Raw genomic sequence first — 57,671 nt, 5'->3', positions numbered from 1 at the left:
TTTGGTTATGCAGAACTGTTGCCTTCTACTTATTCTACAACTATGTACTACAGATTTTTGAAGGAAATAAAAAAGAAAAATTTTGCAATGGTTGTAGTGAAAGAAAAGAAAGACCTGTGGAATGCATTGAAATTTATGCTATCTAAGGAGCTTAAGGAGGAAGGGTGATGGATTATACAGTTAGAGAATTAGAAAAATGGAATGTATTAATAGAAAATATGGCAAAGGAAGTAGGTCTTGATTTTTACCCTCAAGAGTTTGAAATAATAGGGTATAATGAAATGTTAAGCTACGAGGCTTATGTAGGAATGCCATCAAGATATCCTCATTGGAGTTACGGAAAAGCCTATGAGAAAAACAGAACACTATATTCACTAAATCTCACTGGATTGCCATACGAGATGGTAATAAATTCTAACCCAAGCTTGGCATATCTAATGAAAGACAACACATTACTTCTTCAAATATTAACTATGGCTCATGTATATGGACATAATGACTTTTTCAAGAATAACAGATTGTTTAAGGAAGGTACTGATGCAGACCATACCTTGGAGATGTTCAAGTTAGATGCAGAGACTGTGAGACGATATATCAATAATCCAAGTATAGGATATCAGAGGGTGGAGAGGGTTTTAGATGCAGCTCATGCCATAAGATATCAGATTAGTCGTGTTATCGGAGAGAAAAAGATATCACAGAGTGACCAAAGGAGAAGACTAATAGAAGATTATTCAAGAAAAGTTGAAAGCAAAGGAATCTTAGATAGTAATGATCCTATTGAGGAGCCTAATTTATCAAAAATTCCTTTAAGTCCGGAAGATGATTTGCTACAGTTCATAATAGATTATGGTGATTTGGAAGATTGGGAGAAGAGTCTTTTAACTATAGTAAGAAGAGAAACATTATATTTCTTACCACAGATTGAAACAAAGACAATGAATGAAGGATGGGCGAGTTTTTGGCATTATAATATACTTAAGAAGCTCAATCTTCCTCAGGAATTGCATTTTGAATTCTTAAAAAGACATAATGATGTAGTTGCTCCGATGCTAGGAGGTTTAAATCCTTATTATATTGGATTTAGAGTTCTTGAGGATATCGAAAAGAGATATGGCAGAGATAAGATTTTTGAGGTTAGAGCTATTGAGAGAGATAATTCGTTTTTAAGAAAATATCTTACTGAAGAATTATGTGCTGAACTTAATTTGTTCCAGTATGCTAAAAAAGGCTTCGATTATGTAGTTGATGAAGTAGCAGATGAGTCAGGATGGAAGAAAATAAGAGATACTATAGCCACTAACACTGGGGTCGGAAGTATACCGTATATAAGAGTTATAGATTTAAATAGAAGAGATAATACTCTTACTTTAGAGCATGTATTTGACGGAAGAGAATTAGATATAGGTTATGCCAAAGAAACCTTAAAGTATGTTCAAGAATTATGGGGCTATAAAGTAGTATTGGTTAGTAAGACCAAAGAACTACAAGATATATCTATAGTTTGTGATGAAACTAAAAAGATAACTACAAAATAAAAAATCGCGGGAAACCGCGGTTTTTTATTTTGTAGCTGTTAAAACAATGGTCTTAAACATAGCCTTTATTTTATGTGTGTTAAAGAGTTCCTATATGTAAACTTAATTTATATTTTTTAATTCTTTCACCAGAAACTAGGAGAGGGTTAAAAATAGATTTTGGTTCGAATTGGTACATCTATAAGGTGTAGTTGGTAACAATTGGAATATATTTGAATATATTAATGTGTGTAGTATTTTTAGGAGAACTTTTATGGAAATAAAGGATAGTGAAACCTTAAAGAATTTGCTAAAAACCTTTGCAGGAGAGTCAAGAGCAAGGAACAAATACAATCTATATGCTGAAAAAGCAAGGCAGGAAGGGTTTGTATGGATAGGTCAAGTTTTTGATTTAACTGCATCAAATGAATATGCTCATGCAAGAGAAGCGTGGGCCAAATATTTATGTATGGTGAAATCAACAGAAGAAAACCTGTTAGATGCAATGGAAGGTGAATGGCAAGAAGCTAATAAAATCTATAAGGAATTCGAAGAAGTAGCTAGAAAAGAAGGATTTGAAGCTATTGCAAACTTCTATAAGGAGCTTAGAGAAGTAGAAGAGAGCCATAGAGAAAGATTTAAAGATATATATGAGAAGGTAAAGTGTGGTACTGTATTTAAATCTAGCACAGAATCAGTTTGGAGATGTATGAATTGTGGCTATATTTATGAAGGGAAACAAGTTCCAGAAGTATGTCCTTTATGTAAGTTTCCAAGAGCATATTTTGAACCACTCACAGAATGTAAAGATAAATAGGAGGAAAATAGCATGAAATTTTCTTATGCGGATGAATACTTTTTTCCAGTTGTAATGAAGAATATAGAGTTATTTGATTTTACTGACAACGAAACAGAAGAAGAACTTTTAAGAAAAAAGAAAGATGAAGATCTATTTAATGAGCTTTTTAAAACCGTAGATGATGAGTTTATAGATGAATTATTGCGAAGTAACATATAAAATGTATTGGCTTGTTCTTTATTGAGCAAGCTAATGTATTTTTGTAGAAGGCACTATAAAGTTGACGTTTTTTGTAAGGAATTAAATAATAAATAAATTAATATATTGTTATGATAGCAATAATAAGGTGATTGAATGGAAAGCTTTAAAGAGTTATTTGATTCATATTTTATTGAGGTAAACAATTTAACTGAACTATTAACAAAATACGTTAATTCATATAGATTGCTTATAGGTGGTGCAGGTGAACTCAATGGAATTGCACTTGCTAGAAAAAAAGAAGTAAGAGATGCTATAAAGAGGGCTAATCAGCTTGGTGATATTATAGATGTCTTACTTAATGTTATTCAAAGTGTTGAATGCTGCTATCTTGATTACATACGAATTAAAGCAGATGTAATTGCAGTAAAAACTGCTCAAAAATCTATAATATTAACAGAGATAGATAATGATTTATTATTCCAAAATTCAAGTGGAGGTCCTGGAGTTCCTGGAGGACCTGGAGGAAGGCAACCTATTCATCCGCCAAATACAAGAAAGAGACGCAAAAGCAAAAAGGATGATAAAGACGATGATTGTGAAGATCATGATAAAGATAGAGATGATGAAAATGATAACTGTGAACCTTGTGATGATAGGGATAGGGATCATGAAGACGGAAATTGTGAAGATCACCACGACAATGAAGATGATCATAAGGATTTTGAACATGATTAAAGGACCTAAAAGGTCCTCTAATCTGTCAGTGTATATTAAAGTTTTTTAAGTTTAAAATTCGAAATCATTAAATAAGAGAAGATTAACATTAAGATTACAGGTAAAACCATTGGTACAGTATATCTTGTTGTAATCAGAGAGAATATAGCCATTAAACTACCTGCTATTGTTATTGGAACTCCTCTAAACACACCGTCAAATTCAGCTAAATTATATCTAGCTAATCTGAAGGCTCCACATATAGGGAATATAATCAATGCGCAATATCCTAATAGACCCCTTGGGCCAAAGCTGTTGAAACCGAATTGCGAGTAAATTAATATAGAAGGAGCTACGCCGAAAGATACTAAATCTGCTAAAGAATCTAATTCTTTACCTAGCTCACTAGATACATTAAGAAAACGTGCCACTCTTCCATCATATCTATCAATAAGTGCAGCTATAATTACAAATATTGCTGCTAAAAAATAATCTGCATTTAGCGTTGCAAGTATTGAGAATACTCCAAAAGATAAATTTGCAAATGTAAATAAATTGGGTATACTACTTTTTCTCATATAATCACTCCTAGTAAAATAAATATAATTCCATCATCAATAAATAATTATAACTCATTTTTAATAAAAGTATAAGAGGTAAAATCTCATATATTCATCATTAAATGTAGATATTTAATGATTTTTACTTGTTTTACTAACAAAATACCATTTGCACACTATGTAAATCTATAATAATCTTGAAATTGGCTATAATATATTATGATATAACAAAAGTTCAAATAATATTTACTTTGGAAATATTAATTATATAATAAAGCAGTACATATGAAAATTAATTATTTACATATACAATTTAGTTAGAAATTAAGTTAAATTAATTTAAGAATGCTTTATGACATAAAAATTGTTAATTAAGTAGTTTGATATTTGACATTTGGAATATATAACTAATAAATTATAATTAAAATCGAAATTTCAAGATAATGGGACAACCTCGACATAAGTTTATAATTCTGCTATAATGTTTAATGATTGATTTTGAAAAGAATATGATGTAAAAAATGCAATAATTTTACATAGTGTTATTATGGAGGTATTCTATGAGAAAGGTGAAATTTATATACAATCCATTTTCAGGTGAAAATGTTATTCTAGATGAATTAGATAAAGTTATAAGTATACATCAAGAATATGGATATATAATTGTTCCCTACAGAATAAATAAAGAGTCGGACATATCAGAAGCTCTAAATGATATTGATGAAGAATATTACTACATTTTAGTAGCTGGTGGAGATGGAACTGTGGACTCACTAGTGAACGCAATGAAGTCTAAAAATATAGATTTGCCAATTGGAATATTACCAGTTGGAACTGCAAATGATTTTGCAAAATTTTTAGATATACCATCAGATGTAGGAGCTGCATGTAAGAAGATATTAGATAGTTCTCCTAAGCCTGTAGATATAGGAAAAATAAATGACAAGTATTTTATAAATGTGGCAAGTACAGGTCTATTTACTGATGTCTCCCAAAAAACTGATGAAAACTTAAAAAATATGATAGGTAAGCTTGCCTATTACTTAAAAGGTTTTGAGCAACTACCTAATTTTAGAAGGCTTAAGGTTAAGATTTCCTCTAAAGAATTAGAGTATGATGGCCATATGTATCTGATGTTAGTATTTAATGGTCAAACAGCAGGAAATTTTAAATTAGCTACTCGTGCTGATGCCATGGATGGTTATTTAGATGTAATAGTATTTAAAGCTGTTTCTATAAAGGACTTAATACCTTTATTTATAAGAGTTATCAGAGGGGAACACTTAGATGACCCTAAGGTTATATACTATAAAACTAAGGAAGTTACAATAGAAACAGATGAAGATATAGTTACTGATATAGATGGTGAAAAAGGTCCAGGATTTCCGCTACGCTTAGAATGTGTTGAAGGCGGTATAAAGGTTTTAGGAATAAATTAAATAATACATTAATAAATTATAAGTAAGAGTTTCTTTAAGTTTTATAAGCAATATCATAAATAAAAAGCTATATTAGATTTTCTTTTATTACTTAATAGCAATAAGAGATGTATAGTAAGATTTTTGAATGCTTGAGGCTAAGAACCAAAATATTAAGAGGTGTGATATGGTAGGGGTATATCTATACTTTGTAATATTATTACTTATAATTTTTTTATGCATATTTATATTAGACAAGCTATTAAGATGGGCGCCTATAAAAATTAAAATAGTATCAATTTTTATGATACTATTTGTTATGCTAAAGTATATTACTTTAATTTTACTTGCATTACTGGAAGACCCAAAATATATATACTATATTAAATATTTAGTTTTTCTACAGTACGTTTATATTCCAGTGATCTTGTATATTATATATTATATTTGTAGAAGGAATGATAAGATTAAATTTTCTACTACTTATAGTATTATGGCTGCCTTTGCAATATTTTACTCTATACTTTTAGCTGTTTACGAACCTAACATAAGAATATCGTTAAAATTTGGATATATAATTATGTTAAAATCAGAATATATATTTACGTTAGCATTTATTATAGTTCCAACAATAATTTTAGTTCTATCTATTTTGGCATTAGATAGAAATTTTGTAAACAAGCCTGGAATTAGACTGATTATAATTGCAACCATATTTATAATATTAGATAATTTAGTAAAGCTTTTTGGAATAAGCTTGTATCCATATAGCATTATAAGCGAGCTAGTGACTTTGCTAGTATTTAATTATTGTATTGGACTATTTAAGAAGTTATATTAATTCTTTGCGCAAGCTCATTAAAGAATCGGATGTATAACAACTTAATTTTAGCAAGATGCTTTAACAGAACCAAAATAAAAAAAGAACCCATTATTGATAAAAGACATATTGAATTATGTTCTTTATCAATAATTAAGGTTCTTTTTTTGAGTTCTAATGTACTCTTTTGCTTCTTACATTTGTAGAATTACCTCTAGTGTTATTGCTCTTGCCGGACTTGTTACTGAAGCTTTTGCCATCTTTACTATGACTTTTTTCTGAAGGTCTACTGTTATGATTTATGTCAGAGGTTTTGCTATTACTATTTTTTGGGTTAGTAGAATCCGGTTTACTTGTTTTTTTACTACTACTTTTATGGTTTCTTTCCTTAGCTGGAGTCCAATCTATTAGACAGTTTTTATCTTTACCTATGAGATCTTCTCTTCCAGCTTTAAGTAATGCCTTTTTAACTAGTGAATGGTTTTTTGGAACTGCAAACTGCAACAATGCTCTTTGCATACTTTTTTCTTCTTGAGTCTTTGGTGTATATACTTTTTCGCCAGTAAAAGGATTCACTCCAGTATAATATATTGTTGTTGATATGCTTCCTGGTGTTGGATAAAAGTCTTGTACCTGTTCAGGAGTATATCCCATTTCCTTGATATAAAGAGCTAATTCAATAGCTGCTTTTAGATCACTTCCTGGATGAGAACTCATCAAATACGGAACTAAAAATTGTTTCATCCCTATCTTATCATTTACTTGGTAGTATTTCTTTACAAATCTATCATAGACTTCTCTTGTAGGTTTTCCCATTTGTGCTAATACCTTATCGCTAACATGCTCAGGGGCAACTTTTAGCTGTCCGCTTATATGATGTTTGCAAAGTTCAGAGAAAAATTCGTTATTTTTATCGTGAATTAAATAGTCATATCTTATTCCGGAACGAATAAATACCTTTTTAATGCCTGGCAAAGTTCTAACTCGTCTAAGCACTCCTAAGTATTCGCTATGATCGGTGATAAGATTGCTACAAGGTTTAGGGAACATGCATTGCTTATCTTTACAAGTCCCAAACTTTTCTTGTTTTTTACAAGACTTATGTCTAAAGTTAGCAGTTGGCCCCCCTATGTCATGTATGTATCCTTTAAAGTCATCTAGGGTAGTAAGCAGTTTTGCTTCATCAACTATTGAGTTACCACTTCTATTTTGTATTATTCTTCCTTGATGGAAGGTTAAAGCACAGAAGGAGCAAGAACCATAGCATCCACGATGGCTTGTGATTGAAAACTTAACTTCATTTATAGCTGGTATGCCGCCTTTTGCTTCATATATAGGATGATAAGTTCTAGTGTAGGGTAAGTTATAGGTTATATCCATCTCTTCTTCAGTTAAAGGAAGTTGAGGAGGATTTTGAACTAGATATCTATCACCGTGGGGTTGTATAACAGTTTTACCTATTATAGGGTCTTGTTCGTAAGACTCTAATTTATAACTTTCACCATATGCATCTTTACTGCTTACAGCTTCTTCAAAGGAAGGAACTAATACATAACCTGATAAATTACTGATATCTTTTGTTAAATAGCAAGTACCCCTTACATCTGTAATTTTCTTAACTTCCATGCCGTAAGATAAAAGGTTTGCTATCTGAACTATGGTCTTTTCTCCCATACCATAGCTTAATAAATCAGCTTTCGAGTCTAAAAGTATGCTTCTTCTAACTTTATTATCCCAGTAATCATAATGCGCAAATCTTCTCAGTGAAGCTTCAATTCCTCCAATAACTATAGGAATATCTTTAAAAGCCTCCCTTATTCTGTTGCAATAAACTATAACTGCTCTATCTGGTCTATGCTCTGCTTCTCCACCTGGTGAGTAGAAGTCATCTCTTCTTTTTTTCTTTGCAGCAGTATAGTGGTTTACCATGGAATCTATATTTCCTGAGTTTACTAAGAAACCGTACTTTGGTCTTCCTAGCCTTTTAAAGTCTTCAGAATCATGCCAGTTTGGTTGAGCGATAATCCCAACGGTAAAGCCGTTTGCTTCTAAGGTTCTTCCTATGATAGCAGTTCCAAAGGAAGGGTGGTCTACATAAGCATCGCCAGTAACTATTATAAAATCTAATTGCTCTATATTACGTCTTTTTAAATCTTCTTTGCTAATAGGTAAAAATTCTTTTGATAAATTCATTATAAGACTCCTTAGATTAACATTATAAATGATATATTTTGAATCTATACTCAAATCATATATATTAACGATAGACTGAATGTTTTCAATAGATTTAATTTTGTTGAATAATTATATCTTTGTCACTAAGTTATATTATCATAACAAAGGATAAAAAGAAAGAAACGAATTATGGGATATATTTATATCAAATGTTAAAGGGAAAAAGGAATTGATGTAGAAATAAAGATGAAACACTTCAATCCTAAATCTATTTTCAAAACTACTCTGGGTTCTAAGAGGAGAATTTGAAAATATAAATTTAATTATGAAGTGGTTCATCTATATATTGATAAAAGTTTGTGTATTATAAAATGTAAACCTTTAAATGGAGGGGAATTATGTTTATTAAAACAAAGTTATTCAGAAGATTGTTTTTTGTATATTCATTTATAATATTTGCATCTCTTTCTAGTCTTTCTATATTTTTTATTAATAAGACCACTAAAAATATTAAAGAACAGCAACAGTATTTGAATGGGAAAATAGTAGAAGATACAAATCAGTATATAAATAGTCAAATAGAGAATACAAGAACTCAAATAAATGAGCTTTATAGTGATAATCAAGAGATGGGTGATATAATATTTTACTTAAATAATCCTTTTGATGTTTATATAAAAAACAAACTGGATATATATGCTAAAAGCGATAAATTGACTTATAGTGGAGTAGATTCATTTGTCAAAGGTTGTTACGCTAATAATTCTAATATTGATAAAATATGTTTGGTAAGCTTTAAACAAAATTTAGCCAGCATTTATGATTCACAAGGTTATGTAAATAACTATAATATTATGGATAATAACTATGGAGTAATTCATTGGGAAGAGAGTGAAAAGAGTGTAGTTGAAATATTAAAAAGTAAAAGTAAAGCAGTGAACTCCTATTACTATTCGGTCAATTATGTAATAAATCCAGACAACTTACAGAAAGTTGGAATGTTAGTATTTACATATAAAATGGATCAGTTAGATCAAATATATAGAGAATATGATATTGATAAGAATGAACTTATTGTAATGAACAATGAAGGAGAGGTTATATATGACTCTTCTCAGAAGTATGTGAATAAATTTTATCCTTATTTCTCTAAGATAGGAAGCGGCAGTGAAAGCATCTATTTAGATACTCCTTCATATGTTGATTTTAAACCAAATACAGCAGGTTTGATCATCTTAAGCATTATACCTGAAAATTCAATTTTAGATAAAACAAAGATATTCATAGAAACAATCATTATTGTTGTTATAGTTTTAATAATATTAAGTGAAATAATAGTATACTTGAAAATTAAAAAACTAGAAAGAAGAACTATGAATATTGTTAAAGCAATAGATAATGTAAAACAAGGAGATTTTAAAACAAGTATTCCAATTGAAAAAGAAGATGATGAGATTAATTTGATAGCTCAAAGTTTTAACACAATGTGTGGTACATTAGATGATTATATTAAAAAAGTATATCTTTCTGAAATAAAGCAAAAAAATACAGAAATTATTGCACTGCAAAATCAGATAAATCCACATTTTTTATATAACACTTTAGAGTCAATCAGAATGAAAGCTGTTATTAATGGTGATAAAGAAGTTGGCAGAATGCTTTATAATCTTGCAACACTATTTAGAAGTGTAGTAAAAGCTAAAAATATTGTTACAATTGGACAAGAAATTGAGTATTGCAAAATGTATCTAGATTTATACAAATTTAGATATGAGGACAAGTTTCAGTATGAAATTGATTTTGAGTTTGAATTATTAAATAAGCAAATTATTAAATTTGTTTTTCAACCAATAATTGAAAATTTTCTTATTCATGGGATGGATTTAGGAATAACAGATAATTTTTTAATGATTAAAGGTGAAAAATCTAAAGAAGATATTTTTATAACTATTGAAGATAACGGTAAAGGACTAGATGAAGAACAAATAAGAAGATTAAATGAAAATATAAAGTCACCTAGTGAAACGAAAAACTCCATAGGTTTAGCTAATGTACATGAAAGGATTGTATTAGTCTATGGTGAAAGCTATGGTTTGAAAGTTATGGAAGGAATGGAAAAAGGAATAAAAGTTATGATTAAGATACCTGATAAGGAGGTAGAAGAATTTGTACAAAGTAATGTTGGTAGATGATGAAAAGCTTATAGTAGATGGCGTAGAATGTATAATTAATTGGGAAGAATTGGGACTTGAGGTCGCCGGCAAGGCTTCAAGTGGTACTGAAGCTCTAGAAATGTTTAATAAGAAGAATGTGGAAGTTATAATTACTGATATTACTATGCCTAATATGGATGGATTAAAATTAATTGAAGAAATAAAAAAAGTAAATTCAAAAACAAAGTTTATTATGCTAAGTGGATATGATGATTTTCAATATGCAAAAAAAGCAATTTCAATAGGGGTAGAAAATTATATATTAAAACCAATAAATGAAGAAGAATTAGAAGCTTCACTAAAAATGACAGTAGAGAAGATAAAACGAGAGAAGGAAAGCCCAAGGCTCAAAAATCAAGAGATAGAGACTATAAAAGAAAATATATATAATAGATGGGTTACAAATAAGATAAGTGGGTATGAGCTTGAAGAGAGAGGTTTTATTCTAGAGTTGAATCTTAAATATGAGAATTATTGTGCTGCATTAATCAAATTAAGAAATAATAAAAAAAGAAATTGTACAATGTTGCTAAATATAATTAAAAAAAGAATGAAGTTTGATAATATTGATTTCTTTAAAGATTTTGAGGATAACATTGCTATTATATCAGGATGGAATGATAGTGAATCATCACAAGAAGATTTTGAAAAGATTTTAGTGAGAATTAGAGAGTATATAAAGAATGAATTAAATGAAGATGTGTTCATAACCGTTGGAGAAGTGGAGAGATTTAGTTGGAATGCGTATAAGTCCTATGAAAGAGCTAAAAAGCTTCAAAGCTACTTATTAATTTATGGTTTTAACAAGATAATAAATGGAGCGAGTTTACTACAAAGGTACAACAATCCTGAGCATATATCTAAAGTTAATTTAGAAGACTTCTCTAAGGTTCTTATGAAAAAGGATAGGAATAACCTTGAAACCTATATAACTGAAATATTTAAGAGTATTGAAGGTAATGAAACTGCTGCACCAGCTTTAGTTCAGGATGTGGCAGTGACAATGATGATTATTATAAGTAGAACTATGAAAGAACTCAATATTGGACATGAATATGACTATAATAGCATAAGCAGGATGGTTCTTTCAGTATGTAATATGGAAACATTGGATGAGGTCGATGAGTGCATAAAAGAGGAAAGTTTAAAAGCCTTGGATATTATTGAGGCAAATAGTTTTAAATTTAGTCCAGTAATTCAACAGATAATAGATTATATTAAACATAATTTTGCAAAGGAACTTTCTTTAAAGATGTTAGCGGACCAGTTTAATATAAATACTTCTTATCTTGGCCAATTGTTTTCAAAAGAAGTTGGTATAAGCTTTTCTGATTACTTAAATAAGATAAGAAATGAAAAAGCCAAGGAACTACTGTTAAATACAAATATGAAAATAAATGAGATTGCTGAAACTATTGGGTATTTGGATACAAGCTATTTTTATAAGAAATTTAAGAAGTACTATGGTGTATGTCCAAATACCTTAAGAAGCAGCAAAAATTATTTTATTAGCTAATAAGTAAACTGAAATAAGTACAATAAATCTATAGATTATCAACTATAAACCATATTTATGTCATGGTATATTTAACTCAAAGCCAAGTTCTTTAGAGATTTTAAGGAGGTTATGAGTATGCGGAGGTTTTTTACACGGTTAAATACTAACAAAGAACTTTTGCTATTAGCTATGCCAGGAGCAATATGGTTTATTGTTTTTTCTTATATTCCAATGGCAGGTGCAATTATAGCATTTAAGAGATTTAAGATAAGTGGAGGCTTTATAGAAAGTCTTATCAAAAGTAAGTGGGTAGGGTTTGATAATTTTAAATTCTTATTTAATAGTAGCGATGCCTGGGTTATAACAAGAAATACAGTATTGTACAACTTGGTTTTTATTTTTTTGGGAATAATTTTACCGATTTGTATAGCTATAGCTCTAAATGAACTTACGAGAAAAAGATTAGCTAAGTTTTATCAAAGCTCTATGTTTTTACCCTATTTTTTATCATGGGTTGTTGTAAGCTATTGCCTATTTACATTTCTCAGTCCAGAACAGGGATATATAAATGGTTTAATGAAGCAGTTTGGAGCTGATGGGGTTTCGTGGTATAGCCAAGCGAAGTATTGGCCATTGATTCTAATCCTTGTAAGTCAATGGAAAGGCATAGGTTATAATACTGTTGTTTATATGGCTTCTATTTGTAGCATAGATAAAACTTACTATGAGGCAGCCATGATTGATGGCGCATCAAAAGCGCAACAAATAAGATATATCACAATTCCGTTGCTTAAACCTGTAATAACAATTTTATTTATACTTGCAATTGGAAAGGTATTCAATGCTGATTTTGGACTGTTTTATCAAGTACCAATGAATTCAGGTGCATTATATCCAGTAACAAATGTAATAGATACCTATGTATATAGAGCTCTGATGAACATGGGAGATATAGGAATGAGTTCAGCAGCTGCATTATATCAATCTTTCGTTGGATTAATCCTTATAGTTGTTACTAATAAAATAGTTAAAAAAATAGATAGTGAAAATGCACTATTTTAGGGGGTGGGATTGATGTTAAAAAGTATACTAAAAGTGGAGAGTAGTCCAGAGGAATTAAAGTTTAATCGCATTAAAAATAGTACAAGCGTAATTATTAATATAATTATGATTATTCTGGCGGTTATTTGTATTCTTCCATTTGTATTTGTAGTTATTATTTCACTTACCAGCGAGAAATCCTTGCAACATAATGGCTATAGATTTATTCCAAAGGAGTGGAGCCTAAATGCATATCAATATTTGATAGGTGCAGGGAGTCAGCTTATGAAATCTTATGGAATAACAATTTTAGTTACTGTACTTGGGACTGTAATCGGTTTGATATTGATTTCCTCTTATGCTTATGTCCTTTCAAGGAGAACCTTTGCGTTTAAGGGGTTCTTTACAAAATTGGCCTTTATTCCAATGCTTTTTAGTGGGGGGATGGTATCTTCTTATCTTGTAATGGTAAGGTTTCTTCATTTAAAAAACACTATATGGGCACTTATTCTACCACTTGCTATGAATACTTGGTATGTAATCATATTAAGAACCTTTTTTAAGACTTCTGTTCCAGAGGCAATTATTGAATCAGCTAAAATTGATGGAGCGAGCGAGTTTAGAACCTTCTTCCAAATAGTATTACCAATGTCTTTGCCAGGAATAGCGACCATAAGTCTTTTCTTAACCTTAGGTTATTGGAATGATTGGTTTAACGCCATGTTGTATATTGACAAGGAAAGCTTGATACCACTTCAATATTTACTTATTCGTATAGAAAATAGTATGGAATTCTTAACAAGCACTAAGATGTTAGGGGTAAATGCTATTGGAATATCTCAAAACTTGCCGAAAGAAACGGCAAAGATGGCGATGGTGGTATTGTCAACTTTACCGATAGTATGTGCTTATCCATTCTTCCAAAGGTATTTTGTAAAAGGTTTAACTATTGGAGCTGTAAAAGAATAATAAAAATATAAATAAAGGAGAATTAATATGTATTACGTTTTTGAGAGAATTCAGAAGATATGCAATGAACTAAAAAGTCAGGTTTATAAAGATAAAGTATCAATAAATGACTATAAGATGTTAGAAGGATATTATTTAAATATAGAAGCTGTTGATTCAGCTCAAGAACAATGGAAGGACTTTGAAACTGGAGATTTATGGGGTGGGAGAGACCGTCATTGTTGGTTTAGGACAAAGGTGCAGGTACCAACAGAATTTCGAGGACAAACAATTGCCTTGAGTTTAAAAACCTTTGATGAAGGTTGGGATGCTGTGAATCCTCAATTTATTCTATATATTGATGGGGAGCATATTCAGGGGTTAGATATAAATCATAGAGAGGTTATACTGACTGATAGTGCTGAAGCCGGAAAAATATACAATGTAGATCTGCATGCATATGGTGGCATGGTAGCAGATAGGAAAGCTAGTTTATATGGAGAGCTGGTATTGGTAGATAAGTCTATAAGAGAGTTATATTTTAATATTCAGGTTCCTATTTGGGTTTGTGAGAAGCTGAGTAAAGAGGATAAACGAAGAATAGATATGCTAAGTGTACTTAATGAGGCAGTGAATATTCTGGATCTTAGAAAACCTTATTATGATGAATATTATAAGTCTATCAGAGAAGCTAATGAGTTTTTGAAAAGTGAGTTTTATGAGAAGCTTTGTGGAAAAGATGAGGTGATTGCAACTTGTGTAGGTCACACACATATTGATGTAGCTTGGCAGTGGACTGTAGCTCAAACAAGAGAAAAGGTAGCGAGAAGTTTTTCTACGGTGCTTAAGCTTATGGAACAATACCCAGAGTATAAATTTATGTCAAGTCAACCAGTGCTATATAAGTTTTTAAAGGAAGACTATCCTAAAGTTTATGAAAAGGTAAAAGAAAAAGTGAAAGAAGGAGTTTGGGAACCAGAGGGAGCAATGTGGCTTGAAGCTGATTGTAATGTAACTTCAGGTGAATCATTGGTAAGACAAATTCTATTGGGAAAGAGGTTTTTTGAAAAAGAGTTTGGTGTGAAAAATGAAATTTTGTGGCTTCCAGATGTATTTGGCTATAGTGCCGCGCTTCCACAGATTTTAAAAAAATCTGATATTAACTATTTTATGACCACAAAAATTTCTTGGAATCAGTTTAATAAAATGCCTTATGATACTTTCATGTGGAAGGGGATAGATGGTACAGAAGTATTAACCCACTTTATTACTACAAAAGATCCATATCAAGATCCAAGCATGCACTTTACCACATATAATGGACAAATTCATCCAGGTGCAATAATGGGTGCTTGGGAAAGATATCAGCAAAAAAATATCAATGATGATGTATTAGTTTGCTATGGATTTGGAGATGGTGGCGGTGGAGCCACTTATGAAATGCTTGAGGTTGGAAGAAGGCTTAATAAGGGAATACCAGGTTGTCCTAAAGTGGAAATGGGAACTGCAAAAGATTACTTTAGAAATATGGAGAAAAAAATTAAGGATAATAAGTATCTTCCTAAATGGTCAGGTGAATTATATCTTGAATATCATAGAGGAACTTATACATCTATGGCAAGAAATAAAAGAGATAATAGAATTTGTGAAAATTTATATGAAGCTAGTGAAAAATTCAATTCCTTTAATACAGTTTTAGGAGGCAGTTACCCGCAGGAAGAACTAAACAAGGGATGGGAAGATATACTTCTAAATCAATTTCACGATATATTGCCAGGTTCATCAATTCAGGAAGTATATGAAGTTACTAAGGAAGAGTATAAAAAGTTACTAGAGAGTGGAAATTATACATTAAATAAAGCACTTTCTTCATTAGCAGGAAAGATTAACTTGAATAGGACTGCAGTATTGGTGTTTAATTCATTATCTTATGAGAGAAATGACATAGCAAAATTTTCTGTACCTGAGAATATAACAAATCCTGCTTTATTTGATGAAGAAGGAAAAAAGGTAATTTGCCAGAGGATTGAAGGTGGAGAGGCAGTATTTTTTGCAAAAGAAATTCCTGCTCAAGGGTATAAGACTTATTATATCGTAGAGGATCAAGAGAATTACGTTGATAGTTTAATAAACATAAATAAAAGTTATATAGAGAATGACTTTTTTGAAATCTGTTTTGATGAAAAAGGACAAATTGAGTCCTTTTATGATAAGAAAAATAATAGAGAACTATTAAAGGCAGGAGAAAAAGGTAATGTACTTCAGGCCTTTGAAGATAAACCTATGAATTTTGATAATTGGGATATAGACATATTCTACAAAGAAAAAATGTGGAAGGTGGATGATATCCAAAAAGTTGAAGTAGTTGAAAATGGCCCGGTAAGAGCAGCTTTGAAGGTAGAAAGAAGGTTTTTGGATTCAACAATAATTCAAAAAATATTTGTATATAGAGATATTGATAGAGTTGATTTCGAAACTTATGTGGATTGGAAACAGTCGCAAGTATTACTTAAAGTGGCATTTCCTATTGATATAAATACTAATAAAGCTACCTATGAAATTCAATATGGAAATATAGAAAGACCAACTCATAGTAATACTTCCTGGGATGTAGCTAGATTTGAAGTTTGTGGACAAAAATGGGCAGATATATCAGAAGGGGATTTTGGTGTCAGCTTACTGAATAACTGCAAATACGGACATGATATTCAAGAGGGAACAATGAGGTTAACTCTAATAAAGAGTGGAATAGAACCTAATCCTACAACAGATCAGGAAGAACACTATTTTACTTATTCCATATATCCACATAAGGGAGAGTGGAAAGCTTCTGAGACTGTTAGTATGGCATATAACCTTAACGTGCCACTTTATACAAGAATAGAACAGGCACATAGTGGAGAGCTTCCAGTGAAATTATCATTTATTAATGTAGATAAAAACAATGTAATGATTGAAACTGTAAAAAAAGCAGAAGATAGTGATGAATTCATTGTTAGAATGTATGAGTTCCATAACAAAAGAAGTAAAGTAACTATGGAATTTTTTAAAGATATAGTGAGCGTTAATGAATGCAGTCTTATGGAAAAAGATATAGAAGCGCTTGACATCAGTGACAATAAGGTTGAATTTGTAATAAAACCTTTTGAAATAAAGACTTTTAAAGTACAATTTAAATAAAAATATAATGGTCTGTCAAAATAATGACAGACCATTAATTTTCAATAAATAAGGTATATATAGTTTGAACAGTAAATATGAAATTCCTACACTTTAAACCTTTTCATGATGAAAATATAATTAGTTTGTAAAGAAAAAATACATTTATGAGGGGGAACTTTGATGTTAAAATTTAAAAAATTAATGACTCTCACCTTGGCAACTGTGCTAGCTTCAGCTTTTTCCTTAACTGGGTGTTCTGACAAAGAAGAAGCGACCAAAACAAGCACAGGCGAAACTACTAATTTGATATGGTACACAATTGGTACTCCACAGAAAGATACTGAAAAAGTTCAAGCTGAATTGAACAAGTATCTAAAAGGAAAAATAAATACCACAGTAGAGATTAAGCAAGTGGACTGGGGCGATTACTCAAAGAAAATGCAGGTTGTAATTAATTCAGGGGAAGATTATGATATTTGTTTTACTTGCTCATGGGCAAATGATTATTTACCTAATGCAAGGAGAGGTGCTTTTGCTCCTTTAGATGACCTTCTTGAAAAGTATGGAAAAGAAACTAAAAGTGAAGTTGATCAGAGATTTTGGGATGGAGCTAAAATTGATGGTAAGACATATGCAATACCAACTAATAAAGAGATAGGTGTTGCACCGATGTTTGTATTTACTAAGGAATATGTAGATAAATATAATATACCTTATAAGGATATTCACACATTGCAGGATTTGGAACCATGGCTAAAGCTTATAAAAGAAAAAGAACCAGATGTAGTACCATTCTATACTACAAAGGATTATAGCGTTCCTGTTAAGTTTGATAAAATAGTTGATCCTGTAGGAATCTTTTATACAGATAAATCACTAAAGGCAGCTAATCTATATGAGACAGAAGAGATGAAAACACAGCTTGAAACTATGAGAAAATATTATCTAGCTGGATATATAAATAAGGATGCAGCAACAACAAGCGATAATAAGGCTGTAAAAAGATTTGTAACAAAGGGAGATGGACAGCCTTTTGCAGAATCTCTATGGGGGAAAGATCTCGGATACCCAGTAGTAGCATCTCCTATTATGGATACCTATATTACAAATGGATCCACAACAGGAGCTATGCAGGCTATATCTGCTAATTCAAAAAATAAAGAAAAAGCAATGCAGTTTTTGAATTTAATGAATACTGATAAGTACGTTAGAAATATTTTGAACTATGGAATTGAAGGAACTCATTATGAGAAGATATCTGACAATAAGATTAAGTTACTTCCTGAAAGTAAGCAGTACCAAGTTCCGTATTTCTCATTGGGAAATCTTTATAAGACATACTTATTAGATGGTGACCCAGATAATAAGTGGGAGGAGTTTAAGAAATTTAATGATGCATCTATTCCTGCTGCAGATTTAGGTTTTAACTTTGATACAAATCCTGTGAATACAGAGGTAGCTGGATTGAAAAACGTTCTAGAAGAATTTGGACCAGCTTTGAATACTGGCTCAGTAGATCCAAATGAATTTTTACCTAAATTGAATGAAAAATTGAAGTCAGCTGGTGTTGATAAGATAGTTAAGGAAATGCAGAATCAAGCTGATAAGTGGAAAAAATAGATTAAGTTTATATAAATCTAAAATAGAATAGCGAGTTTAATGGATGTATCACTTCATAATGAAATTTATATTTTTAAATCGAAGTGGTACATTTTTATATATAAGATTAAGTAAAGTGCAACAACATGAAGCAAAATGAAGATTTATTATGAAATTTTAAACCATAGCAGGATAAATAAATAAATATTCGAAATTTGAGGCTATTAAGTTGCAATTTAGGCTTAAAGTAATATAATATATTATAGAAAGAAAATGTTTCATTGTTAGGTGAGGCTCCTACAAGAATGCACGCTACTGCCCGGAAACATCGAGAGATGCCAATGGGTCAACAGGTTTTATCGAAGCAAGGTATAACTTAACGTAGCTAGACCGATAGGTCTTAAGTCTTGTAGTGCTAAAACTCAACGTAATGATATTAAGTTGAATTTTAGAGGCCTCAAGGGGCCTTTTTTTACTTTTTATGAAGGTGTAGTATATATAAATCAAAATGTAAATTAAAAAAATCATCCAGAAATGATTTTAAGTTACAGATTTTGAAATAATAAATAATTTATTACCAAGGTGGTGAAATTAAATGGAGGGTGGCCCTCATAGTAGGTCGCAAGAAAAATTAAATATAATAAACTTCAATGGGTGGCTTCAGCGAAATTTAATGTAAACCTAGTACATTGCTCTAGCTAAGTCCTTCATTGGATGTTGGGGGAGGTTAGAAACATGAAAAGATTGTCTGTATTTCTTTATAGTTCTATACTAAATAAAAAGATCTACGATGAGTTTGATGATGTACTTGGTATATTAAAGGATGTTTATGTAACTACAGAAGATGGGTATCCAAGAATTATTGGATATAAAATAAAAAGAGATGGTTCAGTATTTGATTATGAATTTAGGAATGTAGATGTTTATCTAAAGGAAAGCAATAAGATAAGGATTGAGACCAGAGGTAGTAAGGAAATATTGCCAAGAAAATATACTTATTTGCTTACGCAAAATCTTTTAGATAAAAAGATAGTTGATATAAACGGAAAAAAGGTAGTAAGAGTAAATGACTTAAGAATTGCAGAGATTGCAGGAGAATACAGAGTAGTTGCAGTAGAAGCAGGTCAAATCGCAAGATATAGACGAATGGGTATTGAAGGTTTTGGAAAGGTTATGCTTAAATTTATGAAGCAAGAAATTTCAGACCAAGCACTTATGTGGGATGATGTAGAAACCTTAGAGCTTATAAATGACAGCTTGCAGCTATCAGTTCCTTATAAAAAATTATCTAATCTCCACCCAGCAGATTTAGCTGATATATTAGAAGAACTTGATGATAAACAGAGAAAACAAGTATTTGAAAATCTAGATGATGATTTAGTGGCTGATGCTCTCGAAGAGATAGAACCAGAGTTCAAGGGGTCTATAATAAGAGATTTAAGTGTATCAAAAACTGCAGAAATACTTGAAAATATGCCTAATGATGAAATTGCAGATTTATTAGATGAACTAAATGAAGAAGAAAGAGAAAAGATTTTAGTATCTTTAGAATCAGAAGATGCCGAAGAGGTAAAAGAATTATTAGGTTACGAAGATGAAACTGTTGGAAGTATAATGAATAAAGATTTTATATCCTTTAATATAGATGTCACAATTGAAGAAACAATAGATTTATTAAAAGAAATGCAGCCTGATGAAGAAGTTATGCATTGTGTATATATAACTGATGAGAATGAAAAACTTCAGGGGACAGTTACAATAAGACAGTTAGTTATGAATGGCACAGAAGTTAAGCTTCAAGATATAATGGATAGGAATACTTTAAAATTTAAACATGATTTTCATATAGAAGATGCTATAGAGCTTATAACCAAATATGACTTATTATCTGTTCCTGTAGTGGATGAAGAGGATAAGCTTGTAGGTATAGTTTTAATTCATGATATTGTAGATGAATTCTTACTGCCTATTTGGAAAAAGAAAGCAAAAAAAGCAGTTTAATATTATATAAAAATATTGTTGACATTTAAAACAATTAGCATATAATAAAATTAAGATTAAACATATCAAAATACTCAACTTTAAATGCAAAGAAAAAGAAAAGTATCATAAATGAAGGTCTCAGAGAGGAAGAGATGGTGTGAATCTTCTACTTGGATTTTATGAGAAGTGCGCTTTGGAGCAGGTAGCTGAACTTTTAGTAGGTGATCCCGGGATGCCCGTTATAGCAAGGAAGCATGATAGTGCTTATCGTGAGTGAGATCATTTTGATCTAAGTAGAGTGGAAACGCGAAATATCTTCGTCTCTAATAAGAGATGAAGTTTTTTTTATTCTTTATTAAATCTTAAATGTAAAAGTTTGTAGCTAACTAATTTTAGGATAACAAAAGATCAATTATTATAAAGATAGAGAATAAAAATCTGTGGATAATTTTAAAATTTAAGATAATTAATAAAATAATAAATATAATTTTTGGAGGTTAGAGATATGTTATTTAATAATGCATTAGAATTACTTGGAAACACACCGGTACTAAAAGTAAACACTTTAACAGGAGAAAATTCAGCTGAGGTATATGTAAAGCTTGAAAAGTTTAATCCAGGTGGAAGTGTTAAAGATAGAGCTGCTTACGGTATGATAGAAAAGGCTGAAGCTTTAGGTCTATTAAAAGCTGGAGACACTATAGTAGAACCTACAAGTGGAAATACTGGAATAGCATTAGCTATGATTGGAAAATTAAAAGGATATAAAGTTGTTATAGTAATGCCTGAAACAATGAGTAAGGAAAGAAGAGACTTAATAAAAGCTTATGGAGCTGAACTTGTATTAACAGAAGGCGCTAAGGGAATGAAAGGTGCTATAGCAAGAGCAGAAGAATTAGTGAAAGAAAATGGATATTTCATGCCACAACAATTCTTAAATATAGCTAATCCAGAAAAACACTATGCAACTACAGCTGAAGAAATACTTAAAGATCTACCAGACATAAATGTATTTGTTGCTGGAGTTGGTACTGGAGGAACAATATCAGGTGTTGGTAAGAAACTAAAAGAATTAAAGAGTGATGTTACAGTTGTAGCTGTAGAACCAGAAAAGTCACCTGTAATTTCAGGTGGAGCACCTGGTCCACATAAGATTCAAGGTATAGGAGCAGGATTTATTCCAGAAATATATGATAGCTCAGTAGTTGATAAAGTTGTTCAAGTTAAAGAAGAAGATTCCTTTGCAGCTGCTAGAAACTTTGGAGCTAACGAAGGTGTACTTATAGGCATATCTTCAGGTGGTGCACTTCATGCTGCTTTAGAATTAGCTAAGGAATATGGTCCAGGCAAAAAAATCTTAGTAGTAGCACCAGATGGAGGAGAAAAATATCTTTCAATGGGCCTATATGAATAATATAAAGGTGTGATAATAGGTGTTTAAGAACCTTAGGTACGATATAAAAAAGATACTTGAAAATGATCCAGCAGCAAGAGGTTGGTTTGAAGTTTTACTGCTTTACCCAAGTGTTCATGCAGTAAATGGGCACAGAGTATCTAGTTGGTTTTATAAAAGAAAGATGTTCTTTATAGCAAGATTAATATCTCAGGTAGTAAGACTTTTTACAGGTATAGAGATACATCCAGGTGCTCAAATAGGCAGAGGTTTATTTATAGATCATGGTATGGGAGTAGTTATCGGAGAAACTAGTGTTATAGGTAACGATGTTGTCATATATCATGGAGTTACTCTTGGTGGCACTGGAAAAGATAAAGGTAAAAGGCACCCTACAGTTGGTGATAATGTAGTTATAGGAACAGGGGCTAAGGTTCTAGGGCCTATAAATATAGGAAATGATGTGAAAATTGGTGCTAACTCAGTGGTACTTACAGATGTGCCTGCTGGTGCAACTGCTGTAGGTATACCAGCCAGATTTATTGTGAGAAATTTGCCAATAATTGAGATAGAAGATTTTAGAGGCAGAAGAAAGAAAATATATAATGATATGGTGATTTAGTTTATGAATCTATCAGTTGAAATTAAAAGATTTTGCATGAATTTAGGCTTAGATACTGTTGGTTTTGCACAGTGCAGGACTTTCAATGAGTTAAGAGAGTTCTACACTGAAAGAAAATCACAAGGTATTGAGAATGAATTTGAAGAAACAGATATAGAAAAAAGAATAAATCCAAATCATTATATGAGTGAGGGAAAGACTATAGTATCTATAGCTTTCCCTTATCTTCATAATGTGGATTATATAGAAAATGGATTTTCTGTTTATACTAGAGGTATGGACTATCATACTGTAGTACATAGTTATTTAGAAAAAATAGTGACTTTCATCAATGAATTAGGGGGGAAAGCACTTGCATTTACAGACAGTAACACATTACCTGAAAGATATATTGCATATCTATCAGGTGTAGGGTTTATTGGTAAAAATAATATGATTATAACTGAAAAGTATGGTTCATATGTTTTTTTAGGTGAAATAATAACAGACCTAGAAATTCCGGAGTCTACAAATCGTACTTTTAATGATATAAAGTATTTTACGAAATGTGGAAGTTGTGAAGTTTGCTATAAAGAATGCCCTACAAAATCAATTAATAAAAACAATAAAAATCCTAATATATGTATGTCGTATATAACTCAGAAAAAGGAAATAGATTATAAATTCGCTAAGTTAATGGATGGAAGAGTGTTTGGTTGTGATAGTTGTCAGAACAAGTGCCCATATAATAAAGTAAAATATTTATCGCCTATAAAAGAGTTTTATCCCATGAATTTTATGAATAATGATAATGTGGATAACATAATAAATATATCTAATTCTGATTTCAAAAGTAGTTTTAAAGCCACATCCTGTGGGTGGAGAGGTAAAAACGTTTTAAGAAGAAACGCTCTCATACGGAAAGGTTTGTTCCAAAACAAGGATATTGCAAATGAAGAATTAAATTCTCCATATTTGGAGCAGTATAAACTAATGATTGAAAGGCTTAAGGAATAGATTACATTAAAGTACTTTACTAAAATTAATGTGTCACTCCTCCGATACTTTAATGAGCTTCGCAAAGAATTAATATGATTTTCTACAATGGAATAGCTAAAATTGTATAACTCACTACGTTCGGACAATACAATTTCCTTACGCTATTCCATTTCCGAAAATCATTTAATTCTAATAGCTCACTCATATAGTATCTCCAGTGTGATACATTAATTTTAAACTACTATTTGATTATACATATTTAAATTTGCACTAGATCTTGAAGGATTAATAAACATAATTACAAATTACAGGTTCATAAATGGAGGTACAAAATGAAGAAGAGCACAAGAAATATACTAGAACTATTAAAAGAGCAGTATCCTGATGCAAAGTGTGAACTTGATTATGGAACACCTTTTCAACTTCTTGTAGCTACCATACTTTCAGCTCAGACTACTGATAAAAAAGTAAATGAGGTAACGAAGGATTTATTTGACAAATATCCTACAGTTGATGATTTTTTACTTATATCTCAAGAAGAGTTAGAGGATAGAATAAAACAGATAGGACTTTATAGAAATAAAGCGAAAAATATAATGATGATGTGCAGGCAGCTTAAGGAGAATTTTAATGGAGAAGTTCCAGATACTATGGAAGGCATAACTTCTCTTGCTGGAGCTGGTAGGAAAACTGCGAATGTAGTACTTTCAAATGCGTTTGGAGTTCCATCAATTGCTGTAGATACACATGTTTTTAGGGTTTCTAATAGAATTGGCCTTGCCGATTCAGAGAATGTATATGATGTAGAATTACAGCTTCAAAAAGAGCTTCCAAAGAAAGAATGGTCTTTGGCTCATCATTTATTAATATTTCATGGTAGAAGATGTTGCACTGCTAGAAATCCTAAATGCGAGGTATGCCCTATAAAGCATATGTGCAAATACTATAAGAGTATAGCAAAATAGAGCTTAAAGTAAAAGCTAACGATCAAATATGAGTCGTTAGCTTTTATTTTTTCACTTTATATTTAAAAATGCTACAAAAATATACATTAATAATAAAAATGCGATTTATTTCTGTACTTTTTTAGAACAGTAGAGATGAGTTTATATATATTTATTTAATCCATTATTATTTAATTAAAAACTTGAGTAAATGAAATTGAAAAAATACAACTATATATCGATAATTGCGATAATTAAATTTTAAAAAAATGATAATTGATAGTATAATTAATTAGTAAATTACAATTTTTATAATAGGTGGATAATAATATGAGCTATTTTCTACATATACACAAAAAAGTATCTAAATATGTAAAAATTAATACAATGGTAATTTTTTTGTTAATCATATTATTTGCCATATCATTAAGAATTTTAGAAAGATATGAATTTTACAATTTTCATGAAGTTGTAAATCGACTTAAAGTTGTAATAATAATCTTCTCTCTCCTATTTTTGTATAGATGCTTTAAATATTTTTCATACGAGCATAGAGTAATACCTATAGCTATTTGCTTTAGTTATATGTATTTTTGTTTTGAGTTCCTATTTAGGCAAGTTTTTACAAACTTAAATATAAATGGAGCCAATGATAATCTCATTATAAGTAGAGTTAGCTATCCATTTGCTATAGGTCTTACATTAAGGCCTATAATTATATTATTTGCTTTAAAATACAATACGATTAACCTCTTCCAGACAAGAAAAAAGAATAGTATATTGCTACTGATTGGTGGGGTGTTGGGACTATGTACTACTTTAATTGATATTTATATAATATTGCCCCAATGTTTGAATTTATCTGAACAAAAAATGGTAATAACGTATATAAATACTATGCTAGTAAATGCATTTGTGGTCATAATTGTAATAATATATAACTTAAATAATAAGAACGATTTTTCGAATTTATTAATATATTCAACTTTACTGCCTATTTTTTGCAAGTATTATGCCTTTTATTCACAGGGGCAAAATTCTGTTTTTATAGTTGCTGCCGAAGTTGTAATGATTGCTTTATTAATTTCTGGGATAATGTGTTTGGAAATCTCATATAAGACATTAATAAATAAAGAGTCCAACTTAGTTAAAGATGGCTATATAAATAATGATATAATAAATGAGATACCTATAGATAAAGAAATAGGACATACGGTGAAAAATTATTCAAACAATATTGATAGTTTCATCGAATCGTATATGGCGATTGAAGACAATTTACAGGAGATTTTGTTTTTAGTAGATGTAGAGGGAAGAATAAACTACGCATCAAAAAAATTCTATTCTCTATCAGAATTTGCAGAAGAGAGAGTAGTTGGAGCAAGTTTTTTTACCATAACTCATCCAGAGGAAATATTAAAAGCTAGGGTACTGATTAACTTAGAAAAAAGCCACACTACACCTATCGTCCATAGAATAAGAAAAAATAATGGTAACTATATTCTTGCTGAATCAATTGCTAATTTTATTTTTGAAGAAGGTAAGATTACTGGTAAGATTATTGTATCAAAGGATATAAGTTATAAAAATCTATGAATTATTATGGAAGGATAACAAGGATGAATCATAAAAATGCCGAGAAGAATCTCTCATATTTTAGTATTTATATAGGATTTATTTTTCTGATTTTTTTAGAATATGGTTCTAATATAGATATTAAAATATCAAAATCTTATATAGATGGTATGATACCAGCTGAGACTGTAATTACTTTTATAGTTGCGTTTATGATTTTAATATACTTTGATGTATCGAAAAAAAGTTATATATTATTTATCGGATTAAGTACTATGACTTTATTTGGTATAAAGTTTATTGAATGTGTTGAACTTATGAGTAAGGGCAGTGGTGTAATTAGTATATATAATCAAGCTTTTTTATCAACAAGATATAATATAATAAGTTTTGTAATTACTGTTGGCTTTATTTACTTCCTTTATAACAATAAAGAGCTTAAGCATGTAAGTGGAGAAAGTATATGCATGTATTCTGTTTTAAGTTTCTTTATAGGGGTAGTATTCTACTATATAGATATAAAATTCTTATACGGATATTTAAGTGATAGGAGTATATATTGGAGATCTATAATGACAATAATAGATCTTCTTGGAATTCTTGTACTAGGTATTGTCTTGATAAAAAAACAAAAAGAATACAAGGATGCTATAATGAAGTTTTTTATAGCTTCAACTATGTTTGAGTTTTTTAATCATGTATATACATTCTGTGATTTAGGACAAAGAACTGCACTTATTTTTTTTGCTGATATTTTTTATATGCTATCTGTCCTAACAGTTATGGTAGGCATATGTATTTGTTTTAAAAATAAATATATTGACGCAAAAAAAATAATAGATAATACGAATGTCTTTAGAACTGATATGCTTAAGTATTACAAGATCTTACAAGAAATGCCTAGTATTGTTTTTATTTTAGATAAGCAAGGAACCATACGTTTTACTAATGTGACAGCTGATGAATTTATTAAGGAAAATTACAGTGATGATTCAGTAGAGGGAAAAAATATTAATGATATTTTGCCGAACAGAAAGAATCGTTCTTTAAATAAAATGAATAAAGTTATAGATATGGAAAAACAATGGAGTGGTGAAAGTAAATTAGTAGGAAAAGATGGGAAAGTTTTTTACTTTAATACATATATAAATGAGTTTGATATTGAGGAAGATACGTTTTATTTAGGAGTTATGAATGATAATACAAGCTATATAGATATGTCACTGCAACTACAGAAGAGTGAGAAGAAGTTTAGGCAGATCACGGACAGTGTTCATGATTTAATATGTAAAATAGATATCGAGGGAAGGATAGATTACTGTTCTCCTTCTTATACTAACCTCTTTGGTGGTAACTATGAAGACTATAAGAGGGTTCCTTGGGTGCATAATGTAGTTGAAAATGATGTTCAACAAGTACTGCAAGATATGAGATTATGTTTGGAAAAAAATAAGATAGTCACAAACGAGTGTAAAATGAAGTCTGGTAAGAATACGTACATATATGTGAATTACGTTATTAATCCAGTAGAAGAAAAAGATAAAATAGATGGGGCTATTATAAGTGCTAGAAATATAACTTATAAGAAATTAGCTGAAAAGGAATTAAAAGAGAGTGAGAGAAAGTATTCCGAAATATTTAACATGTGTCCAGATATGATCTATGTACTTGATTCTAAAACCTTAAGGATTACTGATGTAAATCCTGCAATGTGCGAACTTTTAGGTAAAAGTAAAGAGAGTATTTTAAATAAATATCTAAAGCAGGTATTTGATGATATTGACTACGAAAGTGAAGTTAATATAATAAAATACTTAAATGAAGGGTTGATAGTTAGGGGACACGAGATATCATTTTTATTCTACGGAGAGTCTAGATACTTAGAAGTAAACTATTCACCTTTAATAGAGGACGGTGAGCTTACAAAGATTATATGTTTAGCAAGAGATATTACTGAGAAGAAAAAGATGGTTGAGCTTAAGGAAGAGCATGAAAAGGATAGAAAAAAACTAGATGAGGCTTTACAATATGATCAATTGAAAACAGAATTTTTTGCAAACATATCTCATGAGCTCAGAACTCCAATAAATGTTATATTCTCTGTTATACAAGTTTTGGATTTATATAAAAATAAGGAAGATATAACGAAGATGCCTTATGAGAAATATAGTAATGTATTAAGGCAAAATTGTTACAGATTGCTGAGACTTATAAACAACTTAATTGATATAACCAAAATTGATGCTGGCTACCTAAAACTTAACTGTGGAGTATACGATGTAATTAAAATTGTAGAAGATATAACTATATCTGTTGTTACCTATGCTGAGAATAAAGGGATTGAAGTGATATTTGATACATTTGTAGAAGAATTATATATTTACTGTGATCCAGACAAAATCGAAAGAATAATACTAAATATTTTATCCAATGCTATTAAATTTACAGATTGTAATGGAAAAATATTGGTGTTGGTAGAACAAGTTGGGGATAATGTAAGAATAGCCATAAAAGATGATGGAAGAGGAATTCCAGAAGATCAGATAAATATTATATTTGAAAGATTTAGACAAGTGGATAAGTCTTTAGCTAGAGAGCATGAGGGCAGTGGAATAGGACTTTCTCTGGTGAAATCTTTAGTCGAGTTACATGGAGGCACAGTCAGTGCCAAGAGTACCTTAAATAAAGGGAGTGAATTTATAATAAATCTACCAATAACTCTAATTAAAGAGATTGAGCAAACTCCAATAATAATGTCTAATGAAGATGCTAGAATTGAACGAATTAATATCGAGTTTTCTGATATATATGAAATATGTTAAGATAAAACACTTCAATTTAAAAATATGGCGCTGTTAAAGCACCGTATTGAAATTAAGTGGTTATACATCCGATGCTTTAATGAGCTTACGCAAAGAATTAATATGATTTTGTCATATTCCATGGCTAAAACTGTAAACTCACTACGTTCGAACAGTACAGTTTTACTCTTTAATAATAAATGCTTTTTATAAATCTTTCATATCTTAAATTTAAGTAAATAGAAAGGTTATCTGATTAAAGAGTAAAAAGTGAGAATATATCGCCTGCCAGAATTTCTTCACATCCGTTCAGAAAAGGCAGATGCGTAAAAAAAACACTAATAAAGAACGATTAGCGATTTTTTAGAGCCACTACATCTGAAAAAATCATTTAATTCTAATAGCTCGCTCATATAGCATCTCCTTTATAACCACTTAATTTCAACAATGCTCTTAAACATAGCCCAAAATATAAATTTAATTATGAAGTAATTAATCTATAACAGTATATCTTTTAAAATCGATTGACATACTATATAGTTAGGGTTCTTTGTGGAAATTAAATACAATGGCTTTAAGGAATCTGATTAAAGTGATATAATTAACAAGATTTGATTTTTTATCTACTCTTTATAAAATTACATTTAGGATAATGTATAAATAACTTTATTTGTTATAGTAAAAAAGTTACTTAAGTAAAGAGTAAATAAGAAGTTCTTTGGAGGGATTATAATGAGAGTCGGAGTTATAATGGGGGGAATATCCTCAGAAAGAGAAGTTTCTTTGAATAGCGGACAATCTATATTAGCCAATTTAGATAAGGAAAAGTATGAAATCATTCCAATAGTTATAGATGCTAAAGAAGATTTATTTACAAAAGTCAAAGAAATAGATTTTGCGCTACTCGCTTTACATGGAAAATTCGGAGAAGATGGAACAGTTCAAGCAGTCCTTCAGACCATGGGAATACCTTATTCTGGGTGTGATACTTTAAGTAGTGCCGTTTGTATGGATAAGGATATGACTAAGAAGATATTAAAATCAAGGGATATAAGAACTGCACCTTGGTTTAATGTTAAGTCACTAGATGATATTGACTATAGGAAAATAGATGATTTGGGATATCCAGTAGTTGTAAAGCCTAATAATGGTGGGTCATCAGTAGCTACCTTTGTAATTAAGGAAGAGTCAGAAATTGAAAATTCGGTTATTGAAGCTTTAAAATGGGATAAGGAAGTTATGATTGAAAAATATATAAAAGGTGATGAAATAACTTGTCCGATTTTGGATGGACAGATGTTTCCAGTGCTTGCTATAAAGCCTAAATCAGCTTTTTTTGATTACACATCAAAATACTCAGATGGTGGAGCAGATGAGTTTATAGTAGAACTAGAATCTTCACTTCATAAACAGGTTGAAGAAATGGCACTAGCAACCTATAATGCTCTTAAATGTAGCGTTTATGCAAGAGTTGACATGATAGTTAGTGAAGGAGTTCCGTATATATTAGAAGTCAACACATTACCAGGAATGACTAAGAATAGCCTTTTTCCAAAAAGTGCGGCAGGAAAGAATATAAGCTTTAGTAAGTTACTAGATTTAATAATAGAAACTTCAATAAAAGAACGTAGTTAAAGATAAAATTAATAAAATTAAGCCATGATCTTTTTTCTGAGGTCATGGCTTTTAACAGTTCTGGGATGAATAGCATATTATCTTTAATATGTAGGTAAGCATAAAACTTCAAGTTAACTAAACCTAAAAATTTTTAAATACATAGGAAAGAAAGATGAGTAAAAAAGGCTTGCTTCAGAGACTTTTTATTAAGATAATATTAAGAATTTAACCAATTATTTATTAAGAATTAACATGTATAATAGAAATATAGAATTAGTTGTTTGTAAAATAACTAAGTTTAATAGTAAAATTAATAGTGTGGAGTCAAAAATCTATACTTCAATTTGAAAGTGTAAATTAAAATATATTATTTAATTATTAATTATTAAGATTAATTTGATAAGGATTAGGGAGATTGTTATGAGAAACAAGTTGAAACACGCGCTTTTTGTTCTGCCATACTTTGTTATAGGAGTTTTATATCAATATTTTAATAAGCCCATTAATGGTGATGTGCATAGCCTCATGACTTCTATGGATAGAAGTATACCTTTTGTTAAGGCGTTTATAATCCCATATTATATATGGTATGTTTTTATAGGATTTACTATTCTGTATCTTTTAGTCAATAATATTAAAGAATACTATAAATATATAATTTGTTTATGCGTAGGCGAACTAATCTGTATATGTATATATCTAATTTTTCAAACTACAGTACCTAGACCTATAGTTGTTGGTAATGATATATTAAGTAATTTAATAAGAAACATATATGAAATAGACAGACCGTATAATTGTTTTCCAAGTATACATGTTCTTACTACATCAATAACTATGATATATCTATGGAAAAATAAAGACTTAAAAACTTGGTTCAAAATTGTAATTCAAATAGTAGGGATTTCTATAATATTATCTACTCTATTTGTAAAACAACATGCAATTATGGATGCTGTTGCAGGTGTTATACTAGCTTTGAGTATGTTTAGCTTCATAAATATAATGGAAGAGGTAGGTGTAAGATATTGGAGAAGGAAACAATACTTATCGTTGACGACGAAAAAGAAATACGAGATTTAGTGGAGATTTATCTTAAGAATGATGGATACAACACAATAAAAGCTTCTGATGGGCAGGAAGCACTTGAAGTTTTAGAAGAAAAAGATGTTGACTTGATAATATTAGATGTTATGATGCCTAAACTTGATGGTATAGAAGCATGTATGAAAATAAGGGAAGAAAGAAATACGCCTATAATAATGTTATCTGCGAAAAGTGAAGATATGGATAAGATTTTTGGACTCACAACAGGAGCTGACGATTATCTAACTAAACCATTTAATCCATTAGAGCTACTTGCAAGGGTAAAGTCCCAGTTAAGGAGATATATTAAGTTAAACAATAATGTAATTCCAAAAAAGAAAGATAATGTAATAGAAATAGAAGATTTAACAATTAATATAGAAACACATCAAATTGATATTAACGGTAAGGAAGTAAAACTTACTCCAATTGAGTTCGACATACTAGCTCTTTTATCAGAAAATAGGGGTAAGGTATTTTCTATAGAAAATATTTATGAGAGTGTTTGGAATGAAAGCTTTATACAATCAGATAATACTGTTATGGTTCATATAAGAAAGATAAGAGAAAAACTTGAGGAAAACCCTAGAAAGCCTAAATATATTAAAACTGTTTGGGGAGTAGGATATAAAATTGAGAAGTAAGAAGTTTCTAAAGTTTAGATTTATCAGATGGGTATGGAACTGGAAGATAATGAAACCAGTTAGACTTGTATTCAAGATCTTTAAGGAAAGAATGGAAAAGAGTATTAGGTTCGAACTTGTTGTTACCTTCGGAATCTGTTTCCTGATATCACTTTTTTGTTACGGTATAGCTAATGATATATTACGTGATAATTATAAATCAGCTACTCTTGTATATGATGATAGCGAAATACAGGATAGAGCTCAAAGATTTTCTAATTATTTGATAAATACTAAGGATTTGTCTATAACTAATACTAGTGATATTCAAAAAAGTGTAGAAAGATTTTATGGTGCTAATGCAAATGAGAAAGTTATATTAACAGATCTAGATGGTAAGATTGTATACAAAACTAATAATGTAATCCAAAATTCAGTTGATGTCTATGCAACTATAAAATATGCTATGGACTCTTATTCTAATAGGTATAACAATCAATACAGAACTGAAGGAAAGGAATTTGTAATATTTTACCCACTTAATATAAAAGATGAGAAGCTTTATCTATTTATTTTTGCAACTCCACAAGCTAGGATGGAATATAATGAAACCTATTCATCTGATTCTATAATGGCTTTAATCATTGCAGTAGTGGTATTTGTAACAAGCTTTATATATATAACCAATAAAAAGATGAAGTATATAGAGGAAATTTCAGATGGGCTAAGAAAAATTGCATCAGGTGATTTGAGTTTTAGAATAAATGGAAGAGGAAAAGATGAGCTTAATAATCTAGCGGAAAATATTAATTACATGGCTTCCGAGATAATGAATAGAATCGAAGCAGAAAGAAAAGCTGAGAAGACAAAGAATGAACTTATAACAAATGTTTCTCATGATCTAAGAACACCACTTACCTCTGTAATGGGATATATAGGACTTCTTAAAGATGGAAAGTACGAAAATGAAGATCAGATGAAAGAGTATATGAACATAGCTTTTAATAAATCTGAGAAAATAAAAATACTTTTAGAAGATCTTTTTGAGTATACAAAATTAACTAATCAGGGAGTAAGTTTATATAAAGAGCAAGTTAACTTAAATGAGTTTTTATCTCAGCTTATAGAAGAACTTATGCCTCTTTTTGATGAAAGAGGACTTAGAATACATAAAGACTTTACAGAGGAAAGATTGGAAGCTAATCTTGATGTAAATAAAATGCTAAGAGCTTTTGAAAATCTATTGGGAAATGCTATAAAGTACTCATTTGCGAATACAAATATAACTGTAAGCTTAAAAAGAGAAAATGAATATGCACTTATATCGATAAAAAATAAAGGTGAAAATATACCAAGAGAAAAGCTTGAAAAACTGTTTGAAAGATTTTATAGAGCAGACGAATCTAGAACATCTGAAAATGTAAGTGGTAGCGGCCTTGGACTTGCCATATGCAAAAATATCGTAGAACTTCATAGTGGACGCATCTGGGCAGAATGCCAAGGTAATGATATAAAGTTCTCCGTAATGATAAGGTTATAGTTTGTTCAGCTATTTTTTTATTCAGTAGTTTTCTAGAATATAAGTATATTTAAAAATTGAGATGCTTCTACAGGAGATACTATATGAGCAAGCAGCTAGAATTAAATGATTTTCGGAAATGAAACAACGTTAAAAAACTTTATTGTTTGAACGAAGTGAGTTATAAAGTTTTAGTTGTTTCATTGTAGGAAATCATATTAATTCTTTGCGCAGCTCATTTAAGTATCGGATGTAGGAGCATCTCAATTTTCGTATACATTACATTAAAATAAAAATTTTATTATTTTGTAACGTTACTTGGACTACTATAATATCCTAATGGTATGAGTATTATTATAGTTGGAGGAACTATGCAAAATAAAACAATGTTTAGTACCTTCGGTGCTGATATAAATGAGTACAAATCAGGGGTTAATTTTGCTATCCTTGCAAGAACTGTAGATTTTCTTTATCTTAGAGCATCTGGTTCAGGGTCAGGTAGATTTAGAGTTGATACTAAGTTTATTGAATTTGCAAAAGGCTCAAGGTCCGTAGGTATCCCAGTAGGGGCATATCATTATGCATTACCTTCTGCTGATTACGCTACAGCGGATAGTCAATGCGATGCCTTTATAGGCGTTCTTCAAGATGGATTTGGCCAAGGAGATTATGGTGATTTATTTCCAGTACTTGATGTAGAAGCACCTACAAATAAATCTATTACAACTGCACAGCTTGTAAACTGGGTAGATAGATTTAGAAAAAGGTTTGAAAGTAAGACAAGAAGAAGACTTATGATTTACACAGGAGTATTTTTTGTAAATCTATATGATGATTTTAAAATAGCTGGAAAAGGATATCCGTTAAGTAATATGCCACTATGGATTGCAATGTATAAAGAAATTGCAGGTAATCCACCTGTTCCACCAGATATAGGCGGATGGAAGAGATGGAGAATATGGCAGTATACAGAAGCTGGAGATATTCCGGGAGTTACTCCACCTGTAGATTTGAACTATGGACCAGATAGCATAGATATGCTTATGCCACCAGCTGATGTAAAAGGACTTTATGCAAGAACTGATAATAAAAATATATATGTATCGTGGACAAAGAATAAAGATAAGGATCTTTTAGGATACAATATATTTGTTAACAGCAACTATGCAGGTACTGTAGGAGTGAATGATACTTATTATGTTATACCAAAATCAAAATTTACACTTCCAGCCGGAAGGCCTATAGAAATAGGTATAGAAGCATTCGATTTTGATGGAGACTTTTCAAAGAAGAGGACTAAATTTTTAATTCAACCAACAAGAAGTGATGATCAATTAGAATATGGAACTTATTTTGATGGAGATTATTTTATATTTGGAGAAGGCGAAAAGTAGAATAATTTATAGAATAAAAAAATGCCCTATTAAGTTGGGCATTTTTTTACTATATTAAGAAAGTATGAAAATTTCTTGTCTGCTAAACCCACATATTTCAATATTATTAGAAACGTATTATGGATATACAATAAAAATTAAAGTTAAGTTCATAGATTATTTAGTTTTTGAGTACGTTAATACCAACTTTAGAGTCTCTATAAGGGAATCTAAGTGGGTTCGTTCATAGGCATGAGATGCAAAAACACCAGGGCCAATTAAAGCGGTTCTTATATCCCAACCAGCATTTACTGCTGCAGAGGCATCGGAACCATAGTGAGGGTATATATCTATCTTATAATTTATATTATTCTCTTTGCATAGATTTACAATTTTTTTTCTTAAGTCATAATCATAAGGACCGGAAGAATCCTTTGCACATATACAGACAGCATATTCAGATGAATTTTGTCCAGGACCAGGAGCGCCCATGTCTACAGCTATAAATTCTTTTGTGTTCTCAGGTAACCCTGCCTTAGCACCATGTCCAACTTCTTCATAAGTAGAAATAAAAAAATGTGTGTTGTATGGAAGCTTAAGATTTTCCTCAGAAATATATTTTATTGCTGTTAATAGAACTGCTACACTAGCTTTATCATCAAGATGTCTACTTTTCACAAAGCCTTTTTCTGTTATGGTAGCTCTAGAGTCAAAGCAAATAAAGTCTCCAACATTTATACCTAGTCTTTCAGTATCTTCCTTGCTAAATACTTTTTCATCAATTATCACTTCCATATTTGGAGCGATTCGCTTTAAATCTCTAGCATCATCTCCGCTTATATGAACTGATGGCTTTATAGTTTGTATAGTTCCAGTATAAGAATTACCATCTAAAGTTTCTATAGTACAGTTTTCGCCGTCTATAGATGTCATCATAAATCCACCAACTGGTGTAAGCTCTAAAGCACCATTATTCTTTATTTCCTTTACCATAGCACCAAGGGTATCTACATGGCCAGAAAACACTCTATCAAAGTTATTATCTTCCCCTTTGAAGCTTACAAGAATTGCACCTTTATTGGTTACAGTATAATTAACATTAAGTTTTTCTAGCTCAGTTATTACGTATTTACGGATATTATCAGTATATCCAGTAGGACTAGAAATGGTTAGAAGATTAATTAAATAAGTTTTCAATGCATCTAAATCAAATTTCATTTTTTATCCCCCAAATAAATCTTTTTTATAATATGTACCGCTTGATTTTTTATATTTTCAAAGTATACTCTCAAGTCCAAGAGGAAAATTAAAAATATATTTCTGATTAAGCTAGTACATCTTTAGATTATACATCTAAAATTATAGCGTTTCCATGTAAAAGTAAAAAAATCAGATTGAGTCACAATATATACTATGTTTATCTATACAATGTTAAGTAATAAATTTAAAACAATATTATAAAAGTCAGAAAATATCACATCATAAATAATATGATAAAAATATCTTTGTAACTTGTACCTAAATATAAAGTTTACAATAAAAGTATATTTATTAATGTTTTTTTTTATAGTATAATTAGGAGTACCATAAAGGATATACCAATCTAATTGTTAAATATTTGAAAACATTTATAATCTATTATTAATATAAGATGAAAATATGTCAAATTACTTTTAGGTGGTTCATTAATAAGAGAGGAGAAAATATATGAGCAACGAAGTAAGAAAAAATAAGACTTTAAAGTTGGTAGTTGCTGGGACTGTAGCTGTAGTAGTGATTGGATTATCTGGAGCTGGTGTATACGCCATGACTGTAAAGAATCAAGTTGCAAAATGGGATAATAAGATATACCAAGGTGTAAAGGTTAATGATATTGATCTTTCAGGTAAGACAAAAGAAGAAGCGGTAAAACTATTAGAAGATAGTTTTTCAAATACAATAAAGCAAAAAAAGCTTGTTGTTAAGGCATTAGACCAAAACTTTGAGCTTGACTATTCAAATTTAAACCCTCAATTTAATGTTCAAGAAATGGCTGGAAAAGCTTTAGAAGAAGGAAAAAATTTATCTTTATTTCAGAAAAATGATATTATAAAAAACGGGACTAATAAAAATCTTCCTCTAGAATTTAAATATGATGACAGTAAGATAAAGGCATTTGAACAGCAAATTGAGAGCAAAATAAATCAAGACCCTGTAAATGCAAAAATCTCCATAAGTGGAGGGAATATAAATATTACTGATGATCAAACAGGTCGTAAAGTTAATACCGAAGAATTGGACAAGTTGATTAAAACTAACATTAATGGGAAAATTGAGCAGCAGACTGTTGTTCAGGCACCAATAGAAGAAGTTAAGCCTAAGTACCAAAAATCAGAACTTGCAAAAATTGATGGCAAGATTTCAACTTTTTCAACTAGTTTTGCAACTTCAAATCCAGGAAGATCGGCTAATGTAACTTTGGCTAGTAATTTCATAAATGCTAAGCTTCTAATGCCAGGAGATAGCTTTAGTTATAATGAAGCTGTTGGTGAAAGAACTACAGCTAGGGGCTTTAAAGATGCTGCAATATTTGTTGGAGATAAAGTTGAGCAAGGAGTTGGCGGAGGTATATGTCAAGTTTCAACTACGCTTTATAGAGCTGCTATGAGAGCTGGTATAAGATCAACTGAAAGAAGTAATCATTCTATGCCTACAAGTTATTCACCAGTAGGATTGGATGCTACCGTTTATTGGGGATCATTAGATTATAAGTTCAAAAATACATATAATTTCCCTGTATATATAGAATCGTATACAAGTAATAAAAATGTTTATGTAAACTTTTATGGAAGTATAGCTGGAATGGGTGGAAAAACCTATGAATTATTTGCAGATACTTTAGCAAAGTATGATCCTACAATATCAAAAGTAGATGATAGTTCTCTTTTAGAAGGTCAAACTCAATGGGATAAACAACCAGTTACTGGTTATAAAGTGAAGAGCTATTTAGTAACTTATCAAGATGGAAAAGAGATTGCGAGAGAAAATATAGCTACTGATAATTATCAAAAAGTTAACGGAGTTATGAAGGTGGGAACAAAGAAAGCTACACCTCCACCTGCGGCACCTCCAGCAACTCAAACATCAACAACACCAGGAACTAACCAATAAAAAAATAGCTAAACAAAAGTCATCCTTTAGGATGGCTTTTTTACTTTATATGGAAATGTAAAATTTTTAAGGTAGCTAAATCTATATATTTCAATGCTTTTAGAAGATTTTTATGGCAATACATAAAAAAATAAAACTTATCCGTCTGCCAGATTTTCCTCATATTTATTTGGAAATGCAGATGCGTTAAAAAGCTCGCTTTAGCGATTTTTTAATTTTAAGGATAATTCAAGTGAAGAATACTTTTTTCAAGTAATATATTGTTGTTATTCAAGCAAAGGATTGACATAATAAGTTTGTATGAACAAAGTGAGTTTAAAGATGTACCAGTTCCAAATAAAATTTATATTTGATGATCCTATTAACATTAATAGTTAACAGAAGTATCGCTTAGTTTTATTAGCTTGAACTGGATTATCTATAAAGATGATATTGAAGAAATAAAAGTCAAAGGAGAAATACAAATGTTACGAAAAGATTTCTTATGGGGAGGAGCTGTTACGGCTCATCAAAGTGAAGGTGGTTATACTGAAGGTGGAAAAGTACCAGCAGTTTGCGATTTGACAACAACAGGAGAATTCTCTGACTTTAAGGATGGAATTGATTCATATCATAGATATGAAGAGGATTTTGATTTATTCCAGGAGATGGGATTTAATGCTTATCGTTTTTCTATTGATTGGTCTAGAATGATGAGTGATGAAGGTATTTATAATGAAGCTGGTTTTGAGTTTTATGATAAGTTTATAGATGCTTTAATTGAAAGAGGAATGGAGCCTATTCCTACACTTTATCATTTTGAAATGCCTATTTTTTTACATGAAAAATATAACGGCTTTTATAGTCGTAAGGTTGTTGATATTTTTGTGGAACTATGCAAGAAGATTGTTAATCGCTATGGACATAAGGTTAAGCATTGGATTATTTTTAATGAACAAAATGGAATATTGCAAAAAGGTCCTAAAATGTTTTTTGGTAGCATTTGTCCAGAAGACGTTAATTCACAGATGTTTGACAATCAAATTATGCATAATACACTGATTGCTCATAGTTTAATTAATGAATATATTCATTTGCAAGGTGGAACGGTCATGGGGATGGCGACAATTGTTCAAAGTTATCCAGAGACTTGTCATCCATTAGATACATTAGAAAGTATGAAAGCACAGAGTGAAGCTTACGCCTTTTTAGATGTTTTTGCTCGAGGGCATTACAATTCGTATTATTACGCTAATATGAAAAATGAAGGAACTATGCCTGAAATTCTTGAAGGAGATTTGGAGACTTTAAGGAAAGGGATTACAGATTATTTGGCTATTAGCTATTATATGTCTACCATATCTCATTATGGAGAAGAGAGTTTAACCAATGTAAATGATGTTGTGATTAAAAAGAATCCTTTTTTAGAAATGTCTAAGTTTGGTTGGACAGTTGACCCAATTGGTTTAAGGATTACCTTAAGACAATTGTATGACCGTTATGAAATGCCTATTTACATTGTAGAAAATGGATTTGGATATGATGATCAAATCGATGAAAAAGGTCAGATTTTAGATGATTATCGTATTGATTATATGAGTAAACATATTGAAGAGATGAAAGAAGCTGTTTGCGAAGGGGTTGATTGTAGAGGTTATCTTGCTTGGGGACCAGTAGATATCCTCAGTAGCCGTGCTCAAATGAAGAAAAGATATGGCTTTATTTATGTGAATAGAGATAATGATGATTTGAAGGATATGCGTAGAATCAAGAAAAAGTCATTTGCTTGGTTTAAGCAGGTTATCAAGACAAACGGAGAAGAGTTATAGCATATGGCTCTATAATATATTAGTTTTTAGTAAAATTAAAGTTACTTCAGACATAATTAATTTAAAACATATCCCAAAGTATAAAGAAAGGATAATAGCTTATGAAAGTCACAATGAAAGATATTGCTAGCAGGTTAGGAATTTCTATCAATGCTGTATCTATAGCTTTGAATGATAAAGTTGGTGTGAGCGAAGCAATGAGATTAGAAATATTACGTACTGCTGATGAAATTGGGTACATAAATCAAAAAAGACAATACTTATCGGTGTTATCAAAGACTAATGTTTGTATTTTGATGCAGAGCTATTATGCAGATACAGGACATTTTTATTCTATTGTTTTACGTTCTATTGTTGAACAAGCAAAAGCTTTTGGCTATTTCTCCATTTTGAACTATTTTGAAGATATTGAATTTACTATGCCTAAGTGTATTCTAGAAAGGAAAGTAGCTGGGATTCTAGTGGTTGGAAAAATATCTGATTATAATTTAATGATTTTGAAAAGAACTGGGATCCCAGTTGTTCTTGTTGACTTTACATCTTTATGTGATCCAAGTGATTGTGTGTTAACTCATAACAAACAAGGTGGATATATGATGACAAATCATGTAATCCAAAAAGGCTATAAAAAAATAGGTTTCTTTGGCGATTTAGATTATTCCTTTAGTTTTGAAGATAGGTTTGTAGGATATAAGCAGGCACTTCTTAAAAGTAATATATCAGATTATGAAGGTATAGATAGTTATATTGAGAAATATTCTTTTTTAAAAGGTATAGAAAGATTTATATTAGCAAATCAGATTTCTGAGGTTATAAATATTTTAAAATCAAAAGAATTGCCAGAGGTTTTAATTTGTGCAAATGACTCCAATGCGTTTGCGGTAATTTCTGCATTAAAGGATATGGGTGTAAAGGTTCCAGAGGATATTGGGGTAGTTGGCTTTGACGATACACCCTTATGTGAAAAATCAATTCCTAAAATAACAACTGTTCAAGTACAAAAGGAGTTAATGGGGCAAGTTGCTGTTTCTAATTTAATTGATCGGATACATAGAAAAGATAATATACCAATGACACAATTATTAAGTGTGAAAGTTGTAGAAAGAGATTCGTTAAGACTTAGAGATTAATGAATCTCTTTATTTTTACTATCTAGAAAACTATAAAACTTTTAAACTAACTAAACCTAAATACTTCAATGATTTCAAGTAAATGCTCGTTGAAATTCAAGTGAAATTACAGAAAAATAGGATTGTAAGGTAAATGTTTTCAATGGAGGGAAAGGATATGATGAAAAAACTTAGTAGGATTGTTTTATCTTTAATTATGGTCATGACTCTTGTTTTTGACGGTACAAGTATTGCAAAAGCAACAAATGTTGATGATATGAATTTAATCAAGAGTAGGATTAAAGAGTATTTTTTGAAGCTTGATACAATTGATGATGGGTCAAAAGTAGAAGCTTGCTATGTAAGTCATGCAGAAGATTATCTTAAGCTAATACAATCGGATGGGTCTTTTAAGGATGTGGATTATAAAGCCACAAATAATGCTGCAAACGGAGCTGCATGGTCCCCTTATTTAGCCTTAGATAGAATGCAGGCTATTGCCATAGCTTATAATAAGCAAGGAAATTCAATTTATAAAAAACAAGAGGCTGTTGATAAAATGAATAAAGCTATAGCTTATTGGGGTACTCAAAATCCAAGTTCAACTAACTGGTGGGAAAACCAAGTAGGCGTTCAATTACGATTTGCTAGAATCGGATTGTTTATGGAGGATAGTATAAGCAGTGAAGCTTTAAACATTATTCTAAACAAGCTTTTAGAAAAAACGCCAGTTAAATATGGATCAGGTCAAAATAATTTATGGTTTGATCAAAACTATGTTTATTATGCTCTAATTAAAGAAGATGCAACTCAATTAAAAGATATGATTAATAATTATTTAGATTATTGTTTAACAACCCAGTTAGATGATGTTACAAAAGAAGCAGTACAAGTTGATAACAGTTACTATATGCATGGAAGACAATTCTATTCAAATGGGTACGGAATGACCATGTTTAGAGATATGAGTTATTGGATTTATATGTTAAAAGGAACAAGCTTTGCAGTAAGCCAAGATGTTGTGGATAGAATGGCAAACTATATGATAAACGGTACAAGTTGGACAGTTAGAGGAGATATCATGGAGTTGTACCTTGGATATCGTCCATACAAATACGATGTAGGATATGATAACTATTCGGAAGAATACATCGAGCCTTTAAAGAGAATGATTGAGTCAGATTCTAAACATGCTAGTGACTATCAAAAGATTTTAGACAATATTGAAGGTAGAACCAATTCCAATGGTAAGAATGGTAACTATTATATGTGGCGATCAGGATATGCATCACATATGAGAGCTGGATATGGTGTCAATATAAAGATGGACTCTAAGAACCTTATTGGAGGAGAATGGAGGGGCCCATGGAATGAAGCTGGAAAACCAAATCAACAATTGATTTATTGGACGTCAGCTGCATCTTCTACAATAACTGTAGATGGAGATGAATATAAATCAGTATACCCAGTATTTGATTGGACGCATACCCCAGGGGCAACTGCACCTAATTATATTAGTGGAAAATTCACTTTTGAGAATAATGAACTTTTTGATATTGGTGTAAGCAATGGTAAGTATGGAGCGACTGCTTATAAATTTGATAAAACAAATACTAAGGGTCAAAAAGGATACTTCTTCTTTGATGATGAGTTCGTCGCATTAGGATCAAATATTTCATCAACGAATGATGCACCTATTCACACAACCTTAAACCAAAGTAAGGCTAGTGATTTAAAAGTTAATGGTGAGGCAGTTAAATTAGGAACAGTAGGAAAAGAGTATACAACAAAAAGTATATATAACAACAAAATTGGATACGTTTTCTTGAAAGATACAAAGGTTAAAGTATCTTATGATGGACAAAAAGATGTTCCGAGTTTATGGTCAGAGGATATGAAAAAGAATGCTGATTCTGTTTTTACAGCCTATATTGATCACGGTGTAAAACCAACAAACGATTCTTATGCATATATTGTTGTGCCAAATAAAACAGAAGCAGAAGTAAAGAACTATTCAAACAACATTCCTGTAACAGTTGTTGCAAACAATTCAGATGTGCAAGCAGTTAGACACGATGGATTAAAACAAACACAAATTAATTTTTATAAAGCAGGTTCTTTGGAATATAAAAAAGGCTATACAATAACTGTAGATCAACCATGTAGTGTTATCATTGACGAGTCAGGAAATACAAGACAAATAACTATAGCTGTTAATGACAATGAAGATCATAAGATAGTAAATGTGGGATTATCATATAACAGTACTAAAACAACAACTACTTTTATTTCAAAGGCTTTACCTTATGCTGGTCAATCAAAGACATTGGTAGAAGGACAAGATGATAGATATTTAGCTAGTAGTTCTACAGTAAATCATTATGTTAAAAATGTAGTAGATAGTAATGGTAGTAGCTATTGGGAAAGTAAAGGACAAGGTGAAGAATGGATTTCACTTCTTACAGGCTCAGATAAATACTTGAAAGACATAACTATTTCATGGGGAGAAAAATATGCTCTTGAATATGAAGTCTACGCATCACAAGATGGAGAAAATTATGAATTGGTTTCAAAAGTTTCAAAAGGTGATGGCAAGCAAAGTACAATACCTATCGCTAGAATGTGTAATTATATAAAAATCATCATGAAATCTAGTACTGGGGATTGTTATCAAATCAAAGAAGTAGCGATGAATGAAGGTGAACTCCTTTCCTTAAATAAACCAACTACAACAAGCTCTGTCTCATCTAAAGCACCGACCTTTGTAGGAGGATTTGCTGTTGATGGAGATTTATCTACAAGATGGGCATCTAATCGTAATTCAGATAATGAATGGATAATGGTTGATTTAGAAAAATATTCACGTATAGATGCCATGAAGATCACTTGGGAAAATGCATGTTCAGATGATTATACTATTGAAGTATCAGCTGATAACAAAAATTGGAAAAGTGTGAAACAATTAAAAACAGATGCGAGTTTAACAGACGAAATTAATTTTAGCGAATCAGTATATGGCCGATATGTAAAAATTAATTCACATAAATCAAGACTAGTTAGTGGAACAAATTATGGGATAAATATATTTGAAATTAATGTTTATGGTGAAGCGAAAGAAGAAGATAGAGTCAATATTGCTCTAAATAAACCTTCAAAAGCAAGCTCAGAATATATAAATCCGAAGTCCAAGTTCACTTTGGAATCAAAATATGCCTTTGATGGAAGTGTGGAGAATAAAGGGGATACCTATCAATCAAGATGGGTATCTGAAAGAGGTAAAGATCATCCAGGTGAAAATGTAAATTCACAATATATACAAGTGGATTTAGAGGACGTATATGATATTTCGAGGGTTGTATTAAATTGGGAAGGTGCCTGTGGAAAAGAATACAAAATTCAAGTTTCAGAAGATGGTAAACAGTGGACAGATGTATCATATATTACAGATGGAGCTGCAGGTATTAAAGAATTAAACTATGAAAAACCAGTAACCGGAAGATATGTGAAGATGCTAGGAATTGTTCCAATTGGACAATATGGTTATTCCTTATGGGAATTCGAAGTTTATGGAGCAAGCTTAAAGGCTGGATTGAAAGCATACTACGATCAGAATAAAGATCTAGATACAAGTTCCTTCACCCCCAGTAGTATAGAAGTATATCATAATGCTTTAGACAATATTACAAAAGTTTACGAAGATAAAGCTGCTACAAGTACAGACATATTAAATGCAAAGGAACAGTTAGAAATTGCTATAAATAGTTTTGTTCTGAAAGCAAATAAAGCTACATTAGAGGATGAGATTAAAAAAGCTGAGCTTATAGAAAGAAATTTATATACAGATGAATCAATCGAGGTCTTTGAAGCAGCCTTAAATAAAGCTAAAGCAACATATAATGATGGTAATGCTACACAAAAGCAAGTGGATGACGATGCTCAAGCCATACAACAAGCATTTTTGTCATTAGAAAAGAAAAAAGAGGATCCAGTTATCGAAGTTCCAGGAGAAAAGGTAGACCTAACCCTTCAAAGTCCGAACAAAGATATAAGTGTTTCTGGAAAGTTACCAAAAGACATAGAATTATCTTCAAAAGCACTAGATAGTGAACAATTCAAAGAAGTGGTGGAAAAAATATATAAGGTTAATTCAGAAGCATTGAAGGATACAACTTTAGAAAAAGTATATGATTTAAGCTTATTGCTAAAAAGTGAAGTTTATCAAATAGATGGAGAGGTTGAAGTTTCACTAAAACTTGATGATAGTGTTTTGAACAAGAAGTTAGGTATAGTCTATATTGATGAAGCTGGAAATCTTCATAAATTTGAATCAACAGTGGAAAATGGGTTTATTAAATTTAAGACTCCTCATTTTTCTAAGTATGGAATTGTATCAACAAATGATTTGGTTTTGAAAACAGACAAAGCTACATTAGATAATGAAATCAAGAGAGCTCAGTTGATAGAAAAAGACTTATATACAAATGAATCAATCAAAGCTTTAGAATCAGCATTAATTCAAGCAAAAGCAATATATAATGATACTGATGCTACACAAAAGCAAGTTGATGATAAAGTTAAAGAACTACAACAAGCACTTCTATCATTAGAGAACAAAAAGGATACCCCAATCATTAATGTTCCTGAAAAAGATACACCTGACAACAATGTACCTGTAAAAAACACAGAAGTAGTAGTCCAAAATCCAAATAAAAATGTAAATACTTATGAAAATTTACCAAAAGATATCAAAGTAATAGATAATAACGAAGAGAAACCAATTGCTAATGCTACTGAAGATAAGAAAGAGACAACAATTCAAAATCCAAACAAAGAGGTAAGTGCTTCAGCCAACGAAGCAAGTAAAGTAACTCCTAAAGATAATTCTAACCATGCTAACGTATATATTATTGCTATGATTTCTTCAGTTATAATTATTTTTGCAGGTGTCCTATATGTATTTTTAAAGAAGAAAAAAACTGAATAATATTTAAAAGAGTGGTTGTTGTGCAACCACTCTTTTGAATTTAAAGCCTGTAAAGTATTAAATAAGACATGAGTACATAAAATACAATAAAACAGTTGACAGATTAATAATGAATGTATATAATTCAATTATACAATATTTAATTGTACTCAATGAAATTTTGAATGATATTAATTTAATAAAAAATATATTTGTATTAATATCTATATAATTGATTTATGAAAATAAATATTTAAAAGAAAGGAAGAAAGTTATGTCAGTTTATGATTTCAAAGCAAAAACAATAGATGGAGAAGAAGTATCCTTAGAAAAATATAGAGGTAAAGTATTAGTAATAGTCAATACTGCAAGTAAATGTGGCTTTACTCCTCAATATGAAGGTCTTGAGGCTTTATATAAAAAATACAAAGATCAAGGTGTTGAAGTATTGGGATTCCCAAGCAATCAATTTGCGGAACAAGAGCCAGGTAGTAATGGAGAAGTTAAGAATTTTTGCCAAATTAATTATGGAGTTTCATTTCAATTATTTGAAAAGACAGATGTAAGAGATGAAAATGCACACCCTTTATTTAATTACTTAACAGAAAAAGCTCCTTATAAAGGTCTTAACATGAATCATCCAATTGGAAAGATACTTTTAGAAGCATTAGAAAAGAATTTTCCTAGTTTCTTAGAAGGAAATTCAGTAAAATGGAATTTTACTAAGTTTGTTGTTGATAGAAATGGTGATGTAGTTGAAAGATTTGAACCAACTTCTGAACCAGCTGAAATGAATGAAACTATAGAAAAATTACTTTAGATAGTATTCAATAATAATCCCTAACACATAATCCCTTTGAGAACGCACTTTCCCCAAGTGCGTTTTTTTTATTGAAATTTTATGTTTTTTGATAGTAAATGGTATTAATTTTTGTAATATTGTTAAAAAATATTAAATAAGTATTATAATTTATAGAATATGAAGGAATTGAAAAAAATAGATAGAATTAGGAAAAGTGTGGAACTCGTAATAATTATAAAAGTTATTCTCTAAGTGTTTAGAAATATTCACGCAACGAAATAACTATAGTATGAGAATATGCTCAAATTAGTTGTTAGGTTTTAACGAAATCTTTAGGCAGAATTAAATTTAAAAAGGGGTTAACATGATGAGGGAAAAGGAAATTATAAAGAAAATTTTAGATAACCTTAATAAGGTAATAATAGGTAAGGAAGTAGAGATTAGCAATATATTGAAGGGTGTAATTGCCAATGGTCATATTCTAATTGAGGATGTTCCAGGTGTAGGGAAGACTACATTGGTTAAAGCATTGGCTAAGACAATAGATCTAACTTATAGCAGAATTCAATTTACGCCTGATCTTCTACCATCAGACATTACTGGTATTTCTATATATAATCAGAAAAATATGGAGTTTGAGTTCAAGGAAGGTCCTATATTTTCTAATATAGTACTAGCTGATGAAATAAATAGAACTTCACCAAAGACACAATCAGCATTGCTTGAAGTTATGGAAGAAAATCAAGTATCAGAAGGAAAGAAAACCTATAGATTGAAAACACCTTTTGTAGTTATGGCGACTCAAAATCCTATCGATTATGACGGAACATTTAGATTGCCAGAGGCTCAACTAGACAGATTTATAATTAAGGTTTCGCTAGGATATCCATCGGCTGAATCCGAAGTTGATATACTAGAAAAGTATAGAGAGAACAATCCATTGCAAGAACTTACAAGTGTAGTTACTGCTGAGGATATTTTGTATCTTCAAGATGCCGTTGCGAAAGTAAGAGTTGCTAGAGTGATAAATGAATATATAGTAAGAATTGCAAATAAAACAAGAGAAAGTAACTATATATCTTTAGGGGTAAGCACTCGAGCTATTCTAGCGCTTCAAAAAGTTGCGCAAGCCAGTGCGCTTCTAGCTGGAAGAGATTATGTAATACCTGAAGATGTAAAAGAAAATGCAGCATTAGTATTAAGCCACAGAATAATTATGTCTTCAACAGGAAAGGCAAACGGCTATGGAGAAAGGGAGACCATAGAAGACATTTTAAAGATGGTAGAAACTCCGAGGATAACTGTTAATGTTTAAGCTTAGGATTAGTATAAAATACGCAGTTATTTTTGTATTAGCTACAGTATTTGTATATGTTCAAGGTGGAAGCCTTCCGCATGTTATATTTTATATGCTACTAATACCAGGAATCTTAGGGCTTATATCAATAATTGTGTTTAAGTCAGGTTTGCATATTCAGAATGTTACAATAGCTAAATTTTATACATGTGGAAATAAAGACTATATTGATACTAAGGTGAAGAATAACACAATATTAATTCTCCCTTATTGTAAAATCACAAATGAAGGTATAAATAGAATTAAAAAGAGTTATACAGGTGATGCACTAACTCTAGCAATAAATGAAAATCATATAATATCTGAAGAAATAGTATATATAAGCCGAGGTAAGTTTGACTTGGGTAGTTATGATGTGGAGCTTAAAGACTTATTAGGTATCTTCAATATTAATTATAAGATAAATGAAAGTAAACCAATTAAGGTGTTCCCAAGAGTGTATGATATCAGTCAGGTGGCAATAAGTGGTTCGGAAATAATTGAAAATACTTTATCAATTGTCACAAGTAAGGAAGATCCTCATTCTACAAAAGATATGAGAAGGTATAGAGAAGGAGACAGCTTAAAGAGAATAAATTGGAAGGTTAGTGCAAAGTTAAATGACTTATATGTAAGAAATTTTGATACTGTTTCTGGTGAAGAGTTTAATATATTTATGGATATGAACGAAAGTAATTATCGTCTTGATCCTTACGGTAAAAACGAGGAATTTCTTATAGACTTTTCTGCTTCTCTTATATACTCGCTTTTAAAGAAAAATATATCTACAAAGGTATTCGTTAATAATAAAATCGAGCATGTACAAAGCATAGAAAATAAGATGGATTTTGAAAAATTTTTAGAATACTTAATAGAGCATAGGAGTGAAGGAATAACTCCTGTAACAAACTTTATAAATATTCAAAGAAATAGGCTTTCATCTATAGCTGGAATAGCTGTGATAACTCATACACTGTCTGACAAGATCGTAAGCTTTATAATGGAGAATAAAGAAAAAGGTAATTCTCTTATTATATTTTATCTTAAGAGCGAAATTGGTGATGAATCTGTCATTACTATGAGAAATATTGGAGTTCTATGCTGCAAGATAGATGAAGGTCTATTTAATGAGGCCGCTATAAGTATAGAAGAGCTTGTAAAAGGACAGGTGAATTAGTATGGAATGGTTTAAGGAAAGACTTTTAGATAGTTTTATTATTTTTTTAAATATGATACTTACCATTTTAATATTAAAAGCATGCCTTAATATTGAAGGAACTAATTACTATTTTATAACTTTTCTGTTTGTAATAGGAGTAATTATAACTTGGGTTTATGATGAAAAAGTTAAGTCTTTAGAAAGAAAACTAGTTTTAACTATGATTATGCTTTCTGCTGTGCTATTACTGGTCATAGTATTTAGAAAGTATGCTGTTTCTTTTATTATTGAAGGAATAGGAAATAATATGACACATATAACTTCAAATATGAGAGAAGGATGGCCTAGCTCATTCTCACTTATAAGAAATCTATTTGTTATCACAATTCCTACCTTAATACCTTTTGCTATGTGGATTAAAAAAAGAGGATTTGCAGATATAATTATTCTTATAAATATGCTTTTAATGATGGTTTATTGGTATCTGGGATACTATGAAGAAATTAATAAGGTAATGTATATCTTCATCTTTGTAAGTATAATAACGTATGCTGTAAATCACTTGGGAAATTACAGGAAAAGGCTAAAAAGAAAAGAAATTAGAAATAATATTATGACGTCTAAAATTATTTGGGCAACTATAGTAATGTCTATAGTAAGCTCAATGTTTATAGTGTTATTACCAAAATCATCAAGTGGTAAATTTTCTAAAATAATTACAGATAAAGTAGTTGAAAATATAGCTGATGATAGTGGAGGTGTTTATAATCCTGATAAGTATGGGTATACCCTAGCTAAATCCGGTTATAATGACTCATCTAAAATATTAGGCGGGCCAATTAATATTGATGATAGAGAAGCATTTAAATTAGAGTATAAAGGAAATGTTAAAAATGAAATCTATCTTAAAGGTTCTGTAAAAGATAAATATACTGGAACATCATGGATACCTAACTTTAGGTTAGTACAAAAAGGCAATATGATGGATTCAGCGTATATTGAAAATTTTGTTGGAGCTAATGAAGAAACTATGACGATTCATCCCGATTATGTTACAACGACAACTTTATTCAATCCTTATTATTCTAAAGTCGTGAACATAAAATACAACAGTGATAATAAAACCTATGTGGATAAAGTTAATGGAGCTTTTTATTCTGAAAAACCTATAAAGACAGAATATACAATAAATTTTTACTCAAATAGTATTTACGATAAAGCTTTTGATACACCTTTGAGTGGGAGTAATTCTGTAGAGATAAATCAATTGCTTAATAATGGGGAGTTGGCTAATTACCTCCAGTTGCCAGATACTATAACACAAAGGACCGTTGATTTAGTTTATGATATAGTAAAGGGAACTTCCTCAAATTATGAAAAGGCGTATAGGTTAAAAACGTATCTTACTCAAAACTATACTTATAGTTTAGATGTTCCTAGTGTTCCAGAAGGAAAGGACTTTGTAGATTATTTTCTATTTGAAGAAAAGAAAGGCTACTGTGTATATTTTGCAACTGCTATGACGGTAATGTGTAGAATTGCAGGAATTCCAGCAAGATATGTTGAAGGCTTTAAAGTTAGTAAGGACAAGGAAAGCAATGGAATGTATAAAGTTACTAATGAGGATGCTCATGCGTGGACAGAAATCTATTTATCGTACAATGGAAATAATTTCAACGCAGCGAGGGCTTTACCTTTTACAAAGATTGATACAGTACCTACAGCGTATCAATATAGACATGCAAAAGAGGCACAAAACAATGGTGAAAGTAATAGTAGTGGATTAGATGGTTCAAAGTCATCTGTAGATAAGGATAGCAACGGAAACACAAAAAAAGTTGATTTAGAAAAGAATAGCAGTGAAGTTAAAAATAAAACCTATTATTTATATTTGAAGATTTTATCTCCAATTGTACTAGTGCTGATATATATAACTGTGAGAATATGCTTAGTAGTTGTAAAAAAGAGAAAAATTCTTAAAAGTGATAGTTTAATTCCTTTATATGATTATTGTAAATTTAGATTAAATAAGATAATTATAATAAAGTCTAAAAATGAGACAGATTTAGAATTTGCTGAAAATATACCTAATTACGAGTTGTCAAAGAAAATGGTAGAGTTAGTTGAGCTTATATATAGAGAGTTTTATGCTCAGGAAGATGATTTGCACTACGATAAGCTTCAAATGATAGACTATATAGAGAATGTAACTAGAAATTATCAAGGAAATATGAAATACCTGATAAAGAAATATATATTATTTTAAAAAATGTAATTTATAGATGAACTGCTTCATAATCAAATTTACATTTTCAAATGCTTCTATCATAAACTTGAAGAGTTTTGAAAATAGATTTGGGATTGAAGTGTTTCATCTTTATTGTTTGATTAAATTAATGTTGGAATTATTTGATTTAAAATGTTTTGTTGGTATAATGTTGTCAGATATGAAAAAGATAAAGTATAGGTTTTACGGTTATTTAAGTCTTTGTTGAAATTAAGTTGTTACTCCTCCGATACTTTAATGAGTTTCGCAAAGAATTAATATGATTTTCTACAATTCCATAGCTAAAACTGTATAACTCACTACGTTCGGACAATACAGCTTTTACTCTTTATTGATTATGATTACTTATAAAGCTTTTGTATATAAAATTTAAGAAAACAAAAGGATATACACCTAAAGAGTAAAAGTGGGAATATGTCGCCTGCCAGAATTTCTTCACATACGTTCAGAAAAGGCAGATGCGCAAAAAAATCACTAATTAAGAACAATTAGCGATTTTTTAATGCTATCCCATCTCCGAAAATCATTTAATTCTAACAGCTCACTCATATAGTATCTACGGAAGCAACACCTTAATTTCAATAATAATGTTAAATAAATACTGAAGTTAAAATATACACAAATTATAAAATAGCGTATTAGAAAAACAAAAATTATAGGTATGCTATTCAATATACTTTAGAAATAGGAGTAATATATGAGCTATAAATTAGTATGTATAGATATGGATGGAACTCTGCTAAACAGTAAAAAAAGGCTTTCTAATTATAATAGAGAGATGCTAAAAAAGGCCCATGATATGGGAGTGCATATTGTTGTAACTACAGGAAGAATATTTAATAATGCCCTACATTATTCAAATTTGTTAGGGGTTAAATCACCGGTTATAGCTACTAATGGAGCTGTGATAAGAGAAAAAGATAAAGGTATAGTTATATACAAAAATGCTCTTAACAGTGAGACTTGTCTCAGACTTCTGGATTCAGTAGGTAAATACGGAATAAAAATGCACTTTTATACTACTGATAGTATATTTGTAAGTAGCAGAATTCAAGGAACTGCTTTAAAGTTATTTATGTCTTATCCATTACCAAAAGATTTAAGACTTACGATTAAATATATCGGTAAAAGAAAAGAGTGGGAAAAAGTATTTAAAGAGCATACAGATGAATTTGTAAAATGTATTGTGTTTAGTCCTAATAAGAACACGCTAAAGGACTTTAGAAAAGAACTTGATGCTATGGATGATATAAGTGTAACTAGCTCTGGAGCATTTAATATAGAAATACTTAACAAAGATGTTACCAAAGGAAGAGCAGTTGAAGTTCTTGCTGCATACTACGGTATAGAAAGAGAAGAGATAATGTGTATAGGTGACAACGAGAACGATATGCCTATGATAGAGTATGCTGGTATGGGAGTAGCAATGGGAAATGGAATTAAGGAACTTAAGGATATAGCTGATTATATTACTGATACAAATGATAACGATGGAGTTGGAAAAGCTATAGAAAAATTTATTGTATCTAAAGAAAGATAAATTAACACATTACCGCCAGAGTACGATATAAAATCATATTTTGTCATGTTGACTTAAGAAATTATAGGTTATTTTAGATTTGATTAACATAATAAAATATTGTAATATAATAAGATGAAGTGTGATTTTATAATTTATATAGACCGTTCGGAGGAAATAAAGTGAATCTTAATATAGTTTTATATCAGCCAGAAATACCTCAAAATACAGGTAACATAGCTAGAACTTGTGTTTTGACTAATTCTAAATTACATTTAATTAAACCTTTAGGCTTTGATCTAGATGAAAAGCATGTAAGAAGAGCAGGTCTTGACTATTGGCAATATTTAAATATGGAGATTTATGAAAGCTATGAAGAGTTTATGGAGAAGAATAAAGGAGCTAGAATATTCTTATCTACGACTCATGCAGAAAATTATTATGATGAAGTGGAATATAAAGAAGGTGATTTCATAATGTTTGGTAGAGAATCATCTGGAGTACCTGAAAGTGTTCACAATGATTTACAAGGAATAAGGGTTCCGATGATAAACACATCCACAAGATCACTTAATTTATCAAACACAGTTTCGATTATTGCGTATGAAGCATTGAGACAAATTGGTTTTCCAAGTATGAAGTAAATAGGGGGAAGGGATATGGAAAAGATTAAAATAGTTACAGATAGTACTGTAGATATCCCCATTGAGTTGTTAAGTAAAAATGACGTGGAGGTACTACCACTTCTTATTAATTTTGGAGAAGAAAGCTATCTTGATGGAGTAGAAATAAATCTTAGAACTATGCTTAAGCGTATAGAAGAAGAAGATGCACTTCCAACCACAGCACAAGTTACCCCAAATAGATTTTATGAATGTTACAAGAGATATTTAGAAGAGGGTTATAAAATTATATCCATACATCTTTCATCGGATATGAGTGGAACTTATAACTCAGCTTGCATAGCTAAAGATATGTTCGATACAGAAGATATAATAGTAATTGACTCAAAAAATGTAACATCAGGATTAGGTATAGTAGTTCTTAAAGCAATAGCTTTAAGTGAAAAAGGAATGAATATAAAAGAAATAGAAAATGAATTGTTGTTGGCTATACCACATATTAAAAGTGCATTAAGCTTTGAAAATTTAGATAACCTAGTTCGTGGAGGAAGACTTTCAAGAACTGCAGGAGTTATTGGTAGTGTTCTTGGAATAAGACTACTATTAGAGGTTAAGCAGGGGAAGATGTCTGTAATGGACAAGGTTAGAGGAAGTAAAAAGGCTACTAAAGAAATAATTAGAACCTTTGAAACTCTTAAAAGAAAAACAGGAGAACCAGTTGTGCTTTTGCATATCGAGAATCAAGATATCTATGAACCTTTAAAAGAATACTTGAATGAAAATGATATTGAATATATTGATGCTGAAGTTGGATGTACAGTTGGAATACATTCAGGTCCAAAAGCTTGTGGATTATTTTTTATTGAAGAATTCTAAAATTTATAAGATATTAGCAATTATACATTTTATATTTAATATGAGCAGTAGGTACATCTTTGATAGAACTTGCTGCTTTTTTGCTGTATTGAAAAGTATAAAATTTTTAAGCTATATATCAATGGTTTTATAAGTTTTTTATAGCTATACAGTAAAAAATAAAACTTATTGATTGTAAGTTTCCTCATATGTATTGGGAAAGGCAGATGTTCAAAAATCAAATATAACTTGTTAGAATAAATTTCCATATAAAAATTAAGAATAAATAAAGGCAAAATTTTATATACTTAATAGTAGAAGAGAAATTAATAAAAAATTAATAAACACTTCAAAATATATTTCTAAAATAATCCATGGATATTTATTAAGAAATAAAATTAAACCGCTTAAAAATGAAAAGGTATTCATTAGCATATTTCATTCAATATCGGTTTAGTAAATTATCATTAAAAAATTATTATTTTTTAAGTTTAATTTAGTAACATAAATGAAAAAAGTGTTTCATTTATCCTGTACGTATGCTATAATTACAACGGGCAAATGATTACCAAAATATGCTTATGTTATTATTTAAAAGGCTATTCTCTCAAATTTAGGAGAATTATAAACGATGGTGTTTGTTATATACAATTATTTATTAGGTTTTAAAATATATTTTTAGGACATGTATATCTTAATTAATTTTGTATTCATAACAGGCATTTTTTTATTATTAAGCTAATATTGTGTTAACTTTTTGAGTAAGTGCTTACATATTTATTTTGGTATCAGAGTACTCGTTCAAAATGTAAATGGTTGGTTATATGTTTGTAACCAAACAATATATAAATCTTAGGAGGGATCTGTAATGAACAAGAAAAAATTAATGGCTGCTGTAGCTTCGGTGGCAGTAGTAGCAACTCTATTTGCTGGTTGTGCTAGTAAGACTAATGACAAAACAACTACTGATAACAAAACTTCTGATAAGAAGGTAATGGTTGGACTTTCAACTGATGAAGGTGGTTTAAATGATAAGTCATTTAACCAAGCAGCTGATACTGGAATAAAGAAAGCTAAAGATGAGTTCAAATTTGATTATAAGGCTGTTGAATCAAAATCTAAGGATGATTATGAATCAAACCTAGATGCTTTAGTATCAGAAAAAGCAAACCTAGTTGTAGGCGTTGGTTTCCAAATGTCTGACGCAGTTAAGAATGCAGCTTCAAAGCATACAGATGTAAACTTTGCTATAGTTGACTCAAGCGTAGATGCTTCTAATGTAAGATCAATACTATTTAAAGAGCAAGACGGTTCATTCCTTATGGGAGTTATAGCTGGTAAGGTTGCTGGAACTGGCAAAGTAGGATTTATTGGTGGAAAAGACATGGAACTTATACAAAAGTTCGAAGCAGGATTTGCAGCTGGAGTTAAAGCTGTTAACCCAACTGCTGCAGAAGATTTAATTGCAAGAAAAACAGTTCAATATGTTGATAGCTTTACAGATGCTGCTAAGGGAAAAGAAGCAGCTAAGAACTTAATCAATGCTGGTTGTACAGTAATATACCATGCAGCTGGTGGAGCTGGAGAAGGTATGTTCCAAGCTGTTCAAGAAGCAAACAAAAATGGTAAAAAGGTTTGGGCTATAGGAGTTGATATGGACCAAGCGGTTACACTTCCACAATATGCTGATGTAATACTTTCTTCTATGATAAAGAAAGTTGACTTCGCAACATACCAAGCTGCTAAAGATATAGTAAATGGTACATTTAAATCTGGTACTGTTGAACTTGGATTAAAAGAAGGCGGAATAGATATCGCTGGTACTTCAAACAAGAATACTCCTAAAGATGTTCTTGATTTAGTAGCTAAGTATCAAGCTGCTGTTAAAGATGGAAAGATAACAGTTCCAACAAAACCAGCTGATGTTAAGACATTTACACCAGCTGCAGTACAATAATTTTAATATTTATAGGTTCAAAGAAGAGCTAGATGTTGCTACATCTAGCTTTTTTAAAGATTTAAGGAGTTTTCTATTTTTAAATTAGGAGGTATTAATGGTGACAAAAGTGGTAGAAATGAAGGGCATCACAAAAATATTCCCAGGAACCATAGCTAACGATGATGTTAATTTTGATCTTAACAAAAGTGAAACTCACGTTTTGTTAGGTGAAAATGGAGCGGGAAAAACCACTTTAATGAACATACTATATGGGTTGTACCAACAAGAGAAGGGTGAAATATACGTTAACGGACAGCTAGCTAAGATAACAAACCCTAACGATGCTATAAAGCTTGGAATTGGTATGGTGCATCAACATTTTATGCTTGTTCATAATTTTACAGTTGCAGAAAATATAGTTCTAGGAATTGAACCTAAAAAAGGTTTGAAGGTAGACATGAAGAAAGCGATAGAGGATGTTAAGGCTATTGCTAAAAAGTACGGTTTTAATATAGATCCAAACGAGGTAATCGAAGACATCACAGTTGGTAAACAACAAAAGGTAGAAATACTAAAGGCTTTATATAGAGGAGCAGATATATTAATACTTGACGAACCTACGGCGGTTCTAACTCCTCAAGAAATAGATGAGCTTGGAGTTATTATAGATAACCTAAAGTCACAAGGCAAGTCAGTAATTCTTATCACTCATAAGCTTAAAGAAGTTATGAAGATGAGTGACAGAGTAACCATAATAAGAAGAGGTAAGGTTACTGGAACTGTAAATACTAAGGATACTAATATCGACCAATTAGCGGAGCTAATGGTAGGTAGAAAAGTTAATCTTGTAGTACAGAAGGCTGAAGCAAAAGTAGGTCGTGAAATCCTTAAGGTAGAAAACTTAAATGCTAACGATCATAGAAAACTTCCTGTAGTTAAGAA

Annotated in this window: 41 protein-coding genes, 1 riboswitch and 1 other annotated feature (1 of these 43 running past the window's edge); of the genes, 38 read left to right on the top strand and 3 right to left on the bottom strand. The window is 30.5% G+C overall.

The genetic code is table 11. The annotated features are described in order from the left end of the window. From yhbH to J3477_RS24480, 5 genes are all read left to right on the top strand, one after another. Positions 1–168: the end of a sporulation protein YhbH gene (gene yhbH, locus J3477_RS24500; RefSeq protein WP_206872860.1), read on the top strand. 1,008 nt of this gene lie to the left of the window's left edge; the window shows 168 of its 1,176 coding nt (coding positions 1,009–1,176); the start codon falls outside the window, past its left edge; it ends in the stop codon at positions 166–168. Further along, entirely contained in the window at positions 168–1,538 is a 1,371-nt protein-coding gene (locus J3477_RS24495; RefSeq protein ID WP_206872859.1) for a SpoVR family protein, read from the top strand. The genes yhbH and J3477_RS24495 overlap by 1 nt, the downstream gene beginning before the upstream one ends. A gap of 253 nt (positions 1,539–1,791) precedes the next feature. After that, entirely contained in the window at positions 1,792–2,334 is a 543-nt protein-coding gene (locus J3477_RS24490) for a rubrerythrin family protein (RefSeq protein WP_206872858.1), read from the top strand. A gap of 12 nt (positions 2,335–2,346) precedes the next feature. Beyond that, positions 2,347–2,535, top strand: a complete 189-nt coding sequence (locus J3477_RS24485; RefSeq protein WP_206872857.1) for a hypothetical protein — start codon at positions 2,347–2,349, stop codon at positions 2,533–2,535. A gap of 135 nt (positions 2,536–2,670) precedes the next feature. Continuing rightward, positions 2,671–3,252: a hypothetical protein gene (locus tag J3477_RS24480; RefSeq protein WP_206872856.1), complete on the top strand. Its 582-nt coding sequence runs from the start codon at positions 2,671–2,673 to the stop codon at positions 3,250–3,252. A 35-nt stretch (positions 3,253–3,287) separates the two neighbouring features. On the opposite strand, the gene pssA is transcribed toward J3477_RS24480, so the two are convergent. Beyond that, positions 3,288–3,809: a CDP-diacylglycerol--serine O-phosphatidyltransferase gene (gene pssA / locus J3477_RS24475; RefSeq protein ID WP_206872855.1), complete on the bottom strand. Its 522-nt coding sequence runs from the start codon at positions 3,807–3,809 to the stop codon at positions 3,288–3,290. Between the two features lie 542 nt (positions 3,810–4,351). Here pssA and J3477_RS24470 point away from each other — a divergent pair. Both J3477_RS24470 and J3477_RS24465 read left to right on the top strand, forming a co-directional pair. Next, positions 4,352–5,230, top strand: coding sequence for a YegS/Rv2252/BmrU family lipid kinase (locus J3477_RS24470; protein ID WP_206872854.1), 879 nt, complete (start codon positions 4,352–4,354; stop codon positions 5,228–5,230). Positions 5,231–5,396: 166 nt separating this feature from the next. After that, entirely contained in the window at positions 5,397–6,050 is a 654-nt protein-coding gene (locus tag J3477_RS24465; protein ID WP_206872853.1) for a hypothetical protein, read from the top strand. Positions 6,051–6,203: 153 nt separating this feature from the next. On the opposite strand, the gene J3477_RS24460 is transcribed toward J3477_RS24465, so the two are convergent. Further along, on the bottom strand, positions 6,204–8,222 hold the full coding sequence (locus tag J3477_RS24460) for a YgiQ family radical SAM protein (RefSeq protein WP_206872852.1): 2,019 nt from the start codon (positions 8,220–8,222) through the stop codon (positions 6,204–6,206). Between the two features lie 380 nt (positions 8,223–8,602). Between J3477_RS24460 and J3477_RS24455 the strand changes: the two genes are divergently transcribed. The 18 genes from J3477_RS24455 to J3477_RS24370 all read left to right on the top strand — a co-directional run bounded on the left by J3477_RS24455 (position 8,603) and on the right by J3477_RS24370 (position 35,200). Next, positions 8,603–10,396, top strand: coding sequence for a sensor histidine kinase (locus J3477_RS24455; RefSeq protein ID WP_206872851.1), 1,794 nt, complete (start codon positions 8,603–8,605; stop codon positions 10,394–10,396). Beyond that, complete coding sequence (locus J3477_RS24450; RefSeq protein ID WP_206872850.1) at positions 10,371–11,933, top strand: response regulator transcription factor; 1,563 nt, start codon at positions 10,371–10,373, stop codon at positions 11,931–11,933. The genes J3477_RS24455 and J3477_RS24450 overlap by 26 nt, the downstream gene beginning before the upstream one ends. Before the next feature lie 117 nt (positions 11,934–12,050). Further along, positions 12,051–12,977: an ABC transporter permease gene (locus J3477_RS24445; protein WP_206872849.1), complete on the top strand. Its 927-nt coding sequence runs from the start codon at positions 12,051–12,053 to the stop codon at positions 12,975–12,977. A gap of 12 nt (positions 12,978–12,989) precedes the next feature. After that, complete coding sequence (locus J3477_RS24440) at positions 12,990–13,925, top strand: carbohydrate ABC transporter permease (protein ID WP_206872848.1); 936 nt, start codon at positions 12,990–12,992, stop codon at positions 13,923–13,925. Positions 13,926–13,952: 27 nt separating this feature from the next. Beyond that, positions 13,953–17,084: an alpha-mannosidase gene (locus tag J3477_RS24435; RefSeq protein WP_206872847.1), complete on the top strand. Its 3,132-nt coding sequence runs from the start codon at positions 13,953–13,955 to the stop codon at positions 17,082–17,084. A gap of 162 nt (positions 17,085–17,246) precedes the next feature. Then, positions 17,247–18,686: an ABC transporter substrate-binding protein gene (locus J3477_RS24430; protein WP_206872846.1), complete on the top strand. Its 1,440-nt coding sequence runs from the start codon at positions 17,247–17,249 to the stop codon at positions 18,684–18,686. Between the two features lie 252 nt (positions 18,687–18,938). Continuing rightward, positions 18,939–19,104: riboswitch (M-box (ykoK) riboswitch) on the top strand. 296 nt (positions 19,105–19,400) lie between these two features. Continuing rightward, positions 19,401–20,666, top strand: a complete 1,266-nt coding sequence (locus tag J3477_RS24425) for a magnesium transporter (protein ID WP_206872845.1) — start codon at positions 19,401–19,403, stop codon at positions 20,664–20,666. A gap of 80 nt (positions 20,667–20,746) precedes the next feature. Beyond that, positions 20,747–20,976, top strand: a binding site (T-box leader). Positions 20,977–21,153: 177 nt separating this feature from the next. Then, positions 21,154–22,062 (top strand): cysteine synthase A, encoded by a 909-nt coding sequence (gene cysK, locus J3477_RS24420; protein ID WP_206872844.1) that lies wholly within the window; start codon positions 21,154–21,156, stop codon positions 22,060–22,062. 19 nt (positions 22,063–22,081) lie between these two features. Further along, a complete protein-coding gene (epsC, locus tag J3477_RS24415; protein ID WP_206872843.1) occupies positions 22,082–22,663 on the top strand; it encodes a serine O-acetyltransferase EpsC in 582 nt (193 codons plus the stop codon). Between the two features lie 3 nt (positions 22,664–22,666). Further along, positions 22,667–23,659: a tRNA epoxyqueuosine(34) reductase QueG gene (gene queG, locus J3477_RS24410; RefSeq protein WP_206872842.1), complete on the top strand. Its 993-nt coding sequence runs from the start codon at positions 22,667–22,669 to the stop codon at positions 23,657–23,659. Between the two features lie 314 nt (positions 23,660–23,973). Then, complete coding sequence (gene nth / locus J3477_RS24405; protein WP_206872841.1) at positions 23,974–24,606, top strand: endonuclease III; 633 nt, start codon at positions 23,974–23,976, stop codon at positions 24,604–24,606. Positions 24,607–24,915: 309 nt separating this feature from the next. After that, the gene (locus tag J3477_RS24400; RefSeq protein ID WP_206872840.1) at positions 24,916–26,181 is read left to right on the top strand and encodes a PAS domain S-box protein; all 1,266 of its coding nucleotides are present in this window, start codon (positions 24,916–24,918) and stop codon (positions 26,179–26,181) included. Between the two features lie 23 nt (positions 26,182–26,204). Continuing rightward, a complete protein-coding gene (locus J3477_RS24395; protein WP_206872839.1) occupies positions 26,205–28,982 on the top strand; it encodes a sensor histidine kinase in 2,778 nt (925 codons plus the stop codon). 711 nt (positions 28,983–29,693) lie between these two features. Next, on the top strand, positions 29,694–30,596 hold the full coding sequence (locus J3477_RS24390) for a D-alanine--D-alanine ligase (protein WP_206872838.1): 903 nt from the start codon (positions 29,694–29,696) through the stop codon (positions 30,594–30,596). Positions 30,597–30,998: 402 nt separating this feature from the next. Further along, positions 30,999–31,661 (top strand): phosphatase PAP2 family protein, encoded by a 663-nt coding sequence (locus tag J3477_RS24385; protein ID WP_206872837.1) that lies wholly within the window; start codon positions 30,999–31,001, stop codon positions 31,659–31,661. Next, positions 31,607–32,308 (top strand): response regulator transcription factor, encoded by a 702-nt coding sequence (locus J3477_RS24380; protein ID WP_206872836.1) that lies wholly within the window; start codon positions 31,607–31,609, stop codon positions 32,306–32,308. The genes J3477_RS24385 and J3477_RS24380 overlap by 55 nt, the downstream gene beginning before the upstream one ends. Continuing rightward, the gene (locus J3477_RS24375) at positions 32,298–33,827 is read left to right on the top strand and encodes a sensor histidine kinase (RefSeq protein ID WP_228731361.1); all 1,530 of its coding nucleotides are present in this window, start codon (positions 32,298–32,300) and stop codon (positions 33,825–33,827) included. Before J3477_RS24380 ends, J3477_RS24375 begins: the two co-directional genes overlap by 11 nt. 350 nt (positions 33,828–34,177) lie before the next feature. Continuing rightward, complete coding sequence (locus tag J3477_RS24370) at positions 34,178–35,200, top strand: glycoside hydrolase family 25 protein (RefSeq protein WP_206872835.1); 1,023 nt, start codon at positions 34,178–34,180, stop codon at positions 35,198–35,200. A 156-nt stretch (positions 35,201–35,356) separates the two neighbouring features. On the opposite strand, the gene J3477_RS24365 is transcribed toward J3477_RS24370, so the two are convergent. Continuing rightward, positions 35,357–36,397, bottom strand: coding sequence for a M42 family metallopeptidase (locus J3477_RS24365; protein ID WP_206872834.1), 1,041 nt, complete (start codon positions 36,395–36,397; stop codon positions 35,357–35,359). 489 nt (positions 36,398–36,886) lie between these two features. On the opposite strand from J3477_RS24365, the gene J3477_RS24360 reads away from it, so the two are divergent. The 13 genes from J3477_RS24360 to J3477_RS24300 all read left to right on the top strand — a co-directional run. Then, positions 36,887–38,329, top strand: a complete 1,443-nt coding sequence (locus J3477_RS24360; protein ID WP_206872833.1) for a VanW family protein — start codon at positions 36,887–36,889, stop codon at positions 38,327–38,329. 464 nt (positions 38,330–38,793) lie between these two features. Continuing rightward, on the top strand, positions 38,794–40,137 hold the full coding sequence (locus J3477_RS24355; RefSeq protein ID WP_206872832.1) for a glycoside hydrolase family 1 protein: 1,344 nt from the start codon (positions 38,794–38,796) through the stop codon (positions 40,135–40,137). Between the two features lie 101 nt (positions 40,138–40,238). Then, the gene (locus J3477_RS24350) at positions 40,239–41,267 is read left to right on the top strand and encodes a LacI family DNA-binding transcriptional regulator (protein WP_206872831.1); all 1,029 of its coding nucleotides are present in this window, start codon (positions 40,239–40,241) and stop codon (positions 41,265–41,267) included. 157 nt (positions 41,268–41,424) lie between these two features. Continuing rightward, complete coding sequence (locus tag J3477_RS24345) at positions 41,425–46,230, top strand: discoidin domain-containing protein (RefSeq protein ID WP_206872830.1); 4,806 nt, start codon at positions 41,425–41,427, stop codon at positions 46,228–46,230. 253 nt (positions 46,231–46,483) lie between these two features. Next, entirely contained in the window at positions 46,484–47,029 is a 546-nt protein-coding gene (locus J3477_RS24340) for a glutathione peroxidase (RefSeq protein WP_206872829.1), read from the top strand. A 346-nt stretch (positions 47,030–47,375) separates the two neighbouring features. Further along, positions 47,376–48,326, top strand: coding sequence for an AAA family ATPase (locus tag J3477_RS24335; RefSeq protein WP_228731360.1), 951 nt, complete (start codon positions 47,376–47,378; stop codon positions 48,324–48,326). Then, positions 48,319–49,524, top strand: coding sequence for a DUF58 domain-containing protein (locus J3477_RS24330; protein ID WP_206872828.1), 1,206 nt, complete (start codon positions 48,319–48,321; stop codon positions 49,522–49,524). Before J3477_RS24335 ends, J3477_RS24330 begins: the two co-directional genes overlap by 8 nt. Before the next feature lies 1 nt (position 49,525). Beyond that, positions 49,526–51,772: a transglutaminase-like domain-containing protein gene (locus tag J3477_RS24325; protein WP_206872827.1), complete on the top strand. Its 2,247-nt coding sequence runs from the start codon at positions 49,526–49,528 to the stop codon at positions 51,770–51,772. Positions 51,773–52,490: 718 nt separating this feature from the next. Further along, positions 52,491–53,333: a Cof-type HAD-IIB family hydrolase gene (locus J3477_RS24320; protein WP_206872826.1), complete on the top strand. Its 843-nt coding sequence runs from the start codon at positions 52,491–52,493 to the stop codon at positions 53,331–53,333. A gap of 161 nt (positions 53,334–53,494) precedes the next feature. Then, positions 53,495–53,956, top strand: coding sequence for a tRNA (cytidine(34)-2'-O)-methyltransferase (locus tag J3477_RS24315; RefSeq protein WP_206872825.1), 462 nt, complete (start codon positions 53,495–53,497; stop codon positions 53,954–53,956). A gap of 15 nt (positions 53,957–53,971) precedes the next feature. Further along, a complete protein-coding gene (locus J3477_RS24310) occupies positions 53,972–54,811 on the top strand; it encodes a DegV family protein (RefSeq protein ID WP_206872824.1) in 840 nt (279 codons plus the stop codon). A gap of 847 nt (positions 54,812–55,658) precedes the next feature. After that, positions 55,659–56,747, top strand: a complete 1,089-nt coding sequence (locus J3477_RS24305; protein ID WP_206872823.1) for a BMP family lipoprotein — start codon at positions 55,659–55,661, stop codon at positions 56,745–56,747. A 100-nt stretch (positions 56,748–56,847) separates the two neighbouring features. After that, positions 56,848–57,671: ABC transporter ATP-binding protein (locus J3477_RS24300; protein ID WP_206872822.1), on the top strand; the 824-nt coding region annotated here is incomplete at its 3' end.

The organism is Clostridium zeae (genome assembly GCF_017312485.1).
GTDB lineage: Bacteria > Bacillota > Clostridia > Clostridiales > Clostridiaceae > Clostridium_AR > Clostridium_AR zeae.
The sequence above is the reverse complement of the archived record's forward strand: the minus strand, read 5'-3'. Positions and strand labels throughout refer to the sequence as shown.

Bases quoted from the DNA above. Each gene is read 5' to 3' on its own strand.
- nth (WP_206872841.1), top strand. From the start codon at position 23,974: ATGAAGAAGAGCACAAGAAATATACTAGAACTATTAAAAGAGCAGTAT.
- J3477_RS24335 (WP_228731360.1), top strand. From the start codon at position 47,376: ATGATGAGGGAAAAGGAAATTATAAAGAAAATTTTAGATAACCTTAAT.
- J3477_RS24455 (WP_206872851.1), top strand. From the start codon at position 8,603: ATGTTTATTAAAACAAAGTTATTCAGAAGATTGTTTTTTGTATATTCA.
- J3477_RS24465 (WP_206872853.1), top strand. From the start codon at position 5,397: ATGGTAGGGGTATATCTATACTTTGTAATATTATTACTTATAATTTTT.
- J3477_RS24360 (WP_206872833.1), top strand. From the start codon at position 36,887: ATGAGCAACGAAGTAAGAAAAAATAAGACTTTAAAGTTGGTAGTTGCT.
- J3477_RS24320 (WP_206872826.1), top strand. From the start codon at position 52,491: ATGAGCTATAAATTAGTATGTATAGATATGGATGGAACTCTGCTAAAC.
- J3477_RS24495 (WP_206872859.1), top strand. From the start codon at position 168: ATGGATTATACAGTTAGAGAATTAGAAAAATGGAATGTATTAATAGAA.
- J3477_RS24330 (WP_206872828.1), top strand. From the start codon at position 48,319: ATGTTTAAGCTTAGGATTAGTATAAAATACGCAGTTATTTTTGTATTA.
- pssA (WP_206872855.1), bottom strand. From the start codon at position 3,809: ATGAGAAAAAGTAGTATACCCAATTTATTTACATTTGCAAATTTATCT.
- J3477_RS24485 (WP_206872857.1), top strand. From the start codon at position 2,347: ATGAAATTTTCTTATGCGGATGAATACTTTTTTCCAGTTGTAATGAAG.
- J3477_RS24355 (WP_206872832.1), top strand. From the start codon at position 38,794: ATGTTACGAAAAGATTTCTTATGGGGAGGAGCTGTTACGGCTCATCAA.
- J3477_RS24385 (WP_206872837.1), top strand. From the start codon at position 30,999: ATGAGAAACAAGTTGAAACACGCGCTTTTTGTTCTGCCATACTTTGTT.
- J3477_RS24445 (WP_206872849.1), top strand. From the start codon at position 12,051: ATGCGGAGGTTTTTTACACGGTTAAATACTAACAAAGAACTTTTGCTA.
- J3477_RS24325 (WP_206872827.1), top strand. From the start codon at position 49,526: ATGGAATGGTTTAAGGAAAGACTTTTAGATAGTTTTATTATTTTTTTA.
- J3477_RS24305 (WP_206872823.1), top strand. From the start codon at position 55,659: ATGAACAAGAAAAAATTAATGGCTGCTGTAGCTTCGGTGGCAGTAGTA.
- J3477_RS24480 (WP_206872856.1), top strand. From the start codon at position 2,671: ATGGAAAGCTTTAAAGAGTTATTTGATTCATATTTTATTGAGGTAAAC.
- J3477_RS24310 (WP_206872824.1), top strand. From the start codon at position 53,972: ATGGAAAAGATTAAAATAGTTACAGATAGTACTGTAGATATCCCCATT.
- J3477_RS24345 (WP_206872830.1), top strand. From the start codon at position 41,425: ATGATGAAAAAACTTAGTAGGATTGTTTTATCTTTAATTATGGTCATG.
- J3477_RS24370 (WP_206872835.1), top strand. From the start codon at position 34,178: ATGCAAAATAAAACAATGTTTAGTACCTTCGGTGCTGATATAAATGAG.
- J3477_RS24435 (WP_206872847.1), top strand. From the start codon at position 13,953: ATGTATTACGTTTTTGAGAGAATTCAGAAGATATGCAATGAACTAAAA.
- J3477_RS24470 (WP_206872854.1), top strand. From the start codon at position 4,352: ATGAGAAAGGTGAAATTTATATACAATCCATTTTCAGGTGAAAATGTT.
- J3477_RS24490 (WP_206872858.1), top strand. From the start codon at position 1,792: ATGGAAATAAAGGATAGTGAAACCTTAAAGAATTTGCTAAAAACCTTT.
- queG (WP_206872842.1), top strand. From the start codon at position 22,667: ATGAATCTATCAGTTGAAATTAAAAGATTTTGCATGAATTTAGGCTTA.
- J3477_RS24460 (WP_206872852.1), bottom strand. From the start codon at position 8,222: ATGAATTTATCAAAAGAATTTTTACCTATTAGCAAAGAAGATTTAAAA.
- J3477_RS24425 (WP_206872845.1), top strand. From the start codon at position 19,401: ATGAAAAGATTGTCTGTATTTCTTTATAGTTCTATACTAAATAAAAAG.
- J3477_RS24430 (WP_206872846.1), top strand. From the start codon at position 17,247: ATGTTAAAATTTAAAAAATTAATGACTCTCACCTTGGCAACTGTGCTA.
- J3477_RS24395 (WP_206872839.1), top strand. From the start codon at position 26,205: ATGAATCATAAAAATGCCGAGAAGAATCTCTCATATTTTAGTATTTAT.
- J3477_RS24340 (WP_206872829.1), top strand. From the start codon at position 46,484: ATGTCAGTTTATGATTTCAAAGCAAAAACAATAGATGGAGAAGAAGTA.
- cysK (WP_206872844.1), top strand. From the start codon at position 21,154: ATGTTATTTAATAATGCATTAGAATTACTTGGAAACACACCGGTACTA.
- J3477_RS24365 (WP_206872834.1), bottom strand. From the start codon at position 36,397: ATGAAATTTGATTTAGATGCATTGAAAACTTATTTAATTAATCTTCTA.
- J3477_RS24390 (WP_206872838.1), top strand. From the start codon at position 29,694: ATGAGAGTCGGAGTTATAATGGGGGGAATATCCTCAGAAAGAGAAGTT.
- J3477_RS24350 (WP_206872831.1), top strand. From the start codon at position 40,239: ATGAAAGTCACAATGAAAGATATTGCTAGCAGGTTAGGAATTTCTATC.
- J3477_RS24440 (WP_206872848.1), top strand. From the start codon at position 12,990: ATGTTAAAAAGTATACTAAAAGTGGAGAGTAGTCCAGAGGAATTAAAG.
- J3477_RS24400 (WP_206872840.1), top strand. From the start codon at position 24,916: ATGAGCTATTTTCTACATATACACAAAAAAGTATCTAAATATGTAAAA.